Here is a 54,613-nt window from a genome sequence, read left to right as displayed (position 1 = left end):
TCGGACTGCGTCGGCACGTCGAACCGCCACGGCGCGAAGAGCGTCACGCAGTTCGAGCTGCTGCCGCAGCCGCCGGAAGAAGAGAACAAGCCGCTCGTGTGGCCGTACTGGCCGATCAAGCTGCGCACGTCGTCGTCGCATGAGGAAGGCTGCGAGCGCGATTGGTCGGTGGCGACGAAGCGCTTCGAAGGCAAGAACGGCAAGGTCGACAAGCTGATCGCCGCGCGCATCGAGTGGAAGGACGGCAAGATGCAGGAAGTGCCGGGCTCCGAGTTCGAGCTGAAGGCCGATCTCGTGCTGCTCGCGATGGGCTTCACGCAGCCGGTGTCGCCGGTGCTCGAAGCGTTCGGCGTCGACAAGGACGCGCGCGGCAACGTGCGTGCGGCGACCGAAGGCGACAAGGCGTATTACACGTCGGTCGAAGGCGTGTTCACGGCGGGCGACATGCGCCGTGGCCAGTCGCTCGTCGTGTGGGCGATTCGCGAAGGGCGCCAATGCGCGCGCTCGGTCGACGCGTTCCTGATGGGGCATTCGGATTTGCCGCGCTAATTTGCCACGATAAAGCGATCGATCCGGAGAGTCCCCGCCAAGTCAAAGAGCAGGGGCAGGTGGAGACGATAAAGCAGTAAAGAAGGCCGGGCGCCCGTAAGGGTGACCCGGCCTCGTTTCTTCTGACTGCGCGCCGCGTACGCGCGCAGTAAAGTAAAGAAATCGAACGCGATAGACAGGTCGCGATACCCGTACTCGGCCAACCGACGAACGGAGGCGCTCGTGGACGACGACTGGCAACGCTGCTTCATCGCACTCGCACCCGATGCGGCGACGCGACAGATGCTTACCGGGCTTCCTTCGCCGCCGGTCGCCAGGCGCGTACCGGTCGACCAATTGCATCTGACGATCGCGTTTCTGGGGACGATTTCTGCTTGCAAGGGCGGCTTGCTCGGCTATTCGCTGTCTTCGGTTGTCGAGGCGCTGCCGGTATTTCGCACGGAGCGCATCGAGCATTGGCCCGGGCCGGCGCATCCCCGGCTGACAGTTGCGGTGCTCGCGAGATCCGAGGCGCTGTTTGCGCTCGCCGCGCGTCTTAGGGCGGTGCTGGAAGCGCTGGAATTGCCGATGGACGATCGCGCGTTCCGTCCACACATCACGCTTGCACGCTTTCCGCGTGACGCGTCGGCGCTCTGCGAATTGCCGGTGCCGGTTGCCGGGTTGTCGATCCGTTTCGATACGCTCGCGCTCTACTCGAGCACGCTCGCGCGGCATGGGGCGCGCTATAGCGAGCTGGCGTCGACGGCACTGCCCGATGAAGAGGAAAACGGAGCCGCCACCGGTTAGCTGGCGAATGCATGCGCCAAACGCGCCAAACGCACTACGCCCGATAGCGCGCCAGCGTCAGTCCGTCGAGATCGATTTCGGGCTTCGCGCCCGTGACGAGATCCGCGACCACCTTCCCCGATCCCATCGACATCGCCCAACCCGTCGAGCCGTGCCCGAGGTTGAGCCACAGCCCGTCGATGCCGCACGGGCCGAAGAGCGGCGCGCCGTCGGGCGTCATCGGCCGGCGGCCGACCCAGAATTGCGCGGTCGATGGCTTCGCCGCGTGCGGGAACCAGTCGTCGAGCACTTGCATGAGCGTCTTCAGCGCTTGTTCGCGCAAGGTCGCGCGGCGGTCGCCGAGTTCCGCCGTGCCCGCGATCCGCAGGTTCGGACCGAAACGCGTGATCGCCGTCTTCAGCGATTCGTCCATCAGCGCGGCGCGCGGCGCTTTTTCGTCGTCGACGACGGGCAGCGTCGCCGAGTAGCCCTTCACCGGATAGAGCGGGACATTCACCCCGAGAGGCGCAAGCAGGTCCGCGCTGTCGGCGCCTAGCGCGGTGACGACCGCGTCGGCAGGCAGCGTCTGTTGATGGCCCCGCGCGCCGTCGACAGCGCCTTCGATACGCACGCCGCGCACTTTGCCGCCTTGCACGTCGAGCGAAACGACACGCGTGTCGAAGCGGAACCGCACGCCGTTCGCTTCGCAGACCGCACGCAGCTCGCGTGTGAAAGTCGCGCAATCTCCGGCTTCGTCATCGGGCAGGTAGAGCCCGGCATACGGCTCTTGTTTCGCCCAGCGCAAGCCCGGCTCGATCTGCACGCATTCGGTGCCGCTCACCTCGCGATGCGCGATGCCTGCTTCGCGCAGCACGGCGAGCGCGGGCTGAGCGAGCTTCACATCGAACTCGCTGCGAAAGAGCTGCAAATAGCCTTGGCTGCGTCGGTAGTCGAACGCGTGTTGATTGCGGAACTCGTGCAGGCACGCGCGGCTGTAATACGCGACGCGCTGCATCCGCTCCTTGTTCACGCGGAACCGCGCGAGGTCGCATTCGCGCAGCCACCCCGCGATCCAGCGCCATTGCGCGGCATCGAGCGTCGGCCGGAAGATCAGCGGCGACGCGGGCTTGAACAGGTACTTGAGGATCTTGGTCGGCATGCCGGGCGCGGCCCACGGCGTCACGTAGCCGGGCGCGATCACGCCCGCGTTGCCGAAGCTGGTGGCAAGCGCGACGTCGGGCTCGCGCTCGATGACGGTGACGTCGCAGCCTTTTTCCCGCAGGTAAAACGCGGTGGCGACGCCGATCACGCCGCCGCCGAGGACTATCGTATGCATGGTCGAAATACGTGGTGAGGCTTGAGTGCGGCGTCGCTTTACGGCGTGGGCTCAGGAGCGGGCGCGGCGAGCGACTTGCCGCGCGTCTCCGGCAGCGCGAGCGCCGCGAGAATCACGAGCAGATAGCCGCCGCCGGCGACGAGCCCGATCGCTTTGACGAGCGCCATCGATTGCGACAGCACGCCCACCAGAATCGGGAAGAACGAGCCGAGCCCGCGCCCGAGGTTGTAGCAGAAGCCCTGGCCCGAGCCGCGGATCGCATTCGGATACAACTCGGACAGATAGGCGCCGACGCCCGCGAAGATCCCCTGTACGACGATACCGAGCGGAAAGCCGAGCAGCAGCATCGCGCCATCGGTGATCGGCAGCATCGTGTAAGTCATGCCGAGCACGAACGAGCCAAGCGCGAACAGGATGAACGACGCGCGCCGGCCGATCTTGTCGGAGAGGATCGCGCCGACGATATAGCCGCAGAACGAGCCGACGATCAGCACGACCAGGTATCCGCTCGTATTGAACACCGACAGATGGCGCACGGTTTTCAAGTACGTGGGCAACCACGTGGTGATCGCGTAATAGCCGCCGAGCATCCCGGTGCACAGCGCGCTGCCGAGGAGTGTCGCCTTCAGGTGTGGCCCGGAGAATATCTGCAGGAAATGGGAGGTGTCGAGCCCCGCGTCGCGTGCGCGGCGCGTCGCCAGGAAGATCTCGGGATCGCTCACGTTGCGGCGGATATAAATAATCCACAGCGCCGGCACGATGCCGATCCAGAAGCACGCGCGCCACGCGTATTGCTCGGGTAAGAGCGCGAAGAAGGCCCAGTAGAGGATGGCCGCGGCGCCCCAGCCGAACGACCAGCTGCTCTGCACGGTGCCGACCGCCTTTGCGCGATGCTCGGGCGAGCGGATCGTCTCGGCCATCATGATCGTGACGACCGACCATTCGCCGCCGAAGCCGATGCCTTGCAGCGTGCGCGTCGTGAGCAGTTGCCAGAACGAGTGCGTGAAGCCGGACAGGCAGGTGAAGATGGCGAAGGTGGCGATCGTCCATTGGAGCACGCGCACGCGGCCGTAGCGATCGGCGAGGATGCCGGCGAGCCAGCCGCCTGCCGCCGATGAGATCAGCGAACTCGTCGCGATCATGCCCGCTTCGCTCTTCGTCATGCCCCAGGTCGCTATAAGCGTCGGGATCAGGAACGAGTAGATCATGAAGTCGAAGGCATCGACCGCATAACCGCCGAACCCGGCGTAGAGCGTGCGGCGCTCGCGCGTCGATAGTTCGGTGAACCATTGGATGGACCGCATCGGGTAGGTCTCCTGATATAGCAGGTCGAGGAGACCCGCCTTGGTTTGGCGGGTATTTTACGGCGCACTTGGACAGACAGGCCAGTGATCAAAAAGCGCAGCGCAAGCGCGGGCGGCGGCAGGCGATGGTTGTGCGCGCAACCATAGTGGAGGCCGCGAAAGGAAACGCTCAGCCCAACGTCAATCCGCCGTCGACATGGATCACCTGGCCGGTGATATGACGCGCCGCTTCGGAAAGCAGGAAGGCGATCAGCGCGGCGACGTCGGCCGGATCGGCGACGCGGCTAAGCGGTGTGGCCTGCTCCGCATGCGTCCAGACGGCGGCGTTCTCGGGCGACGGCCCGCGATCTTTGCGCGTGTAGCCGGGCGCGACGCAGTTCACCGTGACGCCGTGGGGCGCGAGTTCGGCGGCTGCCGTCTTGACGAGCGATTCGAGCGCGGCCTTGGCGGCCGCCGTGGCGGCGAACGGCGCGTCCGCGCGATAGCGATGCGCGACAAACGAGCTGACCGCGACCACGCGCGCACAGCTCGACGTTTCGAGCGCGGCCGCCGCGCGCCGCACGAGCGCCGCGAACGCGCCGGGCATCGACGCGAACGATTCGGCGAGCGTATCGGCGTCGAGCGACGCGAGTGTCTGGCGCTGAGCGTGGCCGGCGTTGGCCACCAGTTGATCGAGCGCGCCGAATTTCGCAAGCGCAGTGTGGACGATGTGCTCGGGCGCGCCGCGCTCGGCGAGATCGCCGTGCACTGTCGCGCAAGTCGCGCCAAGCTCGACGCACTTCACCGCGACGGCTTCGAGTCGTCTGCGCGATTCGGCATCGGCGCCGCGCGAGTGCAGCATCAAGCCGACCCGGGGTGCGGCGATCTGCCGGGCCAGCGCCGCGCCGATTCCGGAACCTGCGCCGGTAATCAGGACGACCCGGTCGAACGCGGACGCGCCGCGGGCCTCGACCGCGGTCTGAGCGAGCGGGCGCTCGCCGGCGGGCCCCCCGGGCGCGTTCATGCGACGGCGCGCTCGGCGGAGCGCTCGACCTCGAGCGTCTCGGTGTGGAGCGCCGCGAGCGACTCGCGGTGCGCGATGCTCACGATCGCCGCTTTCGGCAGCCGCTCGTTGAAGAGGTGATAGAGACGCGCCTCGTTTTCGGTGTCGAGCGCGCTCGTCGCTTCGTCGAGGAACAGGTAGTCGGGCTTGTGCAGCAGCACGCGCGCACCCGCGAGACGCTGCTGCTCGCCGGGCGACAGCACGCGCTGCCAGTGCGCGGATTCGGCGAGGCGGTTGGCGTAGCCTTCGAGGCGGCAGACGCGCAGCGCCTCGCGGCATTCGTCGTCGCTGAAGGTATCGGCGGACGAGGGGTAGGCGAGCGCCGCCTTCAGCGTGCCGATCGGCAGATAGGTCTGCTGCGGGATGAACATCATGCGCGCGCCGACGGGCGCATCGATCGCCCCGTCGCCGAACGGCCAGAGGCCTGCGAGAGCCCGCATCAGCGTGCTCTTGCCCGCGCCGGACGGCCCGCGTACGAGCCAGCGCGAGCCCGGCTTGATGGCGACGTTGCCGATCGTCGTGAGCGCCGTGCCGTTGGGCAGTGCGAGCTTCAGGCCCTCGGTGGTGAGCGCGTTCGAATCGACGTAGTGCAGATTGATGCCGCCGTGCTCGGTGGCGGGCAGCACCGATTCCTTCAGGTGCGTCGCGCCCATCACGCGCTTGAATTCGCGCAGACGGTTCACCGTGGCGCGCCAGTCGACCAAGCTCGAGTAACTGTTGATGAACCACGAGAACGAATCGCTGACGGTGCCGAAGGCGCCTGCGATCTGCGTCAGTACGCCCAGTGTGTACGCGCCGGCGAAGTACCGTGGCGCCGCGACGAGCAGCGGGAAGATGCTCGCGATTTGCGCGTAGAAGATGCTGACGAAGTTAAGGCGCATGTTGTACTTCATCACGAGCCACCAGTTGTCGCGAATACGCGAGAAGATGTTTCGCGCAGTGGCGTTTTCCGTTTGCATGCCTTCGTAGAAGGCGATCTGCTCGGCGTTCTCGCGAACGCGGATGAGGCCGAAGCGGAAATCGGCTTCCACGCGCTGTTGCTGGTAGTTGATCGACACCAGCGGATGAGCGAACTTGTGCAGCACGTACGAGCCGCCTAGCGCATAGAGGGCGGCGACCCACACCATGTAGCCCGGGATCTGGATCGGGGTGCCGCCGAGCGTGATGGAGAGCGCGCCGGAGACGGTCCAAAGAATCGTGACGAACGAGACGAGCGTGACGACCGTCGATAGCAAATCCAGCGATAAGGAAAGCGTGTTTGCCGCGAACGAGTTGAGGTCGTCGGTGATCCGCTGATCGGGGTTGTCGGCGAGCCGGTCCCGTTCGATTCGATAGAACGTCCGCTCACCGAGCCATTGATGCAGAAATTGGTTGGTCAGCCACTGACGCCAGCGGAAACCGAGCATCTGCCGGAGGTAGAAGCGGTAGACAGCTATCGCGATATAAGGGAAGACGTACGCGGCAAAGACCAACAGGAGGTGCGGAAAATGCTGCGCGTCCTTGTTTTGCAGTGCGTTGAAGAAATCCCTGTTCCAATCGTTCAGACGGACGTTGACCCACACGAGCGTGAGATTCATCACGACGATCGCAACGAGCAGCGTCCAGGCGATCTTCCATTCTTCGGACACCCAATAGGGCTTGATCAGACTCCATGCGGAGATATTGTCCGGATTTGGCGGCACGCTGCTTGGCGAGGACTTGGAAGGGGTTGGGTTCATGAGCTTCCCGATGAAGTGCCGGCTCACGGCAGTAGCGACACGTGCCACATGAAGGCGGCACGAAACGCCTGATTTTTGCGTGAGCCTCTTAAATGAGTCTTAACGGTCCTGGCGAGCGGTTCCGGCTGGGGTGGACAGAGACAAGGCTTGGCTGCGCCGGGCTCGAGTGCGCCGGTTACGCGTCCGTTGCGCGCGTCTGTGCTCACGGCATTGTGCCAGACAGTCGCGCCTGTCTTAATAACGTTCGCGGACTATCGTTACAGCGTATTCCGGCCGCTTTCCGGAGGGTAAGAAATTGGGGCGCGTTATCCCATTTTGTTGACTTGAACCGAGGGGGCGGGACATTCCCGTTTGCGGCAGTTTCGCCTTTTATGGTCTAATGGCCGTCGACGAAACAGGGGTGCTTTGCATGCGGGCAGCACGGTAATACCGCAGTGAGGCTGAGAGAGACCCTTTGCACCCGATCCGGGTAATACCGGCGCGGGAAGTTTCCGGAAGCCACCTTGGCTTCCATCGGATTTCGATTCCCGCCGGGCTGTGTCCATCATTCGTGGGCCTAACGTCCGGCCGGCCTTACCCGCCGGTTTCGTCCTTGGGTACGTGCGCTTTGCCGTACAGAAAGGATCGATCCGATGAGCGTTCAATCTTCAGTTGTTTCCTCGAAAGCCATGTCAAGCCGCCCGGATTTTGCCGTGCTCGGCGGCGGGCTGTGCGGTCGTTTGCTGGCTTGGCGGCTGGCGGGCGACGGCCATAGCGTGGCCCTTTACGAACGCGGCGATGCGGCGGGCTCGGGCGCGGCTGCCTGGGTCGCGGCGGCAATGCTCGCGCCGCTCGCCGAAGCGGCGAGCGCCGAGCTGCTGATCACCGAGCTTGGCGCCGAGTCGCTCGACGCGTGGCCCAAGCTGCTCGCTCAATTGCCTGAACCAGTCTACTTCCAGCGCAACGGTACGCTCGTTGTCTGGCATCACTCCGATCGCGCCGAAGCGTCGCTGTTCGAGCGGCGCGTGCGCGCGAATGCGCCGGCGCCGTTGTTCGAAGGCGGGTTCGTGACGCTTTCGGGCCCGCAAGTCGACGAAGCCGAGCCGGCGCTCGGCGGACGCTTCCACCAAGGCTTGCTGTTGCCGCGCGAAGGGCAGCTCGACAATCGCCAAGTGCTTTCCGCGCTTGCTGCGGGTCTTTCCGAGCGCGGCGTGGCGGCGCACTGGAATACGAGCGTCGACGACCGCGCCTTGCCGGACGCGCGCATCACGATCGATTGCCGTGGACTCGGCGCGAAGCCGGTGCTGCCCGCATTGCGCGGCATCCGCGGCGAAGTGGCGCGCATCCACGCGCCCGGCATCGGACTCACACGCCCGGTGCGGTTGCTGCACCCGCGCTATCCGCTCTACATCGCGCCGAAGCAGGACGACATTTACGTGATCGGCGCGACCGAGATCGAAGGCGAGGATATGTCGCCCGTCAGCGTGCGCTCGGCGCTCGAGCTGCTGAGCGCGGCGTTTTCGGTGCATCCCGCCTTCGGCGAGGCGCGCATCCTCGAATTGAATTCGCAGTGCCGCCCGACGCTGCCGGACCATCGTCCGGCGATCACGTGGGATGGGGCGACGACGCTGTCGGTGAATGGCCTCTACCGGCACGGCTACATGATCGTGCCCGAAGTCAGCGCATGTGCGGCGCGGCTCGCGGGCGCGCTGCTCGAAGGGCGCATCGCCGATGCCGACGCGTTCGCCGAATGGCGTGCCAACGACCGCTGGGCGCCGATGCTGCATCAGAGCGGCATCGCAAGTCCTCTCGAGGGATCGAATGCGGGCGAGCGGACGATGCCGCGCGCCGAAGCCTGAACCAGACTCAGATTCAGAAAGCCATGGATATCCAGATCAATCAAAAGCCGCTGTCGCTGCCGGAAGGCGCGAGCATCGCCGACGCGCTCGCCGCGTTCGGCGCGCGCCCGCCGTTCGCGGTCGCGCTCAACGGCGACTTTGTCGCCCGCGCGCAGCATGCGGCGCGCGCGTTGCAGGCGGGCGACAAGCTCGACGTCGTCCAACCCGTTGCCGGCGGCTGACGCGGCCGCACAACGACCATTCGCTCTAACTGTTTTGTTTGAGCGGCTGCCGGATCGACGCCTCGGTCGACCGCAGTCCGCCGCCTGAGCCCAAGGATTCTCCGATGACTTCCAACCTCGCCGCCGATTCGCTGACGCTGTACGGCGAAACTTTCGCGAGCCGCGTGCTGCTCGGCACGTCGCGCTATCCGTCGCTGCAGTCGCTGTCCGATTCGATCGCGGCCGCGAAGCCCGGCATGGTCACGGTGGCGCTGCGCCGCCAGATGAACGCCGAGACTGCCGAAGCTGGCTTCTTCGACTTGCTCAAGCGCCACGGCGTGCCGCTCCTGCCGAACACGGCGGGCTGCCAGAGCGTCGCCGAGGCGGTGACGACGGCGCAGATGGCGCGCGAAGTCTTCGAAACCGATTGGATCAAGCTCGAGCTGATCGGCGACGACTACACGCTGCAGCCCGATCCGATCGGCTTGGTCGAAGCGGCGGCAAAGCTCATCAAGGACGGCTTCAAGGTGCTGCCGTACTGCACGGAGGATCTCGTGATCGGCCGGCGTCTGCTCGACGCGGGCTGCGAGGCGCTGATGCCGTGGGGTGCGCCGATCGGCACGGGCAAGGGCGTCGTCAATCCATATGGGCTGCGCGTGCTGCGCGAGCGTCTGCCGGACGTGCCGCTGATCGTGGACGCCGGGCTCGGCGTGCCGTCGCATGCGTGCCAGGTGATGGAGTGGGGTTTCGATGGCGTGCTGCTGAACACGGCCGTGTCGCAGGCGACGCATCCGCCCGTGATGGCGCGTGCGTTCGCACAGGCCGCCGAGGCGGGGCGCAGCGCTTACTTGGCCGGTCCAATGGCCGAGCGCGACAGCGCGCAGGCGAGCACGCCGGTGGTCGGCATGCCGTTCTGGCATCACGCGGGGGATGCGGCATGAGGACTTTGTCGTTTGCCGATCGCGAAATTTTCTGGCCGCCTGCCGACGAATTGACCGAAGCCGCGGAGCGCATCCGTGCGCGGCTCGGCGATTGGCCGGCCGCGAACGCGCCGTGGCGCATTTGCCTGATCGCCCCGGATGAGCCGCGCGCCGGCGATCTGATTGTCTTCACCGAACAGAAAGCGGGCGCGCCCGGCCACACCGGCAGCATCGACCACTGGCTCGCGAAAGGCGCTGGCGCGATCGAGGCGGCTTCCGGCGATGTGACGCTGCGTCTCGGCGAGGTCCGTTACGCGCTGCAAAGCGCCGGCCCGCTCGCCGAGGACTGGCTTGCCGCGCTTGCGGGCTTCCTCGACTGTGGATTTGAGCCGCACGACGCGCTCGTGCTCGCGCTAGCGTGGCGCGACGGTGACGAAACGCGCGCCGACGACGCCTGGCCGGTCGATCTGTCCCGCTTTCCGCGCGTCGCCGGCTTGCCGGCGGCGCCGACGCCCGCGTTCCCGCGTTGCCCCGAGCGGCTCGGCCTCTATCCGGTGCTGCCGAGCGCCGACTGGGTCGAGCGCGTGCTGGACTACGGCGTGAAGACCACCCAATTGCGCTTGAAACGCGCTGAATCCGAAGTCCTGGCCGCCGAAATCTCGCGCTGCGTGACGGCGGGCCGCAAGCACGACGCCCAGGTCTTCATCAACGATCACTGGCGCGAAGCGGTCGCGGCGGGCGCCTACGGCGTGCATCTCGGCCAGGAAGACGTCCACACGGCCGATCTCCGTGCGATCGCGGCGGCTGGCCTGCGCCTCGGCCTGTCGACGCACGGCTACTACGAGATGCTGACCGCGCTTCACTTCAAGCCGAGCTACATCGCGCTCGGCGCGGTCTTCCCGACCACCACGAAAGTGATGCCGACCGCCCCGCAGGGCTTGGCGCGGCTCGCCCGTTACGTGCGCTTGCTTGAGGGCGTAGTGCCGCTCGTTGCGATCGGCGGCATCGACGGCGCCGTCATGGCCGACGTCCTGGCGACCGGCGTCGCCAGCGCCGCGGTCGTGCGCGCCGTGACCGAGGCCGCGGACCCCGCCGCGGCCGTCGTTGCGTTGCAACAAATATTCGCGTAATAATCGATTGTCATGATTGCAGTTAAAAGGTAAGGGGCGCGCGGCGGCAACATTTGCACGGAGGCCCTATAATTCGCCTTCCGCGTAAAAGGACTGTCAGCTTCGTGCCTTCTCCTTCCGAGACCCTTCTCGAGCTTCGCAACGTCGACTTCGGCTACAACGACGGCCGGCTCGTCCTGTCGAACCTGAACATGCGCTTTTCGCGCGGTCAGGTGGTGGCGGTCATGGGCGGCTCCGGCTGCGGCAAGACCACGGTGCTGCGCCTGATCGGCGGCCTCGTGCGTGCGCGCCGCGGCGAGGTCCTGTTCCAGGGCCAGAGCATCGGCAAGCAGACCCGCGAGGGTCTCTACGCGCTGCGCCGCAAGATGGGCATGCTGTTCCAGTTCGGCGCGCTCTTCACCGATATGTCGGTGTTCGAGAACGTCGCCTTCGCGCTGCGCGAGCACACCGACCTCCCCGAAGAACTGATCCGCGACCTGGTGTTGATGAAGCTCAACGCCGTGGGCCTGCGCGGCGCGCGCGATCTCGCGCCGTCGGAGATTTCGGGCGGGATGGCGCGGCGCGTGGCGCTCGCCCGTGCGATCGCGCTCGACCCCGAGCTGATGATGTACGACGAGCCGTTCGCCGGCCTCGATCCGATCTCGCTCGGCATCACCGCGAACCTGATCCGCACGTTGAACCAGGCGCTCGGCGCGACCTCGATCCTCGTCACGCACGACGTGCCCGAATCGTTCGCGATCGCCGATTACGTCTACTTCCTCGCGAACGGCGCCGTGCTCGCGGAAGGCACGCCCGCGCAACTGCGCGAGTCGACCGACCCGACGGTGCGCCAGTTCATCGACGCCGCCCCTGACGGCCCGTTCAAGTTCCACTACCCCACTCAAACGTCGCTGGCGGCGGATTTCGGCGTCGGCGGAGGGCACGCATGATCAGCGCAATCGGACGGTCGGTGATCGAAGGCGTGGAGAAGGCCGGCTACGCGGCGCGCATGTTCGTGCGGCTCGTGCTCGAATTCTTCCCGCTTCTGCGCCGGCCGCGTCTTGTCACAAAGCAGATCCACTTCGTCGGTAACTATTCGCTCGTGATCATCGCGGTCTCGGGCCTGTTCGTCGGCTTCGTGCTCGGCTTGCAGGGGTACTACACGCTGAACCGCTACGGGTCCGAGCAGGCGCTGGGCCTTCTGGTCGCGCTGTCGCTCGTGCGCGAGCTCGGGCCGGTCGTCACGGCACTCCTGTTCGCGGGCCGCGCGGGCACGTCGCTCACCGCCGAAATCGGCTTGATGAAGGCGGGCGAGCAGCTGACGGCGCTCGAAATGATGGCCGTCGATCCGCTCAAGACCGTGATCGCGCCGCGCATGTGGGCGGGCATCATCTCGATGCCGATCCTCGCCGCGATTTTCAGCGCGGTCGGCATCTTCGGCGGCTATGTGGTCGGCGTGATCATGATCGGCGTCGATTCGGGCTCGTTCTGGTCGCAGATGCAGGGTGGGGTGGACGTGTGGCGCGACGTCGGCAACGGCGTCATCAAGAGTCTCGTGTTCGGTTTCGCGGTGACGTTCGTTGCGCTCTTCCAGGGCTACGAAGCCAAGCCGACGCCGGAAGGCGTCTCGCGCGCGACGACCAAGACGGTCGTCTACGCGTCGCTGGCCGTGCTCGGTCTCGATTTCTTGCTGACGGCGCTGATGTTCAGCTAAGCCCGTGTTCGAGCAGCGGTGCGCGGCGCGCATCAGCGCCACACCTGCTCGATCCCGCGGCCATGGTTTCTATTGGGATGACGATGAAAAAGAATGCTCTAGACTTCTGGGTCGGCTTGTTCGTGGTGCTTGGTTTTATCGCGTTGCTGTTTCTCGCGCTGAAGGCCGGCAACATGAGCTCGCTGTCGTTCCAGCCCACTTATCCGGTCAAGCTCAAGTTCGACAACATCGGCGGCCTGAAGGTGCGTGCGCCGGTGAAGAGCGCGGGCGTGGTGGTCGGCCGGGTCGCTTCGATCGGCTTCGATTCGAACACGTATCAAGCGGTGGTCACGATCGATCTCGACAAGCAATACGAATTCCCGAAGGACACCTCGGCGAAGATCCTCACGGCGGGCCTGCTCGGCGAGCAATACATCGGCCTCGATCCGGGCGGCGACACCGACATGCTCAAGGCGGGCGACACGATTTCGATGACGCAATCGGCGATCGTGCTCGAAAACCTTATCGGACAGTTTTTGTACAGCAAGGCAGCGGATTCGGGCGCTTCCAAAGCGCCGGCGGCGTCCGCGCCGGCTGCAGCACCGGCCCCGGCATCGGGCGCCGGGGGCTGAGAGAGCCAGTCAAGGAGAACAAGAAATGCAAACCACATGCATCAGAAATGCGGCGCTTGCGCTCGCGGTGACGGCCCTGGCCGGCTGCGCGACCGTGGAGACGCCGACCAAGGGTGATCCACTCGAGGGCTTCAACCGGACGGTGTTCAAGTTCAACGACACCGTCGACACGTACGCGCTCAAGCCGGTCGCGAAGGGCTACGCCTGGGCCGTGCCGCAACCGGTGCGCACGAGCGTCACGAACTTCTTCTCGAATATCGGCGACGTCTACATCGCGGCCAACAATCTGGCGCAATTGAAGATCGCCGATGGCGTCGGCGACATCATGCGCGTCGTGATCAACACCGTGTTCGGCGTGGGCGGCCTGTTCGACGTCGCGACGCTCGCGAAGCTGCCGAAGCACACGGCCGACATGGGCATCACGCTCGGTCACTACGGCGTGCCGCCGGGGCCGTACCTCGTGCTGCCGCTGTTCGGCCCGAGCACGGCGCGCGACGCGGTCGGGTTGGTCGGAGACTACTTCGGCAACCCGTTGACGTATGTCGAACCGTCGTCGGTCAGCTGGTCGCTGTGGGGCGTGAATCTGATCAACACGCGCGCCAACCTGCTGCAGACCGGCGACGTGTTGAGCGGCGCCGCGCTGGACAAATACTCGTTCATCCGCAATGCGTATTTGCAGCGCCGCCAGTACCTGATCTCGGACGGCGGCGCCAATGCCTCCTTGCCGAACTACGACCAGTCGCTGCCGAATTACGGCGCTGAAGGCGCCGAAGCGGCGACCCCGGCTTCGGGGGCGGCCGCTGCACAGGCCGCGTCAAGTGCCGGGGCAGCGGCCGCGGCGCCGGCGGCGGCCGCATCGGGCGCTTCGGGTGCCGAGGCGACCACGCCTGCAACGCTCGGCGGTCCGAATGGGGAGGCTCAGCAAGTGCCGGCGCAGCAGTTTGTGCCGCCGTCGCAGGGCGTGCCGTCGCTGCACCTGCACTTGCCGTAACCGGAAACAACATCGGCGCGAGACGCGGATAATGTCGCGGTAACAGTTCGAGACAATATTTGCCGTTTCGCGCTAGTCAGCGCGCTGAACTCGCGTAATGCTGAGTGCTCCAAGGCTAGCGCTCTTATTCATCCAAGGTAGACGATGAAAAAATTCTTCCTGATTTCTCTGTTTGCAACGTTTTTTTCGTTCGGCGGCGCGGCGTTTGCGCAAACCGTCGATACCAGCTCGCCTGACGGCATGGTCAAGACCGTCACGCAGCAAGTCCTCGACCAGATCAAGTCCGATCCGACGATCAAGAGCGGCGACATCAATCGTGTCACGCAGTTGGTGAACGAGAAGATCCTGCCGTACATCGACTTCCGCCGCACGACGATGCTCGCCACGAGCCGTGCATGGCGCACCGCCACGCCGCAGCAGCAAGACCAGTTGGTCGAGCAATTCAAGATGCTGCTGATCCGCACCTATGCCGGCGCGCTCTCGCAAGTGCGCGACCAGCAGATTCAATACAAGCCGTTCCGCATGAGCCCGGACGATACCGATGTCGTCGTGCGTTCGGTCGTGATGAACAACGGTCAGCCGATCGAACTCGACTATCGCCTGTACAAGACTGCGCAAGGCTGGCGCGTCTATGACCTGAACGTGCTCGGCGCGTGGCTGATCCAGACGTATCAGCAACAGTTCAACGAAAAGATCCAGCAAAGCGGCGTTGACGGCCTGATCCAGTTCCTCACGCAGCGCAACCAACAGCTTGCCGCCGGCAAGGCGTCGTGAGTCCTTCAATGAACCGCTTCAGCACCGGCAGCACGTTGACCCACGCGAGCGCGAACGCCGCGCTCGCTGCTGGGCTCAAGGAGATCGGCGGCGGCGCGACCGGCGTCGATTGCGCGCCGCTCTCGCAATTCGACTCCTCCGCGCTCGCCGTGCTGCTCGCATGGCAGCGCGCCGCGCAGGCACGTGGCGCCGCCCTCGAAATCGTCAATCTCCCTGCCGGTCTTGCGAGTCTCGCGCAAGCCTATGGTGTCGACACGCTGCTGTCGGCACGACATCGACCCTCACTCGATACCATCTCGGCGCCGCTTTGAAGCGTGCGGGCCTCCGGGCACGCCGCTCAACACCCCCGGCGCGACAGGTCGGCTCAGCCGAGTTGTCCTATAATCAAACGTTTTTTGGGGCATCCAACCGGCCCCAATTCCGTTCCCGCTTTCACCTGAATCGCACCTGTTAGGCGCCGCCGACCCAGGCCGCGCACACCCATGTCAGCCATAGAAATCCGTAACGTCAAGAAGCGCTACAAGGATCTGCAAGCGCTCAAGGGCGTCAGCTTTTCGGTCGAGGAAGGCGAGTTTTTTGGCCTGCTCGGACCGAACGGCGCGGGCAAGACAACGCTCATCAGCATTCTCGCAGGGCTCGCGCGCGCCGACGAAGGCAGCGTCGCGGTGCGCGGGCATGACGTCGTGTCCGACTTTCGTCAGGCGCGGCGCGCGCTTGGCGTCGTGCCGCAGGAGCTCGTGTTCGATCCTTTCTTCTCGGTGCGCGAGACGCTGCGTATCCAGTCGGGCTACTACGGCCTCAATCGCAACGACGACTGGATCGACGAAGTGATGGCGAACCTCGATCTGACCGAGAAAGCCGATGCGAACATGCGCGCGCTGTCGGGCGGCATGAAGCGGCGCGTCCTCGTTGCGCAGGCGCTCGTGCACCGGCCGCCGGTGATCGTGCTCGACGAGCCGACCGCGGGTGTCGACGTCGAATTGCGCCAGACGCTGTGGAAGTTCATCGCGCGCCTGAACCGCGAGGGCCACACGATCGTGCTGACCACGCACTACCTCGAAGAAGCCGAATCGCTGTGCGACCGCATCGCGATGCTGCGGCGGGGCGAGGTCGTGGCGCTGGAGCGCACGAGCGCGCTGTTGCAGCGCTTCGCGGGCATGCAGCTTTTCATCCGCTTCGCGACGGGCGTATTGCCCGCCGAGCTGCGCGGTCTCGAAGTGGACCCGGCTGCGGCCGGAACCCGTCAGCATTTGCTGCGCCTCTCCAGCTACGACGACGTCGAACGCATCCTCGCGCAATGTCGCGCGGGCGGCTGCACGTTCGAAGAAATCGAAGTCCGCAAGGCCGATCTCGAAGATGTTTTCGTGCAGGTGATGAACGGACCGGAAGTGATCGAGGGGCTCGCATGAGCGGTTTTCGTACGCTGTTTTATAAAGAGATCCTGCGCTTCTGGAAGGTCGCGTTCCAGACGGTGCTCGCGCCGGTCATCACCGCGCTGCTCTATCTGACGATCTTCGGCCATGCGCTGCGCGGTCACGTCGAGGTGTATCCCGGCGTCGAGTACACGAGCTTCCTGATCCCGGGTCTGGTGATGATGAGCGTGCTGCAGAACGCGTTCGCGAACAGCTCGTCGTCGCTGATTCAATCGAAGATCACGGGCAACCTGGTGTTCGTGCTGCTGCCGCCGCTCGCGCATTGGGAGATGTATGGCGCCTACGTGCTTGCGGCGGTCGTGCGCGGGCTCGCCGTTGGGCTCGGCGTGTTCGTGGTGACGATCTGGTTCATCCCGATGAGCTTCGCAGCGCCGCTCTACATCATCGCGTTCGCCGTGCTCGGCTCGGCGATTCTCGGCACGCTCGGGCTCATCGCGGGCATCTGGGCCGAGAAGTTCGATCAGCTTGCTGCGTTCCAGAACTTCCTGATCATGCCGCTCACGTTCCTCTCGGGCGTGTTCTATTCGACGCATACGCTGCCACCCGTGTGGCGCGAAGTGTCGCGGCTCAATCCGTTCTTCTACATGATCGACGGCTTTCGCTATGGGTTCTTCGGGCTGTCGGACATCGACCCGCTCGTCTCCCTCGCGATCGTCGGCGGTTTCTTTATCGTGCTGGCTGTGGTCGCGATGCGTATGCTCGCGTCCGGCTACAAACTGCGTCACTGAAAGTCTGTGCGCTTGGGGCGGCCCGGCGCACATTGACAAGGAGCATTTCATGTTGCCGACTCCTGAACAGGTCAAGCAATACATCGAGTCTGGCCTCAAGTGCCAGCACCTCGAAGTCGAAGGCGACGGCCAGCATTTCTTCGCGACCATCGTTTCCGATGCGTTCGAGGGCAAGCGGCTGATCCAGCGGCATCAACTCGTCTACGCGGCGCTCGGCGAGCGCATGCGTGAAGAAATCCACGCGCTCAGCATGAAAACGCTGACGCCTGCCGAATGGCAACCCGCATAATTTGTATTTGGAAAGCTAGTGCGCATTACTCAAGACACCCGCGACGCCGCGAGCGGCGCCGCCACGGCAAGCCCGGCCGCTGATCGGGCACACCAAGGACCAAGCATGGACAAGTTCGTGATCGAAGGCGGTCACCGGCTCGCGGGAGAAATCACCGTGTCCGGAGCGAAAAATGCTGCGTTGCCGATTCTGTGTGCAGGACTGTTGACGGCCGAGCCCGTCCATCTCGACAACGTCCCCAATCTGCAGGACGTGCGCACCACGCTCAAGCTGCTCGGCCAGATGGGCGTGCGCGCCGAGGCCGCCGATGGCCACGTGCACCTCGACGCCTCGCGCGTCGACAACCTCGTCGCCCCGTATGAGCTCGTGAAGACGATGCGCGCGTCGATCCTGGTGCTCGGGCCGCTCGTCGCGCGCTTCGGCGAGGCGAAGGTGTCGCTGCCGGGCGGCTGCGCGATCGGTGCGCGTCCGGTCGACCAGCACATCAAGGGTCTGCAGGCGATGGGCGCCGAGATCAACATCGAGCACGGCTTCGTCGAGGCGCGTGCGAAGCGCTTGAAGGGCGCGCGCATCGTGACGGACATGGTCACCGTGACCGGTACGGAAAACCTGCTGATGGCCGCCGTGCTCGCCGATGGCGAGACCGTGATCGAGAACGCGGCGCGCGAGCCCGAAGTGGTCGATCTCGCGAACCTGCTCGTCGCGATGGGCGCCAAGATTGACGGCATCGGCACCGATCGGCTCGTGATTCAAGGCGTCGACAAGCTGCATGGCGCCAAGCATACGGTGGTGCCCGACCGCATCGAAGCGGGCACGTTCCTGTGCGCCGTCGCGGCGGCGGGCGGCGACGTCACGTTGCGCCAGGTGCGTCCGACGACGCTCGAAGCCGTGACGATCAAGCTGCGCGAAGCCGGCGTGACGATCGAAGAGGGCGACGATTGGATGCGCGTGCGCATGAATCAGCGCCCGAACGCGGTCAACATCCGCACCTCCGAGTACCCGGCGTTCCCGACCGACATGCAGGCGCAGTTCATGGCGCTCAACGCGATCGCGGACGGCACGTCGCAAGTCGTCGAGACGATCTTCGAAAACCGCTTCATGCACGTGCAGGAGTTGAACCGTCTCGGCGCGAATATCACGATCGACGGCAAAACGGCGCTGGTGGCGGGCGTCGAGCGGCTGTCCGGCGCCAAGGTGATGGCGACGGATCTGCGCGCCTCCGCGAGCCTCGTGATCGCGGGCCTGTGCGCCGACGGCGAGACGCTCGTCGACCGCATTTATCACCTCGATCGCGGCTACGACCGGATGGAGGCGAAGCTGACGGGTGTCGGCGCGAAGGTCCAGCGCGTATCGGGGAATCAAGCGGGCAGTCAGTCGGGGAGCCAGGCATGAGCGGGGTTGCGCCGAACGCGCCGCTGACGCTTGCGCTGTCGAAGGGCCGCATCTTCGAAGAGACGGTGCCGCTCCTGCAGGCTGCTGGTGTGGAGGTCGCGGAAGACCCGGAAACCTCGCGCAAGCTGATCCTGCCGACAACCGATGCGAACCTGCGCGTCATCATCGTGCGCGCGACCGATGTGCCGACCTACGTCGAATATGGCGCGGCGGACTTCGGCGTTGCCGGCAAGGACGTCCTGATCGAACACGGCGGCAGCGGCCTCTACCAGCCGATCGACCTGAACATCGCGCGCTGCCGGATGTCGGTTGCCGTGAAGGCGGGCTTCGACTATGAGAACGCCGTGCGCCAGGGCGCGCGCCTGCGCGTCGCGACCAAGTACGTGCAGACCGCGCGCGAGCACTTCGCCGCCAAAGGCGTGCACGTCGATCTGATCAAACTGTATGGCTCGATGGAGCTTGCGCCGCTCGTCGGCCTCGCCGACGCGATCGTCGACCTGGTCAGCTCCGGCGGCACGCTTCGCGCCAACAATCTTGTCGAGGTCGAGGAGATCATGCAGATCTCGTCGCGCCTCGTCGTGAACCAGGCCGCGCTGAAGTTGAAGCGCGCCGCGCTCAAGCCGTTTCTCGATGCGTTCGAACGCGCATCGCGCGCCGGCTTGCCGGTGGTCTGACGCTTCGTCGGGCGCGCCTAACCGTTACGGATATCAGCATGTCTCTCAAGATTCGCAAACTCGATTCCAGCACCGATGGTTTCCGCGCGGCTTTGCGCGCCGTGCTCGCGTTCGAGGCGAGCGAGGATGAAGCGATCGAGCGCTCGGTCGCGCAGATTCTGGCCGATGTCGCGGCGCGCGGCGACGCGGCCGTGCTCGAGTACACGAACCGCTTCGATCGTCTGAAGGCGGAGCGCGTCGCGGCGCTCGAATTGCCGCATGCGGAGCTCGAAGCGGCCCTCGAAGGGCTGGAGCCTAAGCGCCGCGCGGCGCTCGAAGCGGCGGCGGCGCGCGTGCGCGCGTATCACGAGAAGCAGAAGATCGAGTGCGGCAGCCATAGCTGGCAGTACACCGAGGCCGACGGCACGGTGCTCGGCCAGAAGGTGACGCCGCTCGATCGCGCCGGCATCTACGTGCCGGGCGGCAAGGCGGCGTACCCGTCGTCGGTGTTGATGAACGCGATTCCGGCGCGCGTCGCGGGCGTGCGCGAAATCATCATGGTCGTGCCGACCCCCGACGGCGTGAAGAACGAGCTTGTGCTGGCCGCGGCGCTGCTGGGCGGTGTCGATCGCGTGTTCACGATCGGCGGTGCGCAGGCGGTGGCCGCGCTCGCGTACGGCACCGATACGATTCCTCAAGTCGACAAGATCTGCGGCCCCGGCAACGCGTATGTCGCATCGGCGAAGCGCCGCGTGTTCGGCACGGTCGGCATCGACATGATCGCCGGGCCGTCGGAAATCCTCGTGCTGTGCGACGGCACGACCGATCCGCGCTGGGTGGCGATGGACCTGTTTTCGCAGGCCGAGCACGACGAGCTCGCGCAATCGATCCTGCTGTGCCCGGACGACGCGTTCATCGCGCGCGTCGAGGACGCGATCAACGAACTGCTGCCGGCGATGCCGCGCCGCGACGTGATCCAGCAGTCGCTCGAAGGCCGCGGCGCGCTGATCAAGGTGCGCGACATGTCCGAGGCGTGCGCGATCGCCAACGACATCGCTCCCGAGCACCTCGAAATCTCCGCGCTCGATCCGCAGCAATGGTCGCGTGAAATCCGCCACGCAGGCGCGATCTTCCTCGGCCGCTACACGAGCGAGAGCCTCGGCGACTACTGCGCGGGGCCGAACCACGTGCTGCCAACCTCGCGCACGGCGCGCTTCTCGTCGCCGCTTGGCGTCTACGATTTCTTCAAGCGTTCGAGCGTGATCGAAGTGAGCGCGGAAGGCGCGCAGACGCTCGGCGAGATCGCCGCGGAACTCGCCTATGGCGAAGGGCTGCAGGCGCACGCGAAGAGCGCCGAATACCGGATGAAGCAGACTGGCTGAAGCACGCCGACAACTATGACAACACCACAAGACATCATTCGCCGCGATGTGCTCTCGATGACGGGCTATCCGGTGCCGGACGCGACGGGCTTCGTCAAGCTCGACGCGATGGAGAACCCGTTTCCGCTGCCCGAGGCGCTCGCCGCGCAGCTCGGCGAGCATCTGGCGAGCGTCGCGCTGAACCGCTATCCGGCGCCTCGGCCGGCCGCGCTGATCGACAAGATCAAGCGTGTGATGCAGGTGCCTGCCGGCTGCGACGTGCTGCTCGGCAACGGCTCGGATGAAATCATCAGCATGATTTCGGTCGCCTGTGCGAAGCCGGGCGCGAAGGTGCTGGCGCCGGTGCCGGGCTTCGTCATGTATCAGATGTCGGCGAAGCTCGCGCAGATGGAATTCGTCGGCGTGCCGCTGAAGGCGGACCTGACGCTCGACGCCGACGCCATGCTTGCCGCGATCGCCGAGCACGAGCCGGCCATCGTCTATCTCGCGTATCCGAACAACCCGACCGGCACGCTGTTCGACGAAGACGACATGGAGCGCATCATCACGGCGGCGAACAAGAGCCTCGTGGTGATCGACGAGGCGTACCAGCCGTTCGCGCAGCAAAGCTGGATGCCGCGCGCGGGCGCCTTCGACAACGTGGTCGTAATGCGCACGGTGTCGAAGCTCGGGCTCGCGGGCATTCGCCTCGGCTACCTCGCTGGCACGCCGGCGTGGCTGGCCGAATTCGACAAAGTGCGCCCGCCGTACAATGTCAACGTGCTGACGCAAGCCACGGCCGATTTCCTGCTCGACCACGTCGACGTGCTCGACGCCCAGGCCGCCGAATTGCGCGCGGAACGCACCAAGCTGGCGCACGCGGTGGGCGCGCTGCCAGGCGCGACCGTCTTCCCGAGCGCCGGCAACTTCCTGCTCGTGCGCGTGCCCGATGCGGCGGCAACGTTCGATACGCTGCTAACCGCGCGGGTTCTGATCAAAAACGTGAGTAAAATGCACCCATTGCTGGACAATTGCGTGCGTTTGACAGTCGGCTCTCCCGACGAAAATGCGCAACTCTTGGCAGCGCTGAAACTCGTGTTGAAATGATTCGAAAGCCCGCCGCGCGAAGTTCGCCACCGAACGCGCGGCTGGCATCCATCCAACCGCATCCCCTTTTTTCTTGCTTACTTTGAGGTCCCCCATGCGCGTTGCGGAAGTCGTTCGCAATACCAGCGAAACGCAGATCCGTGTGAAGATCAACCTGGACGGCACTGGCCAGCAAAAGCTTGCCACTGGTGTGCCGTTCCTCGACCACATGCTCGATCAGATCGCGCGGCATGGGTTGTTCGATCTGGATATCGAGGCGCATGGCGACCTGCATATCGACGACCACCACACGGTCGAAGATACCGGCATCACGCTCGGCCAGGCCGTTGCGAAGGCGATCGGCGACAGGAAGGGCATCCGCCGCTATGGCCACGCGTACGTGCCGCTCGACGAAGCGCTGTCGCGCGTCGTCATCGACTTCTCGGGCCGTCCGGGCCTCGAATTCCACGTGCCGTTCACGCGTGCGCGCATCGGCAACTTCGATGTCGATCTGTCGATCGAGTTTTTCCGCGGCTTCGTGAACCACGCGGGCGTGACGCTGCATGTCGACAACCTGCGCGGCCTCAACGCGCACCATCAGATGGAAACGGTTTTCAAGGCGTTCGGCCGCGCACTGCGCATGGCCGTCGAGTTGGACGAGCGCGCGGCGGGGCAGATTCCGTCGACCAAGGGCAGTCTCTAAAGCTAACGCGAGAGAGAACCGGACCGGCAGCGCGCGGATGCGCGCGCCGGCTTGCGATGGACCTTCTTAAATCGTTTATTTCGTTGCTGGCGCTGATCAACCCGGTCGGCGCCGTGCCGTTCTTTCTGAGCCTGACGTCGCATCAATCGGATACCGAGCGGCGCCACACGATCCGGATCGCATCGATCTCGGTGTTCTGCGTGGTCGCGGTGACAACGCTGCTCGGGCAGCAGATCATCAGCTTCTTCGGCATTTCGGTTGGTTCGCTCGAAGTGGGCGGCGGGATCATCATGCTGCTGATGGCGATCAACATGCTGAACGCTCAGATCGGCAACACGCGTTCCACACCCGAAGAGCGTGACGAGGCCGAGTCGAAGAACAGCATTGCGGTCGTGCCGCTCGCGATTCCGCTGTTGACTGGGCCGGGCTCGATCAGCACGGTGATCGTCTATGCGGCGAACTCGCATCATTGGTACGACCGGCTGGGGCTGATCGCGATCGGCGCGATTATTGCGACGATCTGTTTTTTTTCGCTGCGGCTTGCCGAGCCGATCGCCCGCTGGGTCGGGCACACCGGCATCAATATCGGCACGCGGTTGATGGGTTTGATGTTGTCGGCGCTGGCGGTGGAATTCATCGTCGACGGATTGAAGGCACTACTGCCTAACTTGAGATGAAAACTTCGATTGCGATTGTGGATTACGGGATGGGCAACCTGCGCTCGGTAGCGCAGGCGCTCAAGAAGGCTGCGCCCGAGGCGGACGTAGCGATCGTCGACAAGCCGGAGGCGATTCGCGCCGCCGACCGCGTCGTGCTGCCCGGCCAGGGCGCGATGCCCGACTGCATGCGCTGCCTCGGCGAATCGGGGCTGCAGGAGGCGGTGATCGAGGCGTCGAGGACGAAGCCGCTGATGGGCGTGTGCGTCGGCGAGCAGATGCTGTTCGACTGGAGCGCCGAAGGCGATACGCGCGGCTTGGGCCTGCTGCCCGGCAAGGTGGTTCGCTTCGAGCTCGACGGCCAGCTGCAAGACGACGGCTCGCGCTTCAAGGTGCCCCAGATGGGCTGGAACCGCGTGCGCCAGGCCGCGGCGCATCCGCTGTGGGACGGTGTGCCCGACGGCAGCTTCTTCTACTTCGTGCACAGCTATTATGTGGTGCCGGACAATCCGGCCCATTCGGCGGGCGAGACAGACTACGGCGTCTCCTTTACGTCGGCGGTAGCGCGCGATAACCTGTTCGCGACCCAATTCCATCCGGAAAAGAGCGCCGAGACGGGGCTGCGCATCTATCGCAACTTCGTGCACTGGAACCCGTGAACCCCTTATCACCTTTCGTGCGTATGCTGCCTGGCCGGATCATGGCGGCGCCCTGCCAAAAGTCGGACGCCGGCCATCATCCTGTAACTTGTAGCGGGCAGAGCGCCGAAAGACTTGTACTAAACTAGCGAGACGGCGCGGGCCCGAGGCCCGGCGCCGTGAATTTCCCAACTTCTTCCCAGACTAGACGCGATTGCTATGCTGCTGATTCCGGCCATCGACCTTAAAGACGGTCAGTGTGTGCGCCTCAAACAAGGCGATATGGACCAGGCGACGATTTTTTCCGAGGATCCGGCGGCAATGGCCCGACATTGGGTCGAGCGTGGCGCGCGGCGGCTGCACCTCGTCGACCTGAACGGCGCGTTCGCCGGCAAGCCGAAGAACGAGGACGCGATCCGCGCGATCATCGACGAAGTCGGCAGCGAGATCCCCGTCCAGTTGGGCGGCGGCATCCGCGATCTGGAGACGATCGAGCGCTATCTCGACGATGGCCTTTCCTACGTGATCATCGGCACGGCGGCGGTGAAGAACCCCGGCTTCCTGCAGGACGCCTGCACGGCGTTCGGCGGTCACATCATCGTTGGGCTCGATGCGAAGGACGGCAAAGTCGCCACCGATGGCTGGAGCAAGCTGACGGGCCATGAAGTGGTCGATCTCGCGCAGAAGTTCGAGGACTACGGCTGCGAATCGATCATCTATACGGATATCGGCCGCGACGGGATGCTCCAGGGCATCAACATCGAAGCGACCGTGCGCCTCGCGCGCGCGGTGAAGATTCCGGTGATCGCAAGCGGCGGGCTGTCGAATCTCAACGATATCGACGCGCTTTGCGAAGTCGAGGGCGAAGGCATCGAAGGCGTGATCTGCGGCCGCGCGATCTACTCGGGCGACCTCGATTTCGCGGCGGCGCAGACCCGCGCGGACACGCTGCGCGAATCGGACGACGCTTGACCCGGCCAATTCAAGGCTGAAACGGCTGATACGGCCGAATGTCTGCCCGCTGAGGCAGCCAATTCACGCTGCCGCTTTGTCGGCCCCCGCCGCTCGCTCAAGCGCGAGCGGCCTTACCAGCGGCAACGCAACATCATGGCTCTAGCTAAACGCATCATCCCCTGCCTCGACGTGACCGCCGGGCGTGTCGTCAAGGGTGTCAACTTTGTCGAATTGCGCGACGCGGGCGACCCGGTCGAGATCGCGCGCCGCTACGACGAGCAAGGCGCCGATGAACTCACCTTCCTCGACATCACCGCGACTTCCGATCAGCGCGACCTGATCCTGCCGATCATCGAGGCGGTGGCGTCGCAGGTGTTCATTCCACTGACGGTCGGCGGCGGCGTGCGCGCTGTCGAAGACGTGAGGCGCCTCTTGAACGCGGGCGCGGACAAGATCAGCATGAACTCGTCGGCAGTCGCCAACCCGCAGCTGGTGCGCGATGCGTCCGACAAATACGGCTCGCAGTGCATCGTCGTTGCGATCGACGCGAAGCGTACGTCGCCCGATGGCGAACCGGCGCGCTGGGAAGTGTTCACGCATGGTGGACGTAAGGCGACCGGTCTTGACGCCGTCGAGTGGGCGCGCAAGATGGCCGAACTCGGCGCGGGCGAAATCCTGCTCACGAGCATGGACCGCGACGGCACCAAGAGCGGCTTCGATCTCGCGCTGACGCGCGCCGTGTCCGACGCGGTGCCGGTACCGGTGATCGCATCGGGCGGCGTGGGTTCGCTGCAGCATCTCGCCGACGGCATCCGAGACGGCCATGCAGACGCCGTGCTGGCCGCGAGCATCTTCCACTACGGCGAGCACACGGTCGGCGAGGCCAAGCGCTTCATGGCCGAGCAAGGCATTTCCGTGAGGCTGTAATGAAACGACCCCCAACGCTCACTACGTTCGCTACCCCCCGAGGGGGCGTCAGCCTCCCTTGGGGCGGCCCGGCGGGAGACTGACGTGACTACCCCTGACAAGCAATGGCTGGACAAGGTCCAGTGGGACGCCAACGGCCTCGTGCCGGTGATCGCGCAAGAGGCGTCGACGAACGACGTCTTGATGTTCGCGTGGATGAACCGCGAAGCGCTGGCGAAGACGATCGAGACGCACCGCGCGGTCTACTTCTCGCGCTCGCGCCAGCGCCTGTGGTTCAAGGGCGAAGAGTCCGGTCACGTCCAGCACGTCAAGGAAGTCCGGCTCGATTGCGACGAAGACGTCGTGCTGCTGAAGGTCGAGCAGGTGTCGGGCATCGCCTGCCACACCGGCCGCCACTCGTGCTTCTTCCAGAAATTCGAAGGCACCACGGATGACGGCGACTGGGTCGCCGTGGACCCGGTGCTGAAAGACCCCGAACACATCTACAAATGACGCAATCCACCGAAGACACGCTGCTGCGCCTGGCGGCCACGATCGACAGCCGCAAGGGCGGCGACCCCGACCAGTCGTACGTCGCGCGCCTCTTTCACAAGGGCGACGACGCCGTCCTCAAGAAGATCGGCGAAGAGGCGACCGAGGTCGTGCTCGCGGCGAAGGATTTGCGCCAGGGCGGCGCGCCGACGAGCCTCGTCGGCGAAGTGGCGGATCTGTGGTTTCACTGCCTCGTCATGCTGTCCCACTACGGTTTGAGTCCCGCCGACGTGATCGCCGAATTGGAGCGCCGCGAAGGGCTGTCGGGCATCGAGGAAAAAGCGCTGAGAAAGCGCCGCGAGCGCGAGGAAAACGGCGGCTGATGGTGTCGTCCGGCCGGCGCCGCTTCGCGAGCCGCGAGCGCACGTTTCGTTGACCAAGAGAAGGGCTTGGGATCAAGTGCTGAAGCACTCACTCCCACCGACAGGAGACGCAATATGGAAGAGTCGCAAGGCGGCTACACGCCTCCGTCTTACCAGGGTGCGCTCGAGGCCGACCGCCTGCGCGGTCTGCGCACGCTGACTCACGTGCTCTATGCGCTCTACGCGGTGCATTGGCTGACGGGCGGCATCACGGGGCTGATCGCGGTCATCATCAACTACGTGAAACGCTCGGACGCCGCCGGGACGCCCTATGAAGCGCACTTCGACTGGCAGATCCGCACGTTCTGGTACGGCCTCGCGGGCTACCTCATCGGCCTTGCGCTGATCATCGTGCTGATCGGCGTGCCGGTGCTGTGGGCCGTGGGAATTTGGATGCTGTACCGTATCATCAAAGGTTGGCTGTACTTGTACGACAACAAGCCGCTGCTGTCGCCGCGCGCGTGGTTCTGAGCCCGTCGAGCGCGCCAGTTAGCCCATTGGGAACACCATGAGTCACGAAAACTGTCTCTTCTGCAAGATCGCCGCAGGCCAGATTCCGAGCACCAAAGTCCATGAGGACGACGAATTCGTCGCATTCAAGGACATCCGCCCCGCAGCGGAAACGCACATCCTCGTGATCCCGAGAAAACACATCGAAACGCTGTCGAATTGCAGCGAAAACGACGCACCGCTGCTTGGTAGAATGATGATCTTGGTGTCACAACTCGCAGCCAAACTGGGCGTCGCCTATACCGGCGGCGAGACGGGTTTCCGCACCGTCATCAATACCGGGCCGGGAGGCGGACAGGAGGTCTATCACCTGCACGCGCATATTCTCGCGGGCCCGCGTCCGTGGCATCGGATGGGGTGAATCCCCCGATCGAATGAATCCAAGCGGCGGGGCGCAGCGTAAACCCGCCGGATACAGCAAACACGAAGCGCGTGCGTTTCGATTGAGGCCGCAAGGCCGGAGTTCTTCGCCGCTTTGATCCAGCCGGCGAAGTCAAGGAGAGTACTTATCATGGGTTCGTTGAGCATTTGGCACTGGCTGATCGTTTTGCTGATCGTCGCATTGGTTTTCGGCACGAAGAAGCTGCGCAACATCGGCAGCGACCTGGGCGGTGCGGTGAAGGGTTTCAAGGAAGGGATGAAGGAAGCGGAAACGCCGCCGTCGACCGACACGCAGCAGCGTGAACTGCCGCGCGACGGCACCGTCGACGTCGAGGCGAAGGACAAGACCCGCTCCAACGACTACCGCTGATCCACGGCGCGCACGCATCGTACTGACGGAGCCGCCACGACATGCTCGACCTCGGTCTCACCAAGATGGCGCTGATCGGCGTGGTCGCGCTCGTCGTTCTCGGGCCGGAGCGCCTGCCACGCGTCGCGCGCACCGCGGGCGCGTTGTTCGGCCGCGCGCAGCGCTATATCAACGACGTGAAGGCCGAAGTCACGCGTGAAATCGAACTCGACGAGCTGCGGCGCATGAAGACCGAGTTCGAAACGGCCGCGAGCAACGTCCAAAACACGATTCACGAGAACGTCAAGCGCCACGAAACCGAGCTGAACGAGGCTTGGAACGCGGGGACGTCGGTGTCGCCGAGCATCGCGGGCGGCGCGGCGTTTTCCGAAAGCAGCATCGCGGATGGCGGTGCTGGCGTTGGCGGTTCCTCGTGGCGCGGGAGCTTCGCGCATGTGGGCAAGCGCAAGAGCTGGCGCATGAAGCAAGCCGCCACGCCGGCGTGGTACAAGCGCGCCACCTTGCGCCGCACGCACGTGCAGTCGGGCGCGGCGCGCGTCGCGCGGCACACGCCGCTGAGCCTGCGCCGCACCAAGCGCTTCTTCTGATGACCGAATCGTCAATCTCCTACCGAGGGCCGTTGTGAGCGACCCCCAGCAAAGCCAGAGCAGCCAGGAAGAAGGCACCGAAGAGACCTTCATTTCCCACCTCGTCGAACTGCGCGACCGCATCATTCGGGCGGGCCTCTCCGTCATCGTCGTCTTTATCGGACTCGTGTATTGGGCGCCCGACATCTTCCGGCTGCTCGCGCGGCCGCTGATGGAGAACTTGCCGAAAGGCGGCAAGATGATCGTCACCGACGTCACCGGCTCGTTCTTCGTGCCGATGAAGGTGACGATGGTCGTCGCGCTCGTGATCGCGCTGCCGTACGTGCTGTATCAAATCTGGGCGTTCGTCGCGCCTGGGCTGTATCAGCACGAGAAGAAGCTGGTCACCCCGCTGGTAGGCAGCAGCTACGTGCTCTTCCTGTGCGGGATGGCGTTTGCCTACTTCGTCGTGTTCCCGACGATCTTCCGCGTGATGGCGCATTACAACGCGCCGCTCGGCGTGGAGATGTCCACCGATATCGACAACTACCTGAGCTTCGTGCTGACGATGTTCCTCGCGTTTGGCGTGACGTTCGAGGTGCCGATCGTCGTGGTGTTGCTCGTGCGCATGGGCCTCGTCACGATCAAGAAGCTCAAGGAGATTCGTCCGTATGTGATCGTCGGTGCGTTCATTATCGCGGCCGTCGTGACGCCGCCGGACGTGTTCTCGCAGCTCATTCTCGCGCTGCCGTTGATCGTGCTTTACGAGGCCGGGATCATCGCGGCGCGGTTGATCGTCGGAAAGCAGGTTGAGACTGCGGCAGACGAGGAGCAGGCGGCGAGTTGAATAGCGAACTATGAAAAGCAAAAGGGCAGCCGCGGCTGCCCTTTTGCTTTCCTGTCGCCCGCGTGCCGGCCAAGCGGCACGCAATCCAACTAATTTGCGTTACTCGTCGTCGTTCTGATTGTCGTCGCTGGTCGCCTGCTTCGGCGGCGGGGGCCGCTTGCCGATCATCACCGTGAGGTCGATCGGCTTGTTCTTGCGGATCAGGCGAATCTTGGCGTCGGTGCCCGGCTTGATCTGCGCGATGACGTTCAAGAGGCGCGTCGTATCGGTGATTTCCTCGCCGTTCACGCTTTGCAGGACGTCGCCGGGCTTGATGCCCGCCTTGTCGGCCGGACCGCCCTGCAAGACGCCCGTGATGATCGTGCCGCTCTTCTGCTCGAGCCCGAACGATTCGGCGATCTCGGGCGTTACGTCCTGCGGCTCGACGCCGATCCAGCCGCGCGTGACCGAACCCGTCGTGATGATGCTTTCGAGCACGCTGCGCGCGGTCGAGACGGGAATCGCGAAGCCGATCCCGAGCGAGCCGCCCGAGCGCGAGTAGATCGCGGTGTTGATGCCGAGCAGATTGCCGTTCACGTCGACGAGCGCGCCGCCCGAGTTGCCGGGGTTGATCGGCGCATCGGTCTGGATGAAGTTCTCGAAGGTGTTGATCCCAAGGTGGTTGCGCCCGAGCGCGCTGATGATGCCCATCGTTACCGTCTGGCCGACGCCGAACGGGTTGCCGATCGCGAGCACGACGTCGCCGACGCGCGCCTGGTCCATGCGGCCGAGCGTGATGGTGGGCAGGTTCGTCAGGTTGACTTTCAGTACCGCAAGGTCGGTCTCGGGATCGACGCCGATCACTTTGGCGCTAGTGGTTCGCCCGTCGGCCAGCGAGATCTCGATCTTTTCTGCCCCATCGACGACATGCTGGTTCGTTAGGATGTAACCTTCAGAACTCACGATGACGCCCGAGCCCAAGTTGGTGGCGGGCTCTTCCTGCTGCTTGCCTTTGTTCCGGTCGCCGAAGAAGTAGCGAAAGAGCGGGTCTTTCGCGCGGGGATCGGGCGGCAGCGCGCCGTCCTTGCTGGAAAACACATTCACCACCGCTGGCATCGCCTTTTGGGCGGCGTCGGCATAGGAAGCTGTTGCGGGACCGGTGCCGATGCTTGGCGCCACTTCCCGCAAAGCGACGATCGGTTCGGCGAGCTGCTTGCCGAATTGCCCTTGTTTGGTCAGCCATTGGGGCTTGAGTGTCGCCACAATGAACATGAGCGCAAGAAGCACGGTCACCGCTTGGGCAAAGAACAGCCAAAAGCGTCTAAGCATCTGATGAATAGAGGTTTATATGGATAGGATCGAACTTGAATTGTACTTGAACAGCGTGTTAGAAAGCGGCCGGTTCAAGGACTACTGCCCGAATGGGTTGCAAGTCGAGGGCCGCCGCCGCATCAATAAAATCGCGACCGGAGTAACGGCTTCACTCGCTTTTCTCGAGGCCGCGCTGGAGTGGGGCGCCGACGCCGTATTGGTCCATCACGGTTATTTCTGGCGCAATGAAGCGCCGCAAATCACCGGCCGCAAATACAAGCGGCTCAAGCTTCTGCTTGCAAACGATTTGAATCTGTTTGCCTTTCACCTGCCGCTCGACGATCACCCCGAATACGGCAATAACGCGCAGATTGGCGAGCGCATGGGCTGGATTCCCGATGGGCGTTTCGGCGACCAGGACCTCGGCTGGATGACCACGCTGCCGATGCCGATCACGCTCGCTCACTTCGCCGCGCAAGTCGAACAGACGCTCGGCCGCGAGCCACTGGTGCTCGGCGATCCGGATTGGGAACTGCGCCGCGTCGCGTGGTGCACGGGCGGCGCGCAAAGCTACTTCGAGGCCGCGATCGACGCCGGCGCTGACGTCTTCCTGACCGGCGAAATCTCCGAGCCGACCACGCACATGTCGGCCGAAAGCGGTGTCGCCTTCCTCGCGGCCGGCCATCACGCGACCGAGCGCTTCGGCGTGCAGGCGCTCGGTGCGCACCTTTCGGAAACCTTCGATGTCGAGCACTTGTTTATCGATATCCATAACCCGGTTTAACCACGCGAAAATCTTCGCCGGCAATTGCATGGCCGGCGAAGGAAATGCTTAAAAAGAGGAGTGCAATAAAACGTCGCAATCGTGCGGGGAAACCCTTATGCGTCAAGGACTTCGCACGGTTTTTGTCAATCGGGCCTTGTAAATGCCGACTCCATTCGAGCAAACTAGCGAGGCTTGAAAAAAGACGTGACGGAAAAATCCAATTCAGAAGTGGGGCGTGTGATGCGAGACAAAGAAGAGCAGCGCGTCGACGGCGGCCGCCGTACCTGGCTGATAGCGACGTCCGTAGCAGGTGGCTTTGGAGGCGTGGCCACTGTCATACCCTTTGTTGGTTCCCTGGCGCCGTCCGACAAGGCCAAAGCAGCCGGCGCTCCGGTCGAAGTCGATATCAGCAATCTGAAGCCTGGCGAAATGATGACCGTGGCGTGGCGCGGCAAGCCGGTGTGGCTCATCAACCGCACCGACGAAATGCTCGTCGACGTCACCAAGTCGGACAGCGAAGTCGCCGATCCGCACACCAAGAAGCCCTTTTCGATGCCGTTGCCCGAGTACTGCAACAACGAGTACCGCTCGCGGGCCGAACACAAGAACATCCTCGTCGCCGTCGGCGTGTGCACGCACCTTGGCTGCACGCCGGTTCAGCGCTTTCAGGAAGGTCCCCAGCCGAACCTCCCCGACGACTGGCACGGCGGCTTCCTTTGTCCGTGCCACGGTTCGACCTACGACCTCGCCGGCCGCGTCTTCAAGAACAAGCCCGCGCCGCAGAACCTCGATATCCCGCGCTACATGTTCACGTCGGCAACGACCGTCGTGATCGGCAAGGACGAGCAAGGAGAAGCGTAAATGGCGACGACCGAAAAAGAAGTGGAGACGACGACAGGCTTTACCGGCTGGATCGACAAGCGATTTCCGATGACCGAGACGTGGAAGAAGCACGTCTCCGAGTACTACGCGCCGAAGAATTTCAACTTCTGGTACTTCTTCGGCTCGCTCGCGCTGCTCGTGCTCGTGAACCAGATCGTCACGGGCATCTTCCTGACGATGAACTACAAGCCGGATTCGACGCTCGCGTTCGCGTCCGTCGAGTACATCATGCGCGAGGTGCCGTGGGGGTGGCTGATCCGCTACATGCACTCCACGGGCGCCTCGATGTTCTTCGTGGTCGTCTACCTGCACATGTTCCGCGGGCTGCTGTACGGCTCGTATCGCAAGCCGCGCGAGCTCGTGTGGCTGTTCGGCTGCGCGATCTTCCTGTGCCTGATGGCCGAGGCGTTCTTCGGCTATCTGCTGCCGTGGGGCCAGATGTCCTACTGGGGCGCGCAGGTGATCGTGAACCTGTTCTCGGCGATTCCGTTCATCGGGCCGGACCTGTCGCTGTGGATTCGCGGCGACTATGTCGTGTCCGACGTCACACTGAACCGCTTCTTCGCGTTCCACGTGATCGCGATTCCGCTCGTGCTGATCCTGCTCGTGTTCGCGCACATCGTCGCGCTGCATGAGGTGGGGTCGAACAACCCGGACGGCATCGAGATCAAGGCGAAGAAGGGCGCGGACGGCAAGCCGATCGACGGCATCCCGTTCCACCCGTACTACTCGGTGCACGACTTCATGGGCGTGTGCGTGTTCCTGATCGTGTTCGCGGCGATCATCTTCTTCGCGCCGGAGATGGGCGGCTACTTCCTCGAATCGAACAACTTCATCCCGGCGAACTCGCTGCAGACGCCGCCCGAGATCGCGCCGGTCTGGTACTTCACAGCGTTCTACGCGATGCTGCGCGCCACGACCGACCCGTTCAAGATCGTCCTCATGATCGTGATCGCGCTGCTCGGCTTGCTCGCGCTTTTCAGGGCGCGCGGCAAATGGCGGGGTGGCTTGCCGGTACTCGCGGTGCTCGTGCTGATCGCGATGTATCTGACGGAATCGAAGTTCTGGGGCGTCGTCGTGATGGGCTCGGCGGTGATTTCGCTGTGCTTCCTGCCATGGCTCGACCGCAGCCCCGTGAAGTCGATCCGCTACCGGCCGTTCTTCCACAAGGTCTTCTATGCGATCTTCGTCCTCGCGTTCTTCACGCTCGCGTTCCTTGGGACCAAGCCGCCGTCGCCGGCCGCGACCCTGATCGCGCAGATCTGCGCGCTGATCTACTTCGCGTTCTTCCTCGGCATGCCGTTCTGGACACCGCTCGGCAAGTTCAAAGAGCCGCCCGAGCGCGTCCGGTTCAAGCCCCATTAACCGCGAGCATGGAGACAACGATATGAAGAAATTGCTTTCGAAGCTCGCGGTGATCGGCGCTGCGGCGCTCTCGCTGGGGTTGGCGGCGGTTTCCGTTCACGCGGACGAAAATTTTCCGCTCGACCGTGCGCCCGATAACACGGAAAATCTCGCTTCCCTGCAGCACGGCGCCCAATTGTTTGTAAACTATTGCCTGAGTTGCCATAGTGCGAGCCTGATGCGCTACAGCGCGTTGGAGCAAATTGGCATTCCGCAGAAGGAAATCGAGGCGAACCTGCTGTTTACGACTGACAAAGTCGGCAACACGATGACCGTGGCGATGCGCCCGGGCGACGCGAAGACGTGGTTCGGGGTGGCGCCGCCGGATTTGTCGGTGGAGGCGCGGGCGCGCAATCGCGACTGGTTGTACACGTATCTGCGCAGCTTCTATCGCGACGACACGCGCCCGACCGGATGGAACAACATGGTGTTCGAGAACGTCAGCATGCCGCACGTACTGTGGCAGCTGCAGGGGGAACGCACCGCGCAATTCGAGGACGTAACCGACTCGGAAACGGGAGAAAAATCCCATCGCTTCGTCGCGTTTCAACAGGTGAAATCCGGGACGATGTCGTCAGTAGATTATGATGCTGCCGTCGGCGACCTGGTTGCCTACCTGTCGTGGATGTCCGAACCTACCCAGCAGACCCGCAGGCAGCTTGGCGTGTGGGTGCTGCTGTTCCTGGGCGTTTTGACCTTTTTCGCCTGGCGGCTGAACGCCGCGTATTGGAAAGACATCAAATAAACATGCCGTGATCGGTGTGGGGCCGGCGCAAGGAAAAACCTGCGGTACGGTTTTTCGGCGTGCCGGCCCTTAGCTTCTTGAGGAAACTTTAAACATGATGGTTCTGTATTCCGGCACAACTTGCCCGTTCTCCCAGCGTTGCCGGCTGGTGCTGTTCGAAAAGGGCATGGACTTCGAGATCCGCGACGTCGACCTCTTCAACAAGCCCGAAGACATCGCGGTGATGAACCCGTATGGGCAGGTGCCGATTCTGGTCGAGCGCGACTTGATCCTGTACGAATCGAACATCATCAACGAGTACATCGACGAGCGCTTCCCGCACCCGCAGCTGATGCCGGCCGACCCGGTGCAGCGCGCCCGCGCGCGTCTGTTCCTGCTCAACTTCGAGAAAGAGCTGTTCGTTCATGTCGGCACGCTCGAAAACGAAAAGGGCAAGGCGGCCGAGAAGAATCACGAAAAGGCGCGCCTCGCGATTCGCGACCGCCTGACGCAACTCGCTCCGATCTTCCTGAAGAACAAGTACATGCTGGGCGAAGAGTTCTCGATGCTCGACGTCGCGATCGCGCCGCTCTTGTGGCGTCTGGATCACTACGGCATCGAACTGTCGAAGAACGCGGCGCCGCTGATGAAGTACGCCGAGCGCATTTTCAGCCGCCCGGCCTATATCGAAGCGCTGACGCCTTCGGAAAAGGTGATGCGCCGTTGAGATGGATTCGGAGCGGCCGCGCCGGCTTGGAACGGCGGCGCGCCGCTTCCGTGTGAGGACAGTTGATGCAAGAGATTTCCACGAAGCCTTATTTGCTGCGCGCGTTGTACGAGTGGTGCACGGATAACGGCTACACGCCGCACATCGCGGTGCGGGTCGACCAGAACACACGCGTTCCGCGCCAGTTCGTGCACAACGACGAGATCGTGCTGAACATCAGCTTCGAGGCGACGAGCCAGTTGCAGATGGGTAACGAGTGGGTCGAATTCAGCGCGCGCTTTTCCGGCAAGTCGCACAAGATCGAGGTGCAGGTGGCGAACGTGCTCGCGATCTATGCGCGCGAGAACGGGCAGGGGATGGCGTTTCCTGTTGAGCCGGCGGCGGCAGGCGCAGAGGCGCCGGGCGCGACGGCTGGGAAGCCTGCTGTTAGTGCTGCGCCGGCTGCGGCTTCGGTATCTTCCGAGCCTCCCGCAGCGACGGCCGAAGCCGAGACCGAAGGCGACGACGACGAACCGCCTACCGATGACGACGGACAAAAAGGCGGCGGCAGAGGCCACCTCAAGATCGTGAAATGAAGTAGAATCGCGGTCTCACGCCGGCTTAGCTCATCTGGTAGAGCAGTTGATTTGTAATCATCAGGTGGCGGGTTCGAGTCCTGCAGCCGGCACCAGTATTGAAGCGGGTCCCAGAGATGGGGCCCGCTTTTTTTTGATCTACAAAAGTATCGTTGTTCTACAAACCGTCAATTGATATCAGTCAACGCCAAGTCGTCGTCACTTACGGCGATGTTCGTCTCGTCCTCGTCATCGAAAGGCAACGTCCGTTGTTCCGCTGCAACAGCTTGCGCGAAATTCAACTCGCGATTACTGATGACCAGCTCCTCTTCCATCTTGTGAGCTTTGCTCGAATATCGAAAGACGTGCCGAAACTTGTAATGGTCGGAATACAGGAAATCGATAACCGCGTGTGAGTCGTAGCTCAGCACCCAATCGTAAGACGCATCAGCCAAGACACCAGCAAGCCTCTCGTGGTCTCCAAACCGATAATGATATCGGTAGAGTTTACGACCCTGCTCAAAGTACGGCGGGTCTACGTAGAAGAAACGGTTTTCATTATTCACGCTCTTCGCATCCTCTAATGCGTGAACAGCATCGCCAAAGAATACCGAAACGCGATCACCAAAGGATGATGCATCGCGAATTCGTTTCACTAAATCCGCTTTATTGAATCGACAGCTAATCGAGTAATCGCTAGTTTGGCTTTGCCCCCCAATTGGACCGGCGTGAATCACCCCCGAAAAATTGGTCCGATTGAAAAAAAGGCCCGCGAGCCCGAGTTGGACGATGTTGTTGTTATTAACGTCGTCTACGTTGCGGAGTACATCAAGCCGATGCCACGTATCAAGGGTAACCTCGACCGCAAGCACCGCGTCGATCAGCTCCTGACACCGATGGAAGACGCAATGCCAAAACGAAAATACCAACGGATCTCGCTCGAAAAACATCGCGCGCGATACCAGTTTTCGCTCAAGCAGTCCGAACGAAACCGCGCCGCTCCCAGCATACGGTTCAACAATTTCGCGGCCAACGAGGTCATTTCTTCGCGCGATTTCCGCAAAGAATTCGATTGAGCGCGCCTTGCTACCGGGATAGCGCAATGGATTGAGAAAGGGACTAGACATTCACTTGTGCAATTTTTCGAAACTTTACTAACTCTTTACTAACCCAAGCAACGATCTCCGGAAAATCGGTAATCCGTTCGATAGTTGCTTGCCCATTTAGTCGTTGGCCCAATCTAAGCCCTTTAAGAACTAGCCTCGGCAATACGTGGCGATGGTAAATATCCCCAAACTCACTCGTGAGTACAAGAAGCTTGTCTTTAACAGTTTCGCCCCGATTCGCGACTATGCAATAAGGGATGAATAGAGCCGCACGGTGCTGGGATGCAATTCCGGGCGCATCGAACCACGTATGATGGAATCGATCGATTGGACCACCCTTAATCGACTTCCCAGGCCAGTCATTGCCCGAAGCGACTTGCCCCAAAACATAGTGCTTCCCCGCAGCGCCGTCGGGACGATCCTGCCAACCGATCACGTCGATTTGCTCATCTTTGGGGCTACGAGACGCCCCTTTCGGTATCTGCCGGACTACTCGCCCTTCTCCGAAGCGACGATAGATAGATTGAAGCTTTGCCAGAAACCCCGTATTGTCAGGACGCGGAAAGCCAAACGAAAATGCATTTCCGGAAACAATCCCGGCGACAGCCAAAGTGGAGCACGCTTGGAAGTAATCCCGAACACGATTGGTAATCTTCGGTAAATAGTCGCCGCTAAACACTTCCCCTTGCTTCGTATGCGATAACAGCAGGCAAAGCAAGTAAGCATACATCCCTGCGTTGGGCTTCTCTTTAAGCTCCAAGCTGGCACCACTGCTACTAAGCGCGAAAGGATATGAAGTACCGAGACATCGGATTCTGTACTCGATCTCATTCATTGCGCTTTGGTAGAAGTCTTCTTCACCGCTCGATTTTTCCTCGAAGTCAGTCTCTTCGGTATTCCTTCGCGTATCGAAAATCCGCTGCAGCTCGGAAACACTAAAAGAAAGGTACTCGGACCCGATAACTCTAAGCTCTAGCCAATCGACAATAACCTGAGCATCACTATCCAGCGGAAGCGACGAAAGTGCCATAGTTTGGTTTTATCAACGTTTTTTAGATTTCGCTTGTGCCTCACGCGATGTGCCACCAGTGCGGCTTGAAATCGACCGCTGCGGGGATTTCGCGTTGCTCTCGGACATAAACTTGTAGATGAACTGCGCTTTCTGCAAAATATCCTCAGCAACGACCAAAATTTCCGGGTCGTGGTCGTACTTGGCAATCAGGCGCATTGCCGTGTCAAGTTTTGATTCTGCCAACACAAGTGCTTCGTTAAATTGACCAGCACCATCAATCTCGGCATACGAGACAGTTAGCGTAGCTCCGTTCCGTAGCTTGGTCAGTGCCCGACTATTAACTAGGCACATCCCCAATTTTCGCAGGTCCGGGTTTTGCGATTCGATCAATGACTTCTTGTCATCCGTTTTCGATCCGTAAAGGTAGAGCAGAGTTTCCTCAAGATTATCTAAATAATCCTTCTTGATAGGGGTGTCGGAAGGTGCAGCGTTCCAACCCGACTCAAGCCCAAGAAATTCTAGATACTCTTTTCTACCGAGAGCCGTATATAAATGTGAAAACGCAAATCGACCATTATTTGATCGATTTGAGATATCAAAAAGCTTCCTTTTTTGCGCCTGCTCAAGCACAAATATCGCACCGATGTAGTCGCGAATAGTGTTATTCGTGTCGCCGGTTTGAAAGGCAATTCGGTCGATCGTCAGTCCGCTACTACGTTCGCGTCGATACCAAGTCGCCACAAATTGCGCTTTGGCATATGCATCCCAGCGATGGGGGCCATTAATGTGCTTGAATCCAATAAAGGCTTCCGCGTCAGTCGCTTTCGCGACGCGATAGCACGTAACCGCTTCGAGGGATTTAAGAACATCCGCCGGGATCTTTTGGGGGACCGAAACCTTCGCTTTTTGGGCGAGTTGGCGGTCTTGCAGTACCTTGATAGCCGCAAGTCGACGGTTGCCTTCAAGCACGGTGAATGGCCCATTGTCCGGACCGATAACGATCAGAGGCTCTAGATCAAGATATTTATTCGTATAGATCGACGCCACCAACTCGTCCAGCGCGGCGATCTCACGGTACGCAGACACGATTGCAACATCGTCTACTGTCGAGTGTTCGTCCCCGGTCATCAGTCGCGGGTTGTCGCGATCAAACATCAAAAGACTCGTCGGAACGCGCTTTGTCTGGCCGATCTCGATTACGGCTTCCGCTTGGGGCTCGGTCTTACTTGCTTTTCGTCCTGAAGTCATTCGGGTAACCCATTAATTTGAAAGCGTTTTTTCTCGCTGGTTTACCGCAAAATTGTACCATGTACGTATTCTTTGAAGGAGCGCAATCGCTTGCCGGCGAGGCTCCCGCGATCAGCGTGTCGGTGTGATCTTGCGTCCCCGTTTTCGAACGTAGTGCTCGGTCATAGCGACGCTCCCATGACCGAGTAGCGCCTGAGCCTCCCGCAGATCGGTCGCGCTCTCTTTATCGGTTCCGGCCTTTGCCCGGAGATCACGGAACTGGAACGTCTCTTTGTCGATACCAGCCGCGTCACGCGCCCGATCGAATCGAAACCGCAAGGCCGAGCGTCCCAATGGCTTGCCGTCCTCGTCGACTATCAACCGGGTCGCACGCACTTTAAGGGTCGCCTTTCGCACGGCTATCCGGTCCAGCACAACAGCTAGTTCGCCTACAATTTCGATTCGCAACTGCGTGTGGGTCTTGTTCTGACGAATTGCTACGACTCCGCCGCGAAGATCTCGCTCGTCCAGCTTGAGTACATCCGCCGGCCTTTGTCCGGTTAGATACGCCACATCCATGGCGTCTCGGAGTGGGGCATCCGCCTTATCCCATAACGCGCGATAGAGTCCGTCGTCAACATAGACATCGCGCCCTGATTCCCTATGCTTACGAACGCCGGCGCATGGGTTAGGCTGGTCGGTAGCCCCCCATTCGCGAGCTTTGTTAAATATATGTGAAAACAACGCAATCTCACGATTCGCAGCAATCGGCGACTCCTTTCGCCAGTCGAGGTATCTCCGGATGTGAATAGGTTTGATTGCGTCGAGTGGCGCAGGCGGGCTGTCAAAAAACTGATACAGCCGCTCTAACTGCAGAAGGTTCGTGCGCTGAGTCTCCCGAGCCTTGGTTGGCAAAACCTCCGTCGTGTATCGCAGAGCCACGTGTCGAAAGGTAACAAGGCTTCGCGGATCTCGATTGCCCTGCTCAAGATCCGCATACAGCCTGAGCGCCTCCACAAAATCGCCACCCAACGCTTTCCATCGACGTGGCTTGCCACCCATGTCGTAGTAGTAATACGTCCGCCCCCGCAAGGTTTTCTTGACCCGCATCCGGGGCGGTAAATGGAGATTTTTGGTTGGTTTGCGCCCCACGGATCAATCCCCAAGTACCGAAGGACTCCAACTAGAGTGGGCACTATTCCCCACCCGCGCTACAACGTCCCCGCGCCCCTCGATAGCAGAGCGAGCAACTACGGCACGTCCACACGCATTGACAAAAAACGGTACACCCATTCTGCGAAGAGCCTCGATCTGCTTGGATTTGACTTTCCTGCCGGTAAGCACTGCTAACTCAAAGGGAGACAAAAACATATCCGTCATTTCAGGTCTCCCGGGTTGATAACCAAAAGCAACCTAAAGCCTCGTTCCAATACGTTTGGCACCGATCCAACGAGGATCCGACCTTGAGCGCTGCGGCGAATGCCGCCTTGATAGCGTCCACGGGGTTGTTCTCCAACAGGTGATCTATCGAGTGCTCTTCGGGTACGGCTATCCCGCGACTGGTCCAGTACCGCTTCTCGTTGACCGCGTGCTCGACAAAGTCCTTGGTCATGTACTTGCATAGATACGACGCAAGCTTGTGCCGCAGACCTTTCTCCCTGAACGGATTCCGCACGTCGATGTTTCCATTGTCTTGCCCAACTACGCTGCGCCAGATAGCCCGAAGAATTCGGTAGTTTTGCCGCCCCCTGACGGCGATATGCAAATGCCACGCACCGCGCTTCTGACGCTCAGCAACAGCCACGTAGTGGAAGTCGTAGAGTTTGCCGAGACGCCTGCGCAAAGCATCAAAATCCTTCTTAAGCCGCTGCTTGTCCGTCATGTTCTCGCGGTAGGTGAGGGTGATCATTCGGTCAGCGCCAATTGCCTTACAGCGGAGACGAACCTGCTTCTTCGCACGCTTTGCCGCATCCATCTGATTTTGCTCTGTGTTCTCGGACTCGCCACGCTTCGCGCGTGGCAAAGTGCTCAACCGTTGAGCACCCATATATCGATCGAAGCGCGTGGCAGTTACCTCTACCTGCCCGTCACCGAAATTGCGCCCGCGAATCACCCATTCCCGGCGAAACGCGGAGAAATCTCCTATACTCTCGTCGTGCATTGCAACTCGTCCTTGTAATGCTGTTGTACCGAGCCTCGAACCGCTGCAACGGTCGGGGCTTTTTCTTTTCTTGCCAAGTCAGACTATCAATTCGCCGCAGAAAGCCGGATGCCAAGTACCTCGCACCCCTGCGAGCCATCCCCTCAGAGCATCAATCGATTCAAAACGCCGAGCGCTGGCGCTGTCCAGCCCATTGCCCCGGAGCCCCAAATACGCCCAGTGGCGGTCAATGGGACAACGTTCAGAACTATCAAGCAGCACGAACGAACCGGCGACCACGTAACAGTCGCTGCCCTTTCGAAGCGCCATGACCGGAAGCACTCCCTCAGACGTAGTCAAAGTCAAACCACGCATCACACCGAGTAACACGCAATCGCTTGCGAATGAAACCTCGAACAGACCGCCCATCTTCTTTTGTCTCGCCTGTCCACACTGAGCCATCTCATCCCCGTTACGTTAAGTGTCCCTGATATAAATCTAGGCGCGCTTCGCGCGCCCGGCCGTCCGCGCTACCGCCGCGGCCCGCCGTCCGCCGAAGCGTGAGCGATGCTGACCCAGCGCCTTTTCGAGCGTGATGCTCCCGTCGCCACGCCGCGTCAGCACGACCTCATCGCGGACCTTAAAACCAAACAACCGAGTTAAACGAGGGCGCATGACGATCATCTGCCGCGCACCACGCGCAACCAAGACAACTGGCCTGCGCCCCACCCACACACGCTTCTTCCGCCCGTAGCCGAACGGCTGCTCGATGTACATGGTTGTTCTCCGCTGGAAAAATCGCATCTGTGTAGGCATGGGTTGCGCCGCCCTGCGGTCGACACAACCCATGCCTGAAGCGTATAGCCGTGTAGCTGGCGTCAAGGCCAAGCCCTTCGGGTCGCTATCGCGAGCCTTGACCCCAGCGCATGCGACTACATCCTTCTCGACGCTACGTTGGTTTGACGCGCTGAACCTGCAACACCAACAGCACTTCGGTGCGCTCCTTTGATGAGCTGCGACCGTCGAGGAAGTGAGGTAGCCAGCCCTCGTGATTTACCGCAGACGTGTCGGAGTCTTGCACCAGTCCGCCGAGCACGATCACCTCGCCGTCCTTCATGCTTACCGTCGTGGTCATTTCCCGCGTGTTTTTGGTCGGACTGTTGTTGACGCCGGTCGTCGTCGAAACGAACGAAGAAATCTGCTCATCGAGCCTCACCTCAATTGCACTATCGAGAACCGTTGGCTGCACTTGGAAGATCACGCCCGCGTCCTGATAATCGACAGACTGCACTGGCGTACCCGCCGCGCCCTGATAGCTGATCGAACCCAACGTTGGCACCTGCGAACCCACGTTCAGACTTACCTTCTCGCCTGACAGCACCCGAACGTGCGGGTTGCTAACCTCGTGGAAACGAGAGTCGGCTGACAGCGCCGAGATAGCCAAATTCAAAAAATGTGCGTCGAACGTAAGCGCCGTCCCGTCACCGCTGGTGGGTCCGTTCGATATGCCTAGCTGCCCATCGAGAACGTGCGCTGCAATCGAGAATGCAGAGTTTTTGGCATTGGTATCCGAGACCTCGTACACCCAACCATGCACTTCCACCTCGCCGGGCGCGGTGTCCAGTTCAGGTAGCACCTTCTTTAAATTTCGTATCTCCGATGGCGAGCCGTAAAACACTAAGTCGTCTGCCGATGCTACCGACGACGGTAGCCCTGCGGGACGGCCGCTGCGGGACATCGGTGTCTCCGCAGAGGGCCGAACAGCGGAGGCATCGACTGGCATCGCCGGCGCGCCAACAGTTGCGGTCGGTAGCGGCTGTGACTGAGAGAGCGAAGCGTCCTGCGCTGAATTCATCCGCCCGGCAAACAAGGGCTGGACGAGTTTTGCAAGATACGCAGCCGATCGATACCTAGGTCGGTAGACAAAAGTCTCTCGCTCGGCGTCGTTCTCATCGGCAGCGTACTTCCGGCTAACGAAGTCCACTCCATCTTTCGTTTCCACCTTGAACCCAAGTGAATCGAGAAACACCCGCACAAAACTGTGCAGATCGGCATTCTTCTCGTCATATTGGAACGACACCAATCGCGTGTCCTGTAAAACGTCCGAACTGATCACATGCGGTATGTGCATTGCATCGCCGTAGAGTAGGTCCACGAGCTGCCCAACATTGACAAACCGCAGATCAAACGCTCCGCCCTTAACCCTAGGCAATGGCGACAGCGGCACCGTTGGTGCAGCAGCGACAGGTAGCACTCCACCCGGCAATGGTGGAAGGGGAGGAGTAAGCTCCGCCGCACTCGCACAAGAGACCAACAGCAGTGCAGATGAGGTCAGCGCATCGATAAGCCTCATCTGGTTACCTCGCTGGCCATGTGAGGATCGTCACCGCCACCTGTCCACACCGCTACCCGTTGGCCATCCACCACGCCTTCGACACGAAGCGTGTCGCCGCGAAAACCATCGCTTGATTCACTACGGACGTGCCCGCGCTTATCGGAAAGGAGCACATAGCCGCGTCCGTCAATGGAATACTGACCAGACACCCGCCACACGTCAGACGGAGGCGCTTTCGAGTTCTCTGCCAAGGACGCGCTGCTCCCTTTAGCACCAGCGACCGAGGACGCTGCCGACCCTTTCGCACCTTTTCCGCCCATGCTTGTCGGAGCCATGTCTCGAAAGCCCTTCAACGCAAAAACTATCGCGGCGATCAGCGCGAGCGGCAACACAAACAGAGTCTTTGGAATGACCGCCTTCTGCTTCGTATGGACCTCTGCGCTGGTGTACAGCTGAAAAACCTTGCGCGGATACCCCCAACGCGTCTTTACGGCATCACGAAAGCCAGCGTTCGGATTGTGGCAATGGTCCCACTCGTACAACATCGCCTGTTTGAGTCCAAACAGTCGCCGCACATGAACGTGTCGCCCGACGAGGTCGCGTATCGTCTTGTTAAGCCTTTGCGGGTGTTGCGTAATGACGATGAAATCAACGCCCCTATGACGATGTTTGTGCAGCTCCTCGATATCAGGCGTGGGCTTCACGCTTACCGACACCGGAGGCCAGATTCGCTGAACTTCATCGACCACGATTAGGTCATGCTGCTGGCAGTGGTTGTGCCAAGTCCTCACCCAAGCCTCATCGACCAGCTCGTGATCGATGGCGAGGTCTTTGATTCCGTCCACCACGAGACGCCGGCCCGACGTCAGCTCTTTTTGCAGAAGCCAGACCGCGTAGAGCGTTTTTCCGCTCCCAGGTGTCCCCGTTATTAGCGTGATCATCGGATGAAGAATTTTTTAACGCTCGACGCCCCGGCCATTGCAACCCGCGCGCTAAACGCACCACCGATATATGACATGCCCTGAAAGAAGCCCCCAAGTGCAAGCAGGTTCATCAGGTCCGCAGGGAGTCCACCGACGGCAGACGAACACCACGACATGGCCTGATTCACCGCTAGGTCAATGCCAGACACCGTCAGCACACCTACGCCCAAAGCAATCAACGCCTGGACGATCAGCGGTTGAACTAGCGAAAGTAACCACGTGGCCCAGGTCATTGATTCACCTGCGCAGCAGCGGCCCGAACAATAGCTTTCCCGTCCTCGACGCTTCCTACGGTCGACTGCACAACTCCCCATGCCAAAACTGCAAACAAAATCGCACCTAACACGATCACGACAATTTTCATGACCTTATCCCCATAACGACGATCAACGCGGCACCCAAAGCACATAGAGCGAGCACGAGCGGCTGCAACTGACTCGCTAACGAACACAAAGGCGAGTAATCAAACACCAACGGAGCGCCCATAACGTTAACGGTGATCGGCGAAGGGCACTGTCCAGACGCCGGTCCGATTGACCACTGACTCATAGTCACGGACGCAGAACTGGTCGGGATCGGCGGGGCAGTCGGTGCAGTACCGAGCGACTGGCAAGCCGATGCCGTCGGATCGATTTGGCAGGGATTCGTCTCGGAGTCAGGCGTCGATGTGCCCGTCGGGCTGCTCGCCGGGTTTGTGCCTGTCGATGTGCTAGAACCGGGGGTGACCGTCGGTGAGATCGGCACCGCTGTCGTACCTACCGGCGCGGGTGCCGTAAGCAAGTCATTCCACGTCGCGGTCTCCGGAGCCGAGGCGACATCTTGCGCAGTAATAGGATCAGTGGCCGAGTACGGTTCCCCGTTGTACCCTGGCTGAAGCGACGCGTCCTGCCACAACTGATTCGCCATATCAGCCAATAATTGCTGTGGCGCAGGATCGGTCAACATCGAAGACGTAATGTCCGGCTGTATCGCTGAAAGCGTTCCGCTCTCTTGCTGCAGCGGAGGTGTGTAGTTCGGGTTCGAAACAGGGGCGCTTGACCTCACCACTGCCCCAAAGCTCGCAGAAGAAATTGTGACGGTGTCGTCGAGCGATCCGGCGGATTCAGGAGCCCAACTAGCGGAAGCATCCGAAAAGCCCTGCGCTCGGTAGTAGTCGACCCAAAAAGAGGCCACTTGCTGCGCGCAATCGCTGGCGCTGACACAACCAATTACGCCAGTTGCCCCCTGCATGCCTGATACGTAGTACTCCAGATAAGGCGGCAACGGAATCGCGCAACTCGTGTTTTCTACCGTCGGATCGCAATACGATGTGTAGCTGCCGGCCGGCGCGGGCGATCCGGAGTCCGTCGTGTCCGGGGTAGTTGGAGTCAACGATAGCGCCATCGGCATCGGCGAGCCGTCCGGCGTTTTTCCCGAAGACGCGCTCGACTGGCTCAACGTATAGAGCCCCCACGATACTGCTCCCACAGCGGCAAGCGCACCGACTCCTAAGGCAACCGTCAGCCAAACAGGGGCCCCCGCGATAGACGCCAGTGCGGTGAGCGCCGCACTCCCATACGACGCATTGTTTACGGCGTTGCCAATGTACTGTTCGGTAGCAACCATTGTCGCGTCGTTGGCCGCTACCGTGATGCCTCTCCGCGCCAGGTTCGACTCAACCGCCGAGGCGATCACCTCATTGATCGTTCCAGAGAACGCTTCTTCGAGTACTGGCACCGCCTGCGCCTGGGCAACGCGTTGCTGCTGTACGAGCAACGACAAAAGCGCGATGGCTAACACCCATTTTCGGAAGAGTTGCTTACGCATGATCACAAGAAAAGAATCAGGCCGACTGCCCAACAGGTCGCTACGACGACAGCGACACACTCGTAGTACCAAGTCATCTACGCCTCTCCGGAAGAGTCGAACTGATTCCTCAACGCACGAAAGCAATAAGCGGCTGCCATAACCGCTAGGACCGCTCCTCCGATATCGAGCCCTGTCACTTCGCCGCCCTCGACAGGCTGAACGCCCGACAACGTCGAAACTTGCAACACAAGCTGGCCTCCGTTCGAGTCCGTGCCGCAGTTCACTGATCGCCCCCCTTCCGTAACGTATGTCACTCCGGACAGCCCGGACGGCCCGCACACGACACCTGAAAACTGCACCCCCGATGCCTGCGCGAACACGGCCGACGTAGCCAGGAGCAGACATAAAGCAAGCACCACCCGCATACCCCACCCCCCCACTAGAAAAAAGGCGTCCGGTATCGCCCCGAACGCCTTCATCCAGCAAGCGCTAAACGCCCGGTGCTCAACGGCCGAGGAAGCCCTTAACCACGCGGTAGCCCCAGGCGCACACGACAACGGCAAGCACGGCAGCGCCGATGTCCTGCACGTTGCTCGTCACGCCGGTGATCGACGACACGATCGGCGCATCGTTAATCGTTCCCGTCGTGCCCGACGTTTGGGCAAACACCGAAGTGCTGGCAACAAGTGCTGCCGCACCCGTTGCGACAGCAAAACCATTGCGCTTCACTGCCGCTGCAGCACGTTTCATCATCTTCATACTCAACCTCTCTCAGGTTTTACACGGCCCGTTGATTTGGATTCGTCCGACTGGGCCGGCATCGAACGAATCGACTTCTTTGGCGGGTCACGCCGAAAAAATGTACGAGTCACATAATCCAACCCCCTGCAAATCAAGAAGACCGCCACCATTAGATTTAGCAGTGCTAATTGAGAGGAAACTGGATCTACGGCGAAGGAAGAGAGTCTGTCCATAGACGAGAATTCGCCGATTACGCCGCAACGCCCGCAGACGCAGCCGGCTTAGCTTTCGGCAGACCATAGGGAACAAGCGATACGATGCGCGGCACCAACCGGCCGGCATCAGACCCGTTCCCTTGCGCCAACGCGAATTCCGCAAGGTATTCCCCCGGCGTGCGATCAGCCAGGGCGTCGGGAAGGTTGATCACACCGACGACGATGTTCGGCACCCCGTCCGACGACTGCTCCAAAATGCACTGAGCTTCGCGAATCGAATACGGACGGCCCGTTTTCAAACTGGTGCCGGATCGCGTGTTGATGGACAAGATGGTCAGCTTTTGCTTGGACATGAGACACTCCATACCTTGAAAGATCGATAATTTGAGCGAGAATGGTATCTACAGCCCCACGTATGTGTATGTGGTGCACAGAAATGTAGATCGTAATTCTATTTTCGTCAAGGAGATTCCCATGGCAAATATAGATGCGCGACTTCGCGCCATCATTGAGTACGAAGTCCCCGACGGAAGGCGCTTCAAGGCGCTTCAGGACGCAACGGGCATCGACGCAAATCGCTGGAAAGCCGTCTGGCATGGTCGCCAACGAGTAATGCCTGACATGATCGAAGCAATCGCCACGAAGTACCCGGAGCACGCCTTTTGGATGGCTACGGGTATTTCCGATCCAAACTTCGGGCACATTGCGCCAGGCAACCAAGGTTTCCCGTACCGAGGCGAAGCACAACCATCGAGCAGTCGATATTTTCGCGAAGCGCTGGCCGCAAAAAGCGCCGCTGAAGCGGCCGCCGCGCAATGGTTGAAGGTAGACCTGGACATTGATCCGGATTGGGGGGCAGGCTTAAGGATCGACAAAGTGCTGAGAGCGGCAGGTCAACTTGATCACGCCCGCACACCGGAGCTTCAAGACTGCCTAAGGCGGACGAAGTTCTCTGCCCAACTGCGAGAGGCCGAAATAAAGCTTCACGCCGACATGCCGCACCTGGACTATGACGAGACTGAGGCCGCGCTCAAAGCCGTAAAGCGCCTACTTGGGCGTTCGTTGGAGAACGCTGAGGCGCGTCACATGACAGTTGAAATTGACGCGATTCAACGACAGGTCAAACGTCTCGACGAAATCATCGAGCGCCATCACTCAAACGAGAAGATGATTGCTGACTTGAAATCCACTTTGTCCGACCGAGCCAAATAGCCGGTTGTCGCTACTCCGCATTGTCTCGAACAGGCATGCGGAGCAGCAGCTCGGGTGATGCGAACGTTACAAAGAACGTTCAGGCTTCCCCATAAAGGGGGCGGCCACGAATCGCTCTCTACATCTTCGCTTTAGCCCACCTCGATTGGCTCGCAACACGCTTAACGCCTTCATCCGCATGCTTGGAACCAGACCGGCCCGCCGCCCAGCGACTCGCGCTGACAAGCCGGCGATAATTCTTCGGAAGTGTTCTACAAAGCGAAAGTCAGCCTATGCGCCGCGGCGCATTCAAAGGTCCTGAAGGCCAGTCTTTGTAGACGGAAAATTCACTTATCTATCTGATTGTTCGAATTAATTTCGATGCTTTGTAATCATCAGGTGGCGGGTTCGAGTCCTGCAGCCGGCACCAAGTATCAGCAAAAACGGGCTACGCAATGTTTGCGTAGCCCGTTTTGTTTTTGTTGCTTGAAAAAACGGCAAGCCGCTCAATGCACGGCATCCCGCCCAAATGCCTCACCTTATCGGGATTTCGCACGACATAAATCGCGACGATCTTCCCATCCTCGATCTGCGCAGCGCGGTGGTCTGCAGCACATCACCCGGCTCGACCGTCACGAACCCGGGCAAGCCATTGATAAATCCATAGCGCACGATAAAACCGAGTATCGTGTCGGCGATACGGCGCGCGCCGCCCCCGTCATTCCTGCGCCGCAAGCCTAATTCCACCTCGACGCTCGACCCGTGACCGACTTCCCCATCCTCACCTGGACAGACCCCGCCGCCGGCACCACCCACACCGTCCGTTGGCGCTCCGAGGCCGGCAATCCGCCGCCCAAGCGCGTCACGATCGCCGACGACCGCACCACCGCCGACGCCGCCTATCGTCAAGCCTGCGAAGGCATCGCGCTGCTCTGGCGCGGCGACTTTCAGAACGCGCGCCAATTGCTGCAGGCGATGTCGCGACGCGCCGATCGCAAGCCGCGCAAAGCCGCAACGTCTGCGCTCGACGCGTTCAATCTCCACCGCCAAGCGCAGTCGCAACGCGCGCGCACGCTCGGCATGCTGCTGATTCCGCTGCAAGCCGATTACTCGATCGATCTGCGCCGCGCGCCCGACGTGCGCGACGCGTGCTCGGAAGCGTATGGCGAAGGCGAGGAACCGTCGGTCGTATCGCTGAGAGAGCTGCTCGGTTTGATCGGCGCTCATGAGTGGCGCAAGAAGGGCGTCGAGATTGCGGCGCTCGATGGTGAGCGCATTCACCCGCACTACGGGGTGTTTTCGCCGGTGCGCGGCGAGTATGTCGACCTGGTCGCCAAGGCGCCGCTGTCTTCGCAAGCGCTGGCGTTCGACATCGGCACGGGCACGGGCGTGCTGGCTGCCTTGCTCGCGAAGCGCGGCGTGAAGCGCATCGTCGCGACCGATCAAGATCCGCGCGCACTCGCCTGTGCTCGCGAGAATCTCTCGCGGCTGGGTCTTCAGTCGCAGGTCGACATCGTCGAGGCCGATCTCTTTCCGGAAGGTCGCGCGCCGCTCGTCGTCTGCAATCCGCCCTGGCTACCCGCGCGGCCGAGCTCGCCGATCGAACGAGCCGTCTATGACCCGGATAGCCGCATGCTGCACGGCTTTCTCGATGGCCTGGCGGCGCATCTCGAGCCGAACGGCGAGGGCTGGCTGATCATGTCGGATTTCGCGGAGCATCTCGGCTTGCGCTCGCGCGACGCGCTGCTTGCGATGATCGAAGCGGCGGGTCTGCGAGTCGCGGGCCGCGACGATATCAAGCCAAAGCATCCGAAGGCGTCGGATGCGAGCGATCCGCTTTATCAGGCGCGGGTCGCGGAAGTGACGTCGTTGTGGCGATTGAAAGTGAAGTGAGGTGATTTTCGCGGGGCGCGCAGTGCGCCACGGCTCACGAATCTAATCCGTCGCGCGAGTCGCACGTTCGCGCGCCAAAAACTCGAGCACCCCGCACCCAGCGGCCGCACCGCTCGCAAAGCACGCAGTCAGCAGATACCCGCCAGTCGGCGCTTCCCAATCGAGCATCTCGCCCGCGCAGAACACGCCGGGCAGGCGCTCGGCCATCAGGTTCGCATCGAGCGCTTCGAACGCGACGCCGCCCGCGCTGCTGATCGCCTCGTCGATCGGCTTGACGCCCGTGAGCCGCAGCGGCAGCGCCTTGATCGCTCGCGCAAGCCGCTCGAGATCGGCGAACTCGTCTTTCGACAAGCATTCGCGCAGCAGCCCGAGCTTCACGCCCGTGATGTGCAGCTTGCTTTGCAGATGGCTCGACATCGAGCGCGCGCCGCGCGGGCGCATCAGCTCGTCGGCGACGCGCTGGGCGCTCCATCCGGGCGCGAGGTCGAGCCATATCGTGACCTCGCCGTTGGCCTCGATGGCATCGCGGATCGGCGCCGACAGCGCGTAGACGAGACTGCCTTCGATGCCCGTCTGCGTGACGATGAACTCGCCTTGGCGGAATGGCGGCGTGTCGCCGTCGCTGTCGTTGCGTGACGCGAGGCCGATCGCGACCGATTTAACCGGCTGCCCGGCGAAGCGTTCCTGAAAGAAAGCGCTCCAGCTCGCGTCGAATCCGCAATTCGACGGCTTGAGCGGCGCCACTTCCACGCCACGCGCTTCCAAGAGCGGCACCCACGCGCCGTCGGAGCCAAGACGCGGCCAGCTTCCACCGCCCGTCGCGAGTACGACCGCATCGGCCCGCACGATGCGCTCGCCTTCAGGCGTGTCAAAGCGCAGCGTATGCGGCGCTTCGCGCGAAGACGAATCGGTCCAACCCACCCACCGATGCCGCATATTCAGCCGCACGCCCGCCTCACGCAGCCGATGCAGCCACGCGCGCAGCAAAGGCGCGGCCTTCATCTCGGTCGGAAACACACGCCCCGAGCTGCCGACGAACGTCCCGATCCCGAGCCCGTGCACCCATTCACGCAATGCTTGAGGGCCGAAGCGGTCGATGAGCGGCGCGAGCGTATCGCGCCGCGCGCCGTAGCGCCCGACGAACGCGTCGAGCGGTTCGGAATGCGTGATGTTCATCCCGCCGATGCCGGCCAGCAGAAACTTGCGCCCGGCCGAGGGCATCGCGTCGAAGACGTCGACGCGCACGCCTGCGCGCGACAGGACCTCGGCGGCCATCAGCCCGGCAGGACCGGCGCCAACGACGGCGACAAAAGGAGATTCAGTGTGTTGAACGGACATGCGGTGCGGATCGGAAAACCAAGCTGGGCCGCCCCCTGCGCGCGTAGCCGATAAGCCAAGCAAGCGCGCAAAAGAGCCGGCAGGCGGGGGCGCTATTGTCCCATCGCCGCCTTTCAATCCGCAATCCGGCTCCTATACTCTTTCAATACCCTTTCCCATCATGAGGAGAGCGCCATGACCCGCAAATACATCGACTGCCGCGAATTTCCGAGCGATATGGGCTGCTCGGTGGCGCTATCCGCTGATTCGGAGGGCGAATTGCTGGAGGCCGCCGTGCAGCACGCGGTTGCGGTACACAAACATGCCGATTCGCCTGAGTTGCGGGCGCAACTCAAGTCGCTCTTTCACGATGGCACGCCGCCTGTCGACGCCCCGCGCAGCGCTTGAGGGCTGCCGCGAGACGTGATGCCGCCGTCAGGCTCGCTTCTTGGAAGCGCAGGTCCGCGCAGGAGCGAACCTGCTCGTGCCCGCGCTCAGCCGGGGTAAGCCTCGTCCACCTTGAGTCCGGCTAGCTTGAAGATGACGCGTAGCGTCTGCGGTTTGATCTCGCGTCTCGATGCGAGCGTCGTCAATATGAAATCCATCACCTTTGCGTATTTGAGCAGTGTGAGGCAGTTTTCGAGCCCGGCGTCTCCGTCGCGCATCAGTTCGGCCATACGCAGCATCTCGACCGAAATGTCGCGCGCCATTTCGAGTTCGAGCTGCTGTTTTTCGGACCAGGAGGGTGTCGCCAGCAGTTTGGTGAGCATCTCCTGAAACTGTTGCTCCGCGTCTCCGTTAGGTATCGTAGCCATCGCTGTCGTCCTTTCGTCAACTTGGGTACCGCGCGGCGATCAAGCGCGCCGCGCCATGCATGATCGAGTTACGTAACGTGTGCGGGCGCGCTACGGCGCCAATCGCACACCTCCGATACGATCGAGTCCGTCGCGAGCATCCGATCATTCTGCGCCTTGCCGCGTGGCGCCGCTTTGCCGCGACGTGTCCCCGTGTTGTCTCCCTGTATTTTGCGTGTCGAGCGAACCTCGTTTATGCGTTCGATTGCTGGTGTGCGTGATATGCATGAAGCGTTCCATTCCGTCTCTCGGGTTCGCGCGCGGGTACGAAACGTCGTGCGGCGCGCTTTTCGGTAAACTGACGCGATTGTTTCTCTTCTTCTGTAGGCTGTCGCACGTATAGGTGCGACTTGCCGCCTAGCGTCTTCAAGATGTCCAACAAAACCCACGAAATCCGTCCAAATCAGTCGATCGAGCTGCTGAAGGAACTACATATCCTGACGCGCGACGGCAAGATGAATCAGGACAGCCGCCGCAAGCTCAAGCAGGTCTACCACCTGTTCCAGTTCATCGAACCGCTGCTCGCGGAAGTCCAGCAAAAACAGGGTCACGTTTCGCTGATCGACCACGGCGCGGGCAAGTCCTACCTGGGCTTTATCCTCTACGACCTGTTCTTCAAGGAGCAGCCCGGCGACGGTTCTTCGCACATCTATGGAATCGAGACGCGCGAGGAGCTGGTCGAAAAGTCGACCGAGCTGGCGGGGCGGCTTGGGTTCAAGGGGATGTCGTTTTTGAACTTGTCGGTGGCGGAATCGATCGCTTCGGATCGCCTGCCGGCGACGATCGATATCGTCACCGCGCTGCACGCCTGCAATACCGCAACCGACGACGCCATCCGTTTCGCGCTCGAAAAGCGCGCGCAGTTCATCGTGCTCGTGCCGTGCTGTCAGGCGGAAGTGGCGGGCGTGCTGCGCAAGAACAAGGGGAAGTCGCTCGGCAATGCGCTGACCGAGATCTGGCGCCATCCGCTGCACACGCGAGAATTCGGCAGCCAGATCACCAACGTGCTGCGCTGCTTGCAGCTAGAAGCGCACGGCTATCAGGTGAGCGTCACGGAGCTCGTCGGCTGGGAGCATTCGATGAAGAACGAGCTGATCATCGCGCAGTACAAGGACTTGCCGCGGCGGCGTGCGGCGGAGCGGCTGGGGGAAGTGCTCGACACGCTTGGGCTCGACGAGTTGCGGGAGCGGTTTTTTACGCCTGCGTGAGCATCCATTCGCGCCAGCCTTCGTGACCCAGGCGGCGCAGCGTTTCCTGATTGCGTTCGTAGATATCGGCGGCGTCGGGGAACGCATCGACCGCGCGCTCGATGCTCGACTCGCGCAGCAGATGCAGGATCGGATATGGCGCGCGGTTCGTGTAGTTCTCGATATCGTCGGGTTCGGTGCCTTCGAACTGATACTGCGGGTGGAAGCTCGCGATCTGCAGGGTGCCTTCGAGCCGCATTTGCTTGAGCAAACGCTCCGCAAAGAACAAGCCATCGTTGAAGTCGAGAAAATCGGCGAGCGCGTGCGGGAAGATCACAAGCGTCGTGTCGATCTGCTCAGGATCGGCGTTCGCAAGCCCGTTCAGCTCGGCTTCGAGATCCGTCAACACGCCTTCCATGTCCGTCGCTTCGCTGACCGCATAACGGATCTGATTTTTCACATGCACGCTCTTCGCGAACGGGCACAGGTTCAGCCCGATCACCGCGCGCGTCAGCCAGTGGCGCGTGGCGGCGAGGATGGTGTCGTGGGAGTCGGCGGGCGTCGGCATGGGGCGTTGGGGTCAATCGAAAGCGTGCATTCTAAGCGCACGCCGCCGCGACAAGTTGCGCAGCCACGCGCGGCGCCGCCTTGATCGGCCCACATCCGGGGCCATACGTCTGGCTTGCCGCGTAGACGCCCTCGATCAACAGCGCGAGCGCGTCTGCCAAGGCCTGCGGGTCATCGGCCCCGGCTTGCGTGGCGATCTCCGTGAGCCGCGCCATCAGCTTCGCCTTGTTGCGCGACACGACCAGCCGCGCCGGATGCGACGCGTCGGGAAACTCCGCCGACACGTTCACGAACGGGCACCCGCGATAGTCCTCGACGGACGCGCGCGCGCACAAATCCCCGAAGTACTGCGCGAGCTGGCGGACCGGATCGCCGGGATGCTTCGCGATGCTGCCCTCGAAGCGCTCGAAAAACGTCTCGTCGGACTGCTCCAGATACGCGACGACGAGATC

General features: G+C 62.0%; 64 protein-coding genes, 1 tRNA gene, 1 pseudogene and 1 riboswitch (2 of these 67 only partly in view). Of the genes and pseudogenes, 42 read left to right on the top strand and 24 right to left on the bottom strand.

Annotated features, from left to right (window positions below; translation table 11 throughout):
- On the top strand, positions 1-549 hold the 3' portion of the coding sequence (locus tag AAHK20_RS25765) for a glutamate synthase subunit beta (protein WP_449184330.1). It extends 918 nt beyond the left edge of the window; the window shows 549 of its 1,467 coding nt (coding positions 919-1,467); its start codon lies off the left edge, out of view; it ends in the stop codon at positions 547-549.
- A 222-nt stretch (positions 550-771) separates the two neighbouring features.
- A complete protein-coding gene (gene thpR / locus AAHK20_RS25760) occupies positions 772-1,335 on the top strand; it encodes an RNA 2',3'-cyclic phosphodiesterase (protein ID WP_449184329.1) in 564 nt (187 codons plus the stop codon).
- Between the two features lie 34 nt (positions 1,336-1,369).
- Here thpR and AAHK20_RS25755 read toward each other — a convergent pair whose 3' ends face one another.
- The 4 genes from AAHK20_RS25755 to AAHK20_RS25740 all read right to left on the bottom strand — a co-directional run bounded on the left by AAHK20_RS25755 (position 1,370) and on the right by AAHK20_RS25740 (position 6,714).
- Positions 1,370-2,650 carry a D-amino acid dehydrogenase gene (locus tag AAHK20_RS25755; RefSeq protein WP_449184328.1) on the bottom strand — a complete coding sequence of 427 codons (1,281 nt, stop codon included), beginning with the start codon at positions 2,648-2,650 and terminating at the stop codon, positions 1,370-1,372.
- A gap of 38 nt (positions 2,651-2,688) precedes the next feature.
- Positions 2,689-3,954 (bottom strand): MFS transporter, encoded by a 1,266-nt coding sequence (locus tag AAHK20_RS25750; protein WP_449184327.1) that lies wholly within the window; start codon positions 3,952-3,954, stop codon positions 2,689-2,691.
- Positions 3,955-4,123: 169 nt separating this feature from the next.
- On the bottom strand, positions 4,124-4,957 hold the full coding sequence (locus AAHK20_RS25745; protein WP_449184326.1) for an SDR family NAD(P)-dependent oxidoreductase: 834 nt from the start codon (positions 4,955-4,957) through the stop codon (positions 4,124-4,126).
- The gene (locus AAHK20_RS25740) at positions 4,954-6,714 is read right to left on the bottom strand and encodes an ABC transporter ATP-binding protein/permease (protein ID WP_449184325.1); all 1,761 of its coding nucleotides are present in this window, start codon (positions 6,712-6,714) and stop codon (positions 4,954-4,956) included. Before AAHK20_RS25740 ends, AAHK20_RS25745 begins: the two co-directional genes overlap by 4 nt.
- A gap of 386 nt (positions 6,715-7,100) precedes the next feature.
- Positions 7,101-7,218, top strand: a riboswitch (TPP riboswitch).
- Between the two features lie 164 nt (positions 7,219-7,382).
- On the opposite strand from AAHK20_RS25740, the gene AAHK20_RS25735 reads away from it, so the two are divergent.
- The 29 genes from AAHK20_RS25735 to tatC all read left to right on the top strand — a co-directional run bounded on the left by AAHK20_RS25735 (position 7,383) and on the right by tatC (position 29,258).
- Positions 7,383-8,552: an FAD-dependent oxidoreductase gene (locus AAHK20_RS25735; protein WP_449184324.1), complete on the top strand. Its 1,170-nt coding sequence runs from the start codon at positions 7,383-7,385 to the stop codon at positions 8,550-8,552.
- 23 nt (positions 8,553-8,575) lie between these two features.
- Entirely contained in the window at positions 8,576-8,773 is a 198-nt protein-coding gene (gene thiS / locus AAHK20_RS25730) for a sulfur carrier protein ThiS (protein ID WP_449184323.1), read from the top strand.
- 104 nt (positions 8,774-8,877) lie between these two features.
- The gene (locus AAHK20_RS25725; RefSeq protein ID WP_449184322.1) at positions 8,878-9,693 is read left to right on the top strand and encodes a thiazole synthase; all 816 of its coding nucleotides are present in this window, start codon (positions 8,878-8,880) and stop codon (positions 9,691-9,693) included.
- Entirely contained in the window at positions 9,690-10,802 is a 1,113-nt protein-coding gene (gene thiE, locus AAHK20_RS25720) for a thiamine phosphate synthase (protein ID WP_449184321.1), read from the top strand. The genes AAHK20_RS25725 and thiE overlap by 4 nt, the downstream gene beginning before the upstream one ends.
- Before the next feature lie 104 nt (positions 10,803-10,906).
- A complete protein-coding gene (locus AAHK20_RS25715; RefSeq protein WP_449184320.1) occupies positions 10,907-11,731 on the top strand; it encodes an ABC transporter ATP-binding protein in 825 nt (274 codons plus the stop codon).
- Complete coding sequence (gene mlaE, locus AAHK20_RS25710; RefSeq protein WP_449184319.1) at positions 11,728-12,495, top strand: lipid asymmetry maintenance ABC transporter permease subunit MlaE; 768 nt, start codon at positions 11,728-11,730, stop codon at positions 12,493-12,495. The genes AAHK20_RS25715 and mlaE overlap by 4 nt, the downstream gene beginning before the upstream one ends.
- A gap of 83 nt (positions 12,496-12,578) precedes the next feature.
- Complete coding sequence (mlaD, locus tag AAHK20_RS25705) at positions 12,579-13,106, top strand: outer membrane lipid asymmetry maintenance protein MlaD (protein WP_449184318.1); 528 nt, start codon at positions 12,579-12,581, stop codon at positions 13,104-13,106.
- Positions 13,107-13,131: 25 nt separating this feature from the next.
- Positions 13,132-14,097: an MlaA family lipoprotein gene (locus AAHK20_RS25700; protein WP_449184317.1), complete on the top strand. Its 966-nt coding sequence runs from the start codon at positions 13,132-13,134 to the stop codon at positions 14,095-14,097.
- Between the two features lie 144 nt (positions 14,098-14,241).
- A complete protein-coding gene (locus AAHK20_RS25695) occupies positions 14,242-14,871 on the top strand; it encodes an MlaC/ttg2D family ABC transporter substrate-binding protein (RefSeq protein ID WP_449184316.1) in 630 nt (209 codons plus the stop codon).
- 8 nt (positions 14,872-14,879) lie between these two features.
- Positions 14,880-15,182, top strand: coding sequence for an STAS domain-containing protein (locus AAHK20_RS25690; protein ID WP_449184315.1), 303 nt, complete (start codon positions 14,880-14,882; stop codon positions 15,180-15,182).
- Positions 15,183-15,353: 171 nt separating this feature from the next.
- The gene (locus AAHK20_RS25685; RefSeq protein WP_449184314.1) at positions 15,354-16,280 is read left to right on the top strand and encodes an ABC transporter ATP-binding protein; all 927 of its coding nucleotides are present in this window, start codon (positions 15,354-15,356) and stop codon (positions 16,278-16,280) included.
- Complete coding sequence (locus AAHK20_RS25680; protein ID WP_449184313.1) at positions 16,277-17,032, top strand: ABC transporter permease; 756 nt, start codon at positions 16,277-16,279, stop codon at positions 17,030-17,032. The genes AAHK20_RS25685 and AAHK20_RS25680 overlap by 4 nt, the downstream gene beginning before the upstream one ends.
- A gap of 49 nt (positions 17,033-17,081) precedes the next feature.
- Complete coding sequence (locus tag AAHK20_RS25675; protein WP_449184312.1) at positions 17,082-17,321, top strand: BolA family protein; 240 nt, start codon at positions 17,082-17,084, stop codon at positions 17,319-17,321.
- A gap of 105 nt (positions 17,322-17,426) precedes the next feature.
- On the top strand, positions 17,427-18,713 hold the full coding sequence (gene murA, locus AAHK20_RS25670; RefSeq protein WP_449184311.1) for a UDP-N-acetylglucosamine 1-carboxyvinyltransferase: 1,287 nt from the start codon (positions 17,427-17,429) through the stop codon (positions 18,711-18,713).
- On the top strand, positions 18,710-19,387 hold the full coding sequence (gene hisG / locus AAHK20_RS25665) for an ATP phosphoribosyltransferase (protein ID WP_449184310.1): 678 nt from the start codon (positions 18,710-18,712) through the stop codon (positions 19,385-19,387). The genes murA and hisG overlap by 4 nt, the downstream gene beginning before the upstream one ends.
- A 38-nt stretch (positions 19,388-19,425) precedes the next feature.
- Positions 19,426-20,748: a histidinol dehydrogenase gene (gene hisD, locus AAHK20_RS25660; protein ID WP_449184309.1), complete on the top strand. Its 1,323-nt coding sequence runs from the start codon at positions 19,426-19,428 to the stop codon at positions 20,746-20,748.
- Positions 20,749-20,763: 15 nt separating this feature from the next.
- Positions 20,764-21,834: a histidinol-phosphate transaminase gene (hisC, locus tag AAHK20_RS25655; RefSeq protein WP_449184308.1), complete on the top strand. Its 1,071-nt coding sequence runs from the start codon at positions 20,764-20,766 to the stop codon at positions 21,832-21,834.
- 94 nt (positions 21,835-21,928) lie between these two features.
- Complete coding sequence (gene hisB / locus AAHK20_RS25650) at positions 21,929-22,516, top strand: imidazoleglycerol-phosphate dehydratase HisB (protein WP_449184307.1); 588 nt, start codon at positions 21,929-21,931, stop codon at positions 22,514-22,516.
- 56 nt (positions 22,517-22,572) lie between these two features.
- A complete protein-coding gene (locus AAHK20_RS25645; RefSeq protein WP_449184306.1) occupies positions 22,573-23,193 on the top strand; it encodes a YchE family NAAT transporter in 621 nt (206 codons plus the stop codon).
- Positions 23,190-23,831, top strand: coding sequence for an imidazole glycerol phosphate synthase subunit HisH (gene hisH, locus AAHK20_RS25640; RefSeq protein ID WP_449184305.1), 642 nt, complete (start codon positions 23,190-23,192; stop codon positions 23,829-23,831). The genes AAHK20_RS25645 and hisH overlap by 4 nt, the downstream gene beginning before the upstream one ends.
- 198 nt (positions 23,832-24,029) lie before the next feature.
- Positions 24,030-24,782 carry a 1-(5-phosphoribosyl)-5-[(5-phosphoribosylamino)methylideneamino]imidazole-4-carboxamide isomerase gene (hisA, locus tag AAHK20_RS25635; protein ID WP_449184304.1) on the top strand — a complete coding sequence of 251 codons (753 nt, stop codon included), beginning with the start codon at positions 24,030-24,032 and terminating at the stop codon, positions 24,780-24,782.
- A gap of 135 nt (positions 24,783-24,917) precedes the next feature.
- Positions 24,918-25,691, top strand: a complete 774-nt coding sequence (hisF, locus tag AAHK20_RS25630) for an imidazole glycerol phosphate synthase subunit HisF (RefSeq protein ID WP_449184303.1) — start codon at positions 24,918-24,920, stop codon at positions 25,689-25,691.
- Between the two features lie 84 nt (positions 25,692-25,775).
- Positions 25,776-26,183 (top strand): phosphoribosyl-AMP cyclohydrolase, encoded by a 408-nt coding sequence (gene hisI / locus AAHK20_RS25625; protein ID WP_449184302.1) that lies wholly within the window; start codon positions 25,776-25,778, stop codon positions 26,181-26,183.
- Positions 26,180-26,545: a phosphoribosyl-ATP diphosphatase gene (locus AAHK20_RS25620; RefSeq protein ID WP_207005430.1), complete on the top strand. Its 366-nt coding sequence runs from the start codon at positions 26,180-26,182 to the stop codon at positions 26,543-26,545. Before hisI ends, AAHK20_RS25620 begins: the two co-directional genes overlap by 4 nt.
- 114 nt (positions 26,546-26,659) lie before the next feature.
- Entirely contained in the window at positions 26,660-27,055 is a 396-nt protein-coding gene (locus AAHK20_RS25615; RefSeq protein ID WP_449184301.1) for a DUF4870 family protein, read from the top strand.
- Between the two features lie 37 nt (positions 27,056-27,092).
- Positions 27,093-27,455, top strand: a complete 363-nt coding sequence (locus AAHK20_RS25610) for a histidine triad nucleotide-binding protein (protein ID WP_137333991.1) — start codon at positions 27,093-27,095, stop codon at positions 27,453-27,455.
- 150 nt (positions 27,456-27,605) lie between these two features.
- A complete protein-coding gene (tatA, locus tag AAHK20_RS25605) occupies positions 27,606-27,845 on the top strand; it encodes a Sec-independent protein translocase subunit TatA (protein WP_449184300.1) in 240 nt (79 codons plus the stop codon).
- A gap of 41 nt (positions 27,846-27,886) precedes the next feature.
- On the top strand, positions 27,887-28,432 hold the full coding sequence (tatB, locus tag AAHK20_RS25600) for a Sec-independent protein translocase protein TatB (protein ID WP_449184299.1): 546 nt from the start codon (positions 27,887-27,889) through the stop codon (positions 28,430-28,432).
- 34 nt (positions 28,433-28,466) lie between these two features.
- Positions 28,467-29,258, top strand: coding sequence for a twin-arginine translocase subunit TatC (tatC, locus tag AAHK20_RS25595; protein ID WP_449184298.1), 792 nt, complete (start codon positions 28,467-28,469; stop codon positions 29,256-29,258).
- A 99-nt stretch (positions 29,259-29,357) separates the two neighbouring features.
- Here the strand turns inward: tatC and AAHK20_RS25590 are convergent, their stop codons facing one another.
- Entirely contained in the window at positions 29,358-30,566 is a 1,209-nt protein-coding gene (locus tag AAHK20_RS25590) for a Do family serine endopeptidase (protein ID WP_449184297.1), read from the bottom strand.
- Between the two features lie 19 nt (positions 30,567-30,585).
- On the opposite strand from AAHK20_RS25590, the gene AAHK20_RS25585 reads away from it, so the two are divergent.
- The 7 genes from AAHK20_RS25585 to AAHK20_RS25555 all read left to right on the top strand — a co-directional run bounded on the left by AAHK20_RS25585 (position 30,586) and on the right by AAHK20_RS25555 (position 35,721).
- Positions 30,586-31,332, top strand: a complete 747-nt coding sequence (locus AAHK20_RS25585) for a Nif3-like dinuclear metal center hexameric protein (RefSeq protein WP_449184296.1) — start codon at positions 30,586-30,588, stop codon at positions 31,330-31,332.
- 222 nt (positions 31,333-31,554) lie between these two features.
- A complete protein-coding gene (gene petA, locus AAHK20_RS25580; RefSeq protein WP_449184295.1) occupies positions 31,555-32,175 on the top strand; it encodes a ubiquinol-cytochrome c reductase iron-sulfur subunit in 621 nt (206 codons plus the stop codon).
- Positions 32,176-33,561 carry a cytochrome b gene (locus tag AAHK20_RS25575; RefSeq protein WP_449184294.1) on the top strand — a complete coding sequence of 462 codons (1,386 nt, stop codon included), beginning with the start codon at positions 32,176-32,178 and terminating at the stop codon, positions 33,559-33,561.
- Positions 33,562-33,583: 22 nt separating this feature from the next.
- A complete protein-coding gene (locus AAHK20_RS25570) occupies positions 33,584-34,345 on the top strand; it encodes a cytochrome c1 (RefSeq protein ID WP_449184293.1) in 762 nt (253 codons plus the stop codon).
- A gap of 94 nt (positions 34,346-34,439) precedes the next feature.
- Entirely contained in the window at positions 34,440-35,051 is a 612-nt protein-coding gene (locus tag AAHK20_RS25565; protein ID WP_006052302.1) for a glutathione S-transferase N-terminal domain-containing protein, read from the top strand.
- Between the two features lie 65 nt (positions 35,052-35,116).
- The gene (locus AAHK20_RS25560) at positions 35,117-35,626 is read left to right on the top strand and encodes a ClpXP protease specificity-enhancing factor (RefSeq protein WP_449184292.1); all 510 of its coding nucleotides are present in this window, start codon (positions 35,117-35,119) and stop codon (positions 35,624-35,626) included.
- Between the two features lie 19 nt (positions 35,627-35,645).
- Positions 35,646-35,721: transfer RNA gene (locus AAHK20_RS25555), tRNA-Thr, on the top strand.
- Between the two features lie 72 nt (positions 35,722-35,793).
- Here the strand turns inward: AAHK20_RS25555 and AAHK20_RS25550 are convergent.
- The 14 genes from AAHK20_RS25550 to AAHK20_RS25485 form a co-directional block, all read right to left on the bottom strand.
- Complete coding sequence (locus tag AAHK20_RS25550; RefSeq protein ID WP_449184291.1) at positions 35,794-36,732, bottom strand: DNA adenine methylase; 939 nt, start codon at positions 36,730-36,732, stop codon at positions 35,794-35,796.
- Complete coding sequence (locus tag AAHK20_RS25545; RefSeq protein WP_449184290.1) at positions 36,725-37,741, bottom strand: hypothetical protein; 1,017 nt, start codon at positions 37,739-37,741, stop codon at positions 36,725-36,727. The genes AAHK20_RS25550 and AAHK20_RS25545 overlap by 8 nt, the downstream gene beginning before the upstream one ends.
- A 12-nt stretch (positions 37,742-37,753) precedes the next feature.
- Positions 37,754-38,878 (bottom strand): ParB/Srx family N-terminal domain-containing protein, encoded by a 1,125-nt coding sequence (locus AAHK20_RS25540; RefSeq protein ID WP_449184289.1) that lies wholly within the window; start codon positions 38,876-38,878, stop codon positions 37,754-37,756.
- A 204-nt stretch (positions 38,879-39,082) separates the two neighbouring features.
- Positions 39,083-40,102 carry a tyrosine-type recombinase/integrase gene (locus tag AAHK20_RS25535; RefSeq protein ID WP_449184288.1) on the bottom strand — a complete coding sequence of 340 codons (1,020 nt, stop codon included), beginning with the start codon at positions 40,100-40,102 and terminating at the stop codon, positions 39,083-39,085.
- Between the two features lie 3 nt (positions 40,103-40,105).
- Entirely contained in the window at positions 40,106-40,321 is a 216-nt protein-coding gene (locus AAHK20_RS25530) for a DUF4224 domain-containing protein (protein WP_449184374.1), read from the bottom strand.
- A 10-nt stretch (positions 40,322-40,331) separates the two neighbouring features.
- The gene (locus AAHK20_RS25525; protein WP_449184287.1) at positions 40,332-41,111 is read right to left on the bottom strand and encodes a rolling circle replication-associated protein; all 780 of its coding nucleotides are present in this window, start codon (positions 41,109-41,111) and stop codon (positions 40,332-40,334) included.
- A gap of 477 nt (positions 41,112-41,588) precedes the next feature.
- The gene (locus AAHK20_RS25520) at positions 41,589-41,867 is read right to left on the bottom strand and encodes a hypothetical protein (protein ID WP_449184286.1); all 279 of its coding nucleotides are present in this window, start codon (positions 41,865-41,867) and stop codon (positions 41,589-41,591) included.
- Positions 41,868-42,039: 172 nt separating this feature from the next.
- Positions 42,040-43,443, bottom strand: coding sequence for a type II secretion system protein GspD (locus tag AAHK20_RS25515; protein ID WP_449184285.1), 1,404 nt, complete (start codon positions 43,441-43,443; stop codon positions 42,040-42,042).
- Positions 43,440-44,366: a zonular occludens toxin domain-containing protein gene (locus AAHK20_RS25510; protein ID WP_449184284.1), complete on the bottom strand. Its 927-nt coding sequence runs from the start codon at positions 44,364-44,366 to the stop codon at positions 43,440-43,442. Before AAHK20_RS25510 ends, AAHK20_RS25515 begins: the two co-directional genes overlap by 4 nt.
- Positions 44,363-44,641 carry a DUF2523 domain-containing protein gene (locus tag AAHK20_RS25505; protein ID WP_449184283.1) on the bottom strand — a complete coding sequence of 93 codons (279 nt, stop codon included), beginning with the start codon at positions 44,639-44,641 and terminating at the stop codon, positions 44,363-44,365. Before AAHK20_RS25505 ends, AAHK20_RS25510 begins: the two co-directional genes overlap by 4 nt.
- Positions 44,638-44,772 (bottom strand): hypothetical protein, encoded by a 135-nt coding sequence (locus AAHK20_RS25500; protein ID WP_449184282.1) that lies wholly within the window; start codon positions 44,770-44,772, stop codon positions 44,638-44,640. The genes AAHK20_RS25505 and AAHK20_RS25500 overlap by 4 nt, the downstream gene beginning before the upstream one ends.
- Positions 44,769-46,214: a virulence factor TspB C-terminal domain-related protein gene (locus tag AAHK20_RS25495; protein ID WP_449184281.1), complete on the bottom strand. Its 1,446-nt coding sequence runs from the start codon at positions 46,212-46,214 to the stop codon at positions 44,769-44,771. Before AAHK20_RS25495 ends, AAHK20_RS25500 begins: the two co-directional genes overlap by 4 nt.
- A gap of 486 nt (positions 46,215-46,700) precedes the next feature.
- Positions 46,701-46,955, bottom strand: coding sequence for a major capsid protein (locus tag AAHK20_RS25490; protein WP_449184280.1), 255 nt, complete (start codon positions 46,953-46,955; stop codon positions 46,701-46,703).
- Positions 46,956-47,187: 232 nt separating this feature from the next.
- Positions 47,188-47,505 (bottom strand): cellulose synthase, encoded by a 318-nt coding sequence (locus AAHK20_RS25485; RefSeq protein WP_449184279.1) that lies wholly within the window; start codon positions 47,503-47,505, stop codon positions 47,188-47,190.
- Between the two features lie 121 nt (positions 47,506-47,626).
- Here AAHK20_RS25485 and AAHK20_RS25480 point away from each other — a divergent pair, with 121 nt between their 5' ends.
- On the top strand, positions 47,627-48,364 hold the full coding sequence (locus AAHK20_RS25480) for a hypothetical protein (protein WP_449184278.1): 738 nt from the start codon (positions 47,627-47,629) through the stop codon (positions 48,362-48,364).
- A gap of 505 nt (positions 48,365-48,869) precedes the next feature.
- Here the strand turns inward: AAHK20_RS25480 and AAHK20_RS25475 are convergent.
- Positions 48,870-49,015: pseudogene (locus AAHK20_RS25475) on the bottom strand (RNA polymerase sigma factor SigJ); the annotation flags it as partial.
- 90 nt (positions 49,016-49,105) lie between these two features.
- Between AAHK20_RS25475 and AAHK20_RS25470 the strand changes: the two are divergent.
- Positions 49,106-50,236 carry a methyltransferase gene (locus AAHK20_RS25470; protein WP_449184277.1) on the top strand — a complete coding sequence of 377 codons (1,131 nt, stop codon included), beginning with the start codon at positions 49,106-49,108 and terminating at the stop codon, positions 50,234-50,236.
- A 42-nt stretch (positions 50,237-50,278) separates the two neighbouring features.
- Here AAHK20_RS25470 and AAHK20_RS25465 read toward each other — a convergent pair whose 3' ends face one another.
- On the bottom strand, positions 50,279-51,574 hold the full coding sequence (locus tag AAHK20_RS25465; protein WP_449184276.1) for a TIGR03862 family flavoprotein: 1,296 nt from the start codon (positions 51,572-51,574) through the stop codon (positions 50,279-50,281).
- A 174-nt stretch (positions 51,575-51,748) separates the two neighbouring features.
- Between AAHK20_RS25465 and AAHK20_RS25460 the strand changes: the two genes are divergently transcribed.
- Positions 51,749-51,961 (top strand): DUF1059 domain-containing protein, encoded by a 213-nt coding sequence (locus AAHK20_RS25460; RefSeq protein ID WP_449184275.1) that lies wholly within the window; start codon positions 51,749-51,751, stop codon positions 51,959-51,961.
- A gap of 86 nt (positions 51,962-52,047) precedes the next feature.
- Here AAHK20_RS25460 and AAHK20_RS25455 read toward each other — a convergent pair whose 3' ends face one another.
- On the bottom strand, positions 52,048-52,368 hold the full coding sequence (locus tag AAHK20_RS25455) for a type II toxin-antitoxin system HicA family toxin (protein ID WP_449184274.1): 321 nt from the start codon (positions 52,366-52,368) through the stop codon (positions 52,048-52,050).
- Between the two features lie 410 nt (positions 52,369-52,778).
- On the opposite strand from AAHK20_RS25455, the gene AAHK20_RS25450 reads away from it, so the two are divergent.
- Complete coding sequence (locus tag AAHK20_RS25450; RefSeq protein ID WP_449184273.1) at positions 52,779-53,615, top strand: class I SAM-dependent methyltransferase; 837 nt, start codon at positions 52,779-52,781, stop codon at positions 53,613-53,615.
- Here the strand turns inward: AAHK20_RS25450 and AAHK20_RS25445 are convergent.
- Positions 53,602-54,162 carry a DUF1415 domain-containing protein gene (locus AAHK20_RS25445; protein ID WP_449184272.1) on the bottom strand — a complete coding sequence of 187 codons (561 nt, stop codon included), beginning with the start codon at positions 54,160-54,162 and terminating at the stop codon, positions 53,602-53,604. The two genes, AAHK20_RS25450 and AAHK20_RS25445, sit on opposite strands and share 14 nt — an antisense overlap.
- 31 nt (positions 54,163-54,193) lie before the next feature.
- On the bottom strand, positions 54,194-54,613 hold the 3' portion of the coding sequence (locus AAHK20_RS25440; RefSeq protein ID WP_449184271.1) for a TetR/AcrR family transcriptional regulator. The gene runs 201 nt beyond the window's last position; only the last 420 of its 621 coding nucleotides appear in the window; its start codon lies beyond the right edge, outside the window — the gene reads right to left on this strand; its stop codon occupies positions 54,194-54,196.

The organism is Trinickia camelliae (assembly GCF_053525655.1).
The sequence above is the reverse complement of the archived record's forward strand: the minus strand, read 5'-3'. Positions and strand labels throughout refer to the sequence as shown.

Coding starts and splice junctions, on each gene's coding strand:
- AAHK20_RS25755 (WP_449184328.1), bottom strand. CDS start 2,650: ATGCATACGATAGTCCTCGGCGGCGGCGTGATCGGCGTCGCCACCGCG.
- AAHK20_RS25750 (WP_449184327.1), bottom strand. CDS start 3,954: ATGCGGTCCATCCAATGGTTCACCGAACTATCGACGCGCGAGCGCCGC.
- AAHK20_RS25745 (WP_449184326.1), bottom strand. CDS start 4,957: ATGAACGCGCCCGGGGGGCCCGCCGGCGAGCGCCCGCTCGCTCAGACC.
- AAHK20_RS25740 (WP_449184325.1), bottom strand. CDS start 6,714: ATGAACCCAACCCCTTCCAAGTCCTCGCCAAGCAGCGTGCCGCCAAAT.
- AAHK20_RS25735 (WP_449184324.1), top strand. CDS start 7,383: ATGTCAAGCCGCCCGGATTTTGCCGTGCTCGGCGGCGGGCTGTGCGGT.
- thiS (WP_449184323.1), top strand. CDS start 8,576: ATGGATATCCAGATCAATCAAAAGCCGCTGTCGCTGCCGGAAGGCGCG.
- AAHK20_RS25725 (WP_449184322.1), top strand. CDS start 8,878: ATGACTTCCAACCTCGCCGCCGATTCGCTGACGCTGTACGGCGAAACT.
- thiE (WP_449184321.1), top strand. CDS start 9,690: ATGAGGACTTTGTCGTTTGCCGATCGCGAAATTTTCTGGCCGCCTGCC.
- mlaE (WP_449184319.1), top strand. CDS start 11,728: ATGATCAGCGCAATCGGACGGTCGGTGATCGAAGGCGTGGAGAAGGCC.
- mlaD (WP_449184318.1), top strand. CDS start 12,579: ATGAAAAAGAATGCTCTAGACTTCTGGGTCGGCTTGTTCGTGGTGCTT.
- AAHK20_RS25700 (WP_449184317.1), top strand. CDS start 13,132: ATGCAAACCACATGCATCAGAAATGCGGCGCTTGCGCTCGCGGTGACG.
- AAHK20_RS25695 (WP_449184316.1), top strand. CDS start 14,242: ATGAAAAAATTCTTCCTGATTTCTCTGTTTGCAACGTTTTTTTCGTTC.
- AAHK20_RS25690 (WP_449184315.1), top strand. CDS start 14,880: ATGAACCGCTTCAGCACCGGCAGCACGTTGACCCACGCGAGCGCGAAC.
- AAHK20_RS25685 (WP_449184314.1), top strand. CDS start 15,354: ATGTCAGCCATAGAAATCCGTAACGTCAAGAAGCGCTACAAGGATCTG.
- AAHK20_RS25680 (WP_449184313.1), top strand. CDS start 16,277: ATGAGCGGTTTTCGTACGCTGTTTTATAAAGAGATCCTGCGCTTCTGG.
- AAHK20_RS25675 (WP_449184312.1), top strand. CDS start 17,082: ATGTTGCCGACTCCTGAACAGGTCAAGCAATACATCGAGTCTGGCCTC.
- murA (WP_449184311.1), top strand. CDS start 17,427: ATGGACAAGTTCGTGATCGAAGGCGGTCACCGGCTCGCGGGAGAAATC.
- hisG (WP_449184310.1), top strand. CDS start 18,710: ATGAGCGGGGTTGCGCCGAACGCGCCGCTGACGCTTGCGCTGTCGAAG.
- hisD (WP_449184309.1), top strand. CDS start 19,426: ATGTCTCTCAAGATTCGCAAACTCGATTCCAGCACCGATGGTTTCCGC.
- hisC (WP_449184308.1), top strand. CDS start 20,764: ATGACAACACCACAAGACATCATTCGCCGCGATGTGCTCTCGATGACG.
- hisB (WP_449184307.1), top strand. CDS start 21,929: ATGCGCGTTGCGGAAGTCGTTCGCAATACCAGCGAAACGCAGATCCGT.
- AAHK20_RS25645 (WP_449184306.1), top strand. CDS start 22,573: ATGGACCTTCTTAAATCGTTTATTTCGTTGCTGGCGCTGATCAACCCG.
- hisH (WP_449184305.1), top strand. CDS start 23,190: ATGAAAACTTCGATTGCGATTGTGGATTACGGGATGGGCAACCTGCGC.
- hisA (WP_449184304.1), top strand. CDS start 24,030: ATGCTGCTGATTCCGGCCATCGACCTTAAAGACGGTCAGTGTGTGCGC.
- hisF (WP_449184303.1), top strand. CDS start 24,918: ATGGCTCTAGCTAAACGCATCATCCCCTGCCTCGACGTGACCGCCGGG.
- AAHK20_RS25620 (WP_207005430.1), top strand. CDS start 26,180: ATGACGCAATCCACCGAAGACACGCTGCTGCGCCTGGCGGCCACGATC.
- AAHK20_RS25615 (WP_449184301.1), top strand. CDS start 26,660: ATGGAAGAGTCGCAAGGCGGCTACACGCCTCCGTCTTACCAGGGTGCG.
- AAHK20_RS25610 (WP_137333991.1), top strand. CDS start 27,093: ATGAGTCACGAAAACTGTCTCTTCTGCAAGATCGCCGCAGGCCAGATT.
- tatA (WP_449184300.1), top strand. CDS start 27,606: ATGGGTTCGTTGAGCATTTGGCACTGGCTGATCGTTTTGCTGATCGTC.
- tatB (WP_449184299.1), top strand. CDS start 27,887: ATGCTCGACCTCGGTCTCACCAAGATGGCGCTGATCGGCGTGGTCGCG.
- AAHK20_RS25590 (WP_449184297.1), bottom strand. CDS start 30,566: ATGCTTAGACGCTTTTGGCTGTTCTTTGCCCAAGCGGTGACCGTGCTT.
- AAHK20_RS25585 (WP_449184296.1), top strand. CDS start 30,586: ATGGATAGGATCGAACTTGAATTGTACTTGAACAGCGTGTTAGAAAGC.
- petA (WP_449184295.1), top strand. CDS start 31,555: ATGCGAGACAAAGAAGAGCAGCGCGTCGACGGCGGCCGCCGTACCTGG.
- AAHK20_RS25575 (WP_449184294.1), top strand. CDS start 32,176: ATGGCGACGACCGAAAAAGAAGTGGAGACGACGACAGGCTTTACCGGC.
- AAHK20_RS25570 (WP_449184293.1), top strand. CDS start 33,584: ATGAAGAAATTGCTTTCGAAGCTCGCGGTGATCGGCGCTGCGGCGCTC.
- AAHK20_RS25565 (WP_006052302.1), top strand. CDS start 34,440: ATGATGGTTCTGTATTCCGGCACAACTTGCCCGTTCTCCCAGCGTTGC.
- AAHK20_RS25560 (WP_449184292.1), top strand. CDS start 35,117: ATGCAAGAGATTTCCACGAAGCCTTATTTGCTGCGCGCGTTGTACGAG.
- AAHK20_RS25550 (WP_449184291.1), bottom strand. CDS start 36,732: ATGTCTAGTCCCTTTCTCAATCCATTGCGCTATCCCGGTAGCAAGGCG.
- AAHK20_RS25545 (WP_449184290.1), bottom strand. CDS start 37,741: ATGGCACTTTCGTCGCTTCCGCTGGATAGTGATGCTCAGGTTATTGTC.
- AAHK20_RS25540 (WP_449184289.1), bottom strand. CDS start 38,878: ATGTTTGATCGCGACAACCCGCGACTGATGACCGGGGACGAACACTCG.
- AAHK20_RS25530 (WP_449184374.1), bottom strand. CDS start 40,321: ATGTTTTTGTCTCCCTTTGAGTTAGCAGTGCTTACCGGCAGGAAAGTC.
- AAHK20_RS25525 (WP_449184287.1), bottom strand. CDS start 41,111: ATGCACGACGAGAGTATAGGAGATTTCTCCGCGTTTCGCCGGGAATGG.
- AAHK20_RS25520 (WP_449184286.1), bottom strand. CDS start 41,867: ATGTACATCGAGCAGCCGTTCGGCTACGGGCGGAAGAAGCGTGTGTGG.
- AAHK20_RS25515 (WP_449184285.1), bottom strand. CDS start 43,443: ATGAGGCTTATCGATGCGCTGACCTCATCTGCACTGCTGTTGGTCTCT.
- AAHK20_RS25510 (WP_449184284.1), bottom strand. CDS start 44,366: ATGATCACGCTAATAACGGGGACACCTGGGAGCGGAAAAACGCTCTAC.
- AAHK20_RS25505 (WP_449184283.1), bottom strand. CDS start 44,641: ATGACCTGGGCCACGTGGTTACTTTCGCTAGTTCAACCGCTGATCGTC.
- AAHK20_RS25500 (WP_449184282.1), bottom strand. CDS start 44,772: ATGAAAATTGTCGTGATCGTGTTAGGTGCGATTTTGTTTGCAGTTTTG.
- AAHK20_RS25495 (WP_449184281.1), bottom strand. CDS start 46,214: ATGCGTAAGCAACTCTTCCGAAAATGGGTGTTAGCCATCGCGCTTTTG.
- AAHK20_RS25490 (WP_449184280.1), bottom strand. CDS start 46,955: ATGAAGATGATGAAACGTGCTGCAGCGGCAGTGAAGCGCAATGGTTTT.
- AAHK20_RS25485 (WP_449184279.1), bottom strand. CDS start 47,505: ATGTCCAAGCAAAAGCTGACCATCTTGTCCATCAACACGCGATCCGGC.
- AAHK20_RS25480 (WP_449184278.1), top strand. CDS start 47,627: ATGGCAAATATAGATGCGCGACTTCGCGCCATCATTGAGTACGAAGTC.
- AAHK20_RS25465 (WP_449184276.1), bottom strand. CDS start 51,574: ATGTCCGTTCAACACACTGAATCTCCTTTTGTCGCCGTCGTTGGCGCC.
- AAHK20_RS25460 (WP_449184275.1), top strand. CDS start 51,749: ATGACCCGCAAATACATCGACTGCCGCGAATTTCCGAGCGATATGGGC.
- AAHK20_RS25455 (WP_449184274.1), bottom strand. CDS start 52,368: ATGGCTACGATACCTAACGGAGACGCGGAGCAACAGTTTCAGGAGATG.
- AAHK20_RS25450 (WP_449184273.1), top strand. CDS start 52,779: ATGTCCAACAAAACCCACGAAATCCGTCCAAATCAGTCGATCGAGCTG.
- AAHK20_RS25445 (WP_449184272.1), bottom strand. CDS start 54,162: ATGCCGACGCCCGCCGACTCCCACGACACCATCCTCGCCGCCACGCGC.